The organism is uncultured Desulfovibrio sp., assembly GCF_944324525.1.
In the GTDB taxonomy this organism is placed as follows: Bacteria; Desulfobacterota; Desulfovibrionia; order Desulfovibrionales; family Desulfovibrionaceae; genus Desulfovibrio.
On record NZ_CALUWS010000020.1, the window covers coordinates 1 to 49,903 of the forward strand.

Annotated in this window: 45 protein-coding genes and 2 tRNA genes; 17 read left to right on the top strand and 30 right to left on the bottom strand. The window is 65.2% G+C overall.

Going from position 1 to position 49,903, the window contains the following annotated elements; genetic code table 11:
- Window positions 1-112: 112 nt before the first annotated feature.
- From thiH to thiS, 3 genes are all read right to left on the bottom strand, one after another.
- Complete coding sequence (thiH, locus tag Q0K12_RS06645; RefSeq protein WP_297261262.1) at window positions 113-1,234, bottom strand: 2-iminoacetate synthase ThiH; 1,122 nt, start codon at window positions 1,232-1,234, stop codon at window positions 113-115.
- A gap of 15 nt (window positions 1,235-1,249) precedes the next feature.
- Complete coding sequence (locus Q0K12_RS06650) at window positions 1,250-2,020, bottom strand: thiazole synthase (RefSeq protein WP_297261264.1); 771 nt, start codon at window positions 2,018-2,020, stop codon at window positions 1,250-1,252.
- A gap of 135 nt (window positions 2,021-2,155) precedes the next feature.
- Window positions 2,156-2,356, bottom strand: a complete 201-nt coding sequence (thiS, locus tag Q0K12_RS06655; protein WP_297261267.1) for a sulfur carrier protein ThiS — start codon at window positions 2,354-2,356, stop codon at window positions 2,156-2,158.
- 448 nt (window positions 2,357-2,804) lie between these two features.
- On the opposite strand from thiS, the gene Q0K12_RS06660 reads away from it, so the two are divergent.
- Genes Q0K12_RS06660 through Q0K12_RS06685 form a run of 6 tightly spaced genes read left to right on the top strand, consistent with a single transcriptional unit; the run spans window position 2,805 to window position 9,000 of the window.
- The gene (locus Q0K12_RS06660; protein WP_297261269.1) at window positions 2,805-4,526 is read left to right on the top strand and encodes a DEAD/DEAH box helicase; all 1,722 of its coding nucleotides are present in this window, start codon (window positions 2,805-2,807) and stop codon (window positions 4,524-4,526) included.
- Window positions 4,527-4,538: 12 nt separating this feature from the next.
- Window positions 4,539-5,012, top strand: coding sequence for a hypothetical protein (locus Q0K12_RS06665; RefSeq protein ID WP_297261271.1), 474 nt, complete (start codon window positions 4,539-4,541; stop codon window positions 5,010-5,012).
- 2 nt (window positions 5,013-5,014) lie between these two features.
- Entirely contained in the window at window positions 5,015-6,025 is a 1,011-nt protein-coding gene (gene ribF, locus Q0K12_RS06670; protein ID WP_297261273.1) for a riboflavin biosynthesis protein RibF, read from the top strand.
- On the top strand, window positions 6,022-6,834 hold the full coding sequence (locus tag Q0K12_RS06675; RefSeq protein WP_297261276.1) for a histidinol-phosphatase: 813 nt from the start codon (window positions 6,022-6,024) through the stop codon (window positions 6,832-6,834). Before ribF ends, Q0K12_RS06675 begins: the two co-directional genes overlap by 4 nt.
- Before the next feature lie 37 nt (window positions 6,835-6,871).
- On the top strand, window positions 6,872-8,167 hold the full coding sequence (locus tag Q0K12_RS06680; RefSeq protein WP_297261278.1) for a glycosyltransferase family 2 protein: 1,296 nt from the start codon (window positions 6,872-6,874) through the stop codon (window positions 8,165-8,167).
- Between the two features lie 5 nt (window positions 8,168-8,172).
- Window positions 8,173-9,000, top strand: a complete 828-nt coding sequence (locus Q0K12_RS06685; RefSeq protein ID WP_297261280.1) for a glycosyltransferase — start codon at window positions 8,173-8,175, stop codon at window positions 8,998-9,000.
- A 490-nt stretch (window positions 9,001-9,490) separates the two neighbouring features.
- Here Q0K12_RS06685 and Q0K12_RS06690 read toward each other — a convergent pair whose 3' ends face one another.
- Both Q0K12_RS06690 and Q0K12_RS06695 read right to left on the bottom strand, forming a co-directional pair.
- On the bottom strand, window positions 9,491-10,897 hold the full coding sequence (locus Q0K12_RS06690) for an L-serine ammonia-lyase (protein ID WP_297261282.1): 1,407 nt from the start codon (window positions 10,895-10,897) through the stop codon (window positions 9,491-9,493).
- 83 nt (window positions 10,898-10,980) lie between these two features.
- Complete coding sequence (locus Q0K12_RS06695; protein WP_297261284.1) at window positions 10,981-12,087, bottom strand: radical SAM protein; 1,107 nt, start codon at window positions 12,085-12,087, stop codon at window positions 10,981-10,983.
- A 147-nt stretch (window positions 12,088-12,234) separates the two neighbouring features.
- Here Q0K12_RS06695 and Q0K12_RS06700 point away from each other — a divergent pair, with 147 nt between their 5' ends.
- The 3 genes from Q0K12_RS06700 (at window position 12,235) to Q0K12_RS06710 (ending at window position 15,462) form a co-directional block, all read left to right on the top strand.
- A complete protein-coding gene (locus Q0K12_RS06700; protein ID WP_297261286.1) occupies window positions 12,235-12,522 on the top strand; it encodes an integration host factor subunit alpha in 288 nt (95 codons plus the stop codon).
- A gap of 16 nt (window positions 12,523-12,538) precedes the next feature.
- Window positions 12,539-13,954 carry a tetratricopeptide repeat protein gene (locus Q0K12_RS06705; RefSeq protein WP_297261288.1) on the top strand — a complete coding sequence of 472 codons (1,416 nt, stop codon included), beginning with the start codon at window positions 12,539-12,541 and terminating at the stop codon, window positions 13,952-13,954.
- Window positions 13,955-14,016: 62 nt separating this feature from the next.
- Window positions 14,017-15,462: a response regulator gene (locus Q0K12_RS06710; RefSeq protein WP_297261290.1), complete on the top strand. Its 1,446-nt coding sequence runs from the start codon at window positions 14,017-14,019 to the stop codon at window positions 15,460-15,462.
- Window positions 15,463-15,744: 282 nt separating this feature from the next.
- On the opposite strand, the gene Q0K12_RS06715 is transcribed toward Q0K12_RS06710, so the two are convergent.
- From Q0K12_RS06715 to Q0K12_RS06775, 13 genes are all read right to left on the bottom strand, one after another.
- Entirely contained in the window at window positions 15,745-15,993 is a 249-nt protein-coding gene (locus tag Q0K12_RS06715; protein ID WP_297261293.1) for a hypothetical protein, read from the bottom strand.
- A gap of 8 nt (window positions 15,994-16,001) precedes the next feature.
- Window positions 16,002-17,051, bottom strand: a complete 1,050-nt coding sequence (gene mltG, locus Q0K12_RS06720; protein ID WP_297261295.1) for an endolytic transglycosylase MltG — start codon at window positions 17,049-17,051, stop codon at window positions 16,002-16,004.
- A 144-nt stretch (window positions 17,052-17,195) separates the two neighbouring features.
- Complete coding sequence (gene ruvX, locus Q0K12_RS06725; protein ID WP_297261297.1) at window positions 17,196-17,639, bottom strand: Holliday junction resolvase RuvX; 444 nt, start codon at window positions 17,637-17,639, stop codon at window positions 17,196-17,198.
- 7 nt (window positions 17,640-17,646) lie between these two features.
- The gene (gene trpS, locus Q0K12_RS06730; RefSeq protein WP_297261351.1) at window positions 17,647-18,627 is read right to left on the bottom strand and encodes a tryptophan--tRNA ligase; all 981 of its coding nucleotides are present in this window, start codon (window positions 18,625-18,627) and stop codon (window positions 17,647-17,649) included.
- 197 nt (window positions 18,628-18,824) lie between these two features.
- Window positions 18,825-19,526: a site-2 protease family protein gene (locus Q0K12_RS06735; protein ID WP_297261299.1), complete on the bottom strand. Its 702-nt coding sequence runs from the start codon at window positions 19,524-19,526 to the stop codon at window positions 18,825-18,827.
- A gap of 383 nt (window positions 19,527-19,909) precedes the next feature.
- The gene (locus tag Q0K12_RS06740; protein WP_297261301.1) at window positions 19,910-20,155 is read right to left on the bottom strand and encodes a hypothetical protein; all 246 of its coding nucleotides are present in this window, start codon (window positions 20,153-20,155) and stop codon (window positions 19,910-19,912) included.
- Window positions 20,152-20,655, bottom strand: coding sequence for a C-GCAxxG-C-C family protein (locus tag Q0K12_RS06745; protein ID WP_297261303.1), 504 nt, complete (start codon window positions 20,653-20,655; stop codon window positions 20,152-20,154). Before Q0K12_RS06745 ends, Q0K12_RS06740 begins: the two co-directional genes overlap by 4 nt.
- A 615-nt stretch (window positions 20,656-21,270) precedes the next feature.
- Window positions 21,271-22,233 (bottom strand): hypothetical protein, encoded by a 963-nt coding sequence (locus Q0K12_RS06750; protein ID WP_297261305.1) that lies wholly within the window; start codon window positions 22,231-22,233, stop codon window positions 21,271-21,273.
- Window positions 22,234-22,563: 330 nt separating this feature from the next.
- Window positions 22,564-23,049 (bottom strand): ribonuclease HI, encoded by a 486-nt coding sequence (gene rnhA / locus Q0K12_RS06755; protein ID WP_297261354.1) that lies wholly within the window; start codon window positions 23,047-23,049, stop codon window positions 22,564-22,566.
- A 42-nt stretch (window positions 23,050-23,091) separates the two neighbouring features.
- Complete coding sequence (locus Q0K12_RS06760) at window positions 23,092-23,823, bottom strand: 7-carboxy-7-deazaguanine synthase QueE (RefSeq protein ID WP_297261307.1); 732 nt, start codon at window positions 23,821-23,823, stop codon at window positions 23,092-23,094.
- On the bottom strand, window positions 23,820-24,266 hold the full coding sequence (locus Q0K12_RS06765; protein WP_297261309.1) for a 6-carboxytetrahydropterin synthase: 447 nt from the start codon (window positions 24,264-24,266) through the stop codon (window positions 23,820-23,822). The genes Q0K12_RS06760 and Q0K12_RS06765 overlap by 4 nt, the downstream gene beginning before the upstream one ends.
- 262 nt (window positions 24,267-24,528) lie before the next feature.
- Window positions 24,529-25,950 carry an adenosylhomocysteinase gene (ahcY, locus tag Q0K12_RS06770; RefSeq protein WP_297261311.1) on the bottom strand — a complete coding sequence of 474 codons (1,422 nt, stop codon included), beginning with the start codon at window positions 25,948-25,950 and terminating at the stop codon, window positions 24,529-24,531.
- 34 nt (window positions 25,951-25,984) lie between these two features.
- Window positions 25,985-26,914: a metalloregulator ArsR/SmtB family transcription factor gene (locus tag Q0K12_RS06775; protein WP_297261313.1), complete on the bottom strand. Its 930-nt coding sequence runs from the start codon at window positions 26,912-26,914 to the stop codon at window positions 25,985-25,987.
- A 132-nt stretch (window positions 26,915-27,046) separates the two neighbouring features.
- Here Q0K12_RS06775 and Q0K12_RS06780 point away from each other — a divergent pair, with 132 nt between their 5' ends.
- Window positions 27,047-27,691, top strand: a complete 645-nt coding sequence (locus Q0K12_RS06780; protein ID WP_297261315.1) for a DUF721 domain-containing protein — start codon at window positions 27,047-27,049, stop codon at window positions 27,689-27,691.
- A 25-nt stretch (window positions 27,692-27,716) separates the two neighbouring features.
- Entirely contained in the window at window positions 27,717-28,775 is a 1,059-nt protein-coding gene (locus tag Q0K12_RS06785; RefSeq protein ID WP_297261318.1) for a glycoside hydrolase family 99-like domain-containing protein, read from the top strand.
- A gap of 83 nt (window positions 28,776-28,858) precedes the next feature.
- Here Q0K12_RS06785 and Q0K12_RS06790 read toward each other — a convergent pair whose 3' ends face one another.
- The 10 genes from Q0K12_RS06790 to Q0K12_RS06835 form a co-directional block, all read right to left on the bottom strand.
- Window positions 28,859-29,659 (bottom strand): hypothetical protein, encoded by an 801-nt coding sequence (locus Q0K12_RS06790; RefSeq protein WP_297261320.1) that lies wholly within the window; start codon window positions 29,657-29,659, stop codon window positions 28,859-28,861.
- Window positions 29,660-29,890: 231 nt separating this feature from the next.
- Window positions 29,891-30,619 carry a hypothetical protein gene (locus Q0K12_RS06795; RefSeq protein WP_297261322.1) on the bottom strand — a complete coding sequence of 243 codons (729 nt, stop codon included), beginning with the start codon at window positions 30,617-30,619 and terminating at the stop codon, window positions 29,891-29,893.
- Between the two features lie 42 nt (window positions 30,620-30,661).
- Window positions 30,662-31,219 carry a hypothetical protein gene (locus Q0K12_RS06800; protein ID WP_297261323.1) on the bottom strand — a complete coding sequence of 186 codons (558 nt, stop codon included), beginning with the start codon at window positions 31,217-31,219 and terminating at the stop codon, window positions 30,662-30,664.
- A 302-nt stretch (window positions 31,220-31,521) separates the two neighbouring features.
- Window positions 31,522-32,478, bottom strand: a complete 957-nt coding sequence (locus Q0K12_RS06805; RefSeq protein WP_297261325.1) for a UDP-glucuronic acid decarboxylase family protein — start codon at window positions 32,476-32,478, stop codon at window positions 31,522-31,524.
- 915 nt (window positions 32,479-33,393) lie between these two features.
- Complete coding sequence (infB, locus tag Q0K12_RS06810; protein WP_297261327.1) at window positions 33,394-36,408, bottom strand: translation initiation factor IF-2; 3,015 nt, start codon at window positions 36,406-36,408, stop codon at window positions 33,394-33,396.
- Window positions 36,401-36,619: a YlxR family protein gene (locus Q0K12_RS06815; RefSeq protein ID WP_297261329.1), complete on the bottom strand. Its 219-nt coding sequence runs from the start codon at window positions 36,617-36,619 to the stop codon at window positions 36,401-36,403. The genes infB and Q0K12_RS06815 overlap by 8 nt, the downstream gene beginning before the upstream one ends.
- A gap of 13 nt (window positions 36,620-36,632) precedes the next feature.
- Window positions 36,633-37,967 carry a transcription termination factor NusA gene (gene nusA / locus Q0K12_RS06820; RefSeq protein ID WP_297261331.1) on the bottom strand — a complete coding sequence of 445 codons (1,335 nt, stop codon included), beginning with the start codon at window positions 37,965-37,967 and terminating at the stop codon, window positions 36,633-36,635.
- Between the two features lie 61 nt (window positions 37,968-38,028).
- Window positions 38,029-38,784, bottom strand: coding sequence for a ribosome maturation factor RimP (locus Q0K12_RS06825; protein WP_297261333.1), 756 nt, complete (start codon window positions 38,782-38,784; stop codon window positions 38,029-38,031).
- A gap of 233 nt (window positions 38,785-39,017) precedes the next feature.
- A tRNA-Asp gene (locus Q0K12_RS06830) sits at window positions 39,018-39,094 on the bottom strand.
- 3 nt (window positions 39,095-39,097) lie between these two features.
- A tRNA-Val gene (locus Q0K12_RS06835) sits at window positions 39,098-39,173 on the bottom strand.
- 351 nt (window positions 39,174-39,524) lie between these two features.
- On the opposite strand from Q0K12_RS06835, the gene Q0K12_RS06840 reads away from it, so the two are divergent.
- Complete coding sequence (locus Q0K12_RS06840) at window positions 39,525-40,769, top strand: polysaccharide deacetylase family protein (protein WP_297261335.1); 1,245 nt, start codon at window positions 39,525-39,527, stop codon at window positions 40,767-40,769.
- 265 nt (window positions 40,770-41,034) lie between these two features.
- Here the strand turns inward: Q0K12_RS06840 and typA are convergent, their stop codons facing one another.
- Together typA and Q0K12_RS06850 are read right to left on the bottom strand one after the other, a co-directional pair.
- A complete protein-coding gene (gene typA / locus Q0K12_RS06845) occupies window positions 41,035-42,864 on the bottom strand; it encodes a translational GTPase TypA (RefSeq protein WP_297261338.1) in 1,830 nt (609 codons plus the stop codon).
- 121 nt (window positions 42,865-42,985) lie between these two features.
- Window positions 42,986-43,828: a purine-nucleoside phosphorylase gene (locus Q0K12_RS06850; RefSeq protein ID WP_297261340.1), complete on the bottom strand. Its 843-nt coding sequence runs from the start codon at window positions 43,826-43,828 to the stop codon at window positions 42,986-42,988.
- A 158-nt stretch (window positions 43,829-43,986) separates the two neighbouring features.
- On the opposite strand from Q0K12_RS06850, the gene Q0K12_RS06855 reads away from it, so the two are divergent.
- The 5 genes from Q0K12_RS06855 to Q0K12_RS06875 all read left to right on the top strand — a co-directional run bounded on the left by Q0K12_RS06855 (window position 43,987) and on the right by Q0K12_RS06875 (window position 49,783).
- Window positions 43,987-45,417, top strand: a complete 1,431-nt coding sequence (locus Q0K12_RS06855; protein WP_297261356.1) for a biotin carboxylase N-terminal domain-containing protein — start codon at window positions 43,987-43,989, stop codon at window positions 45,415-45,417.
- Window positions 45,418-45,488: 71 nt separating this feature from the next.
- Window positions 45,489-47,741 (top strand): carboxyl transferase domain-containing protein, encoded by a 2,253-nt coding sequence (locus tag Q0K12_RS06860; protein WP_297261342.1) that lies wholly within the window; start codon window positions 45,489-45,491, stop codon window positions 47,739-47,741.
- Window positions 47,742-47,759: 18 nt separating this feature from the next.
- Window positions 47,760-48,407 (top strand): biotin attachment protein, encoded by a 648-nt coding sequence (locus Q0K12_RS06865; protein WP_297261344.1) that lies wholly within the window; start codon window positions 47,760-47,762, stop codon window positions 48,405-48,407.
- A 12-nt stretch (window positions 48,408-48,419) separates the two neighbouring features.
- Window positions 48,420-49,175, top strand: coding sequence for a hypothetical protein (locus Q0K12_RS06870; RefSeq protein WP_297261346.1), 756 nt, complete (start codon window positions 48,420-48,422; stop codon window positions 49,173-49,175).
- A gap of 62 nt (window positions 49,176-49,237) precedes the next feature.
- Window positions 49,238-49,783, top strand: coding sequence for a single-stranded DNA-binding protein (locus Q0K12_RS06875; RefSeq protein ID WP_297261348.1), 546 nt, complete (start codon window positions 49,238-49,240; stop codon window positions 49,781-49,783).
- The last annotated feature ends 120 nt before the right edge of the window (window positions 49,784-49,903 follow it).

Consider the following 49,903-nt stretch of genomic DNA (forward strand, 5'->3'; position numbering starts at 1 on the left):
CGTACCACCAACCTCCACCCCGTCACCACCCGACCCTTCCCCCCGCAACAAAAAGGGCCCCCGCGCCGCAAGGGGCGACGCGGGGGCCGGTGCATAAGGGCGGGTGTGTTGGTCAGGCGTGGGTGCTGGTGGGGTCTTCCCAGTCCTTGATGACGGCCTGATAGCCGATGCCGGCCAGGGCGGCGGTCATTTCTTCCACGCTGCGATGGTCGGTGATGTCGAACTGACCGGAATTGTCGGCCTCGGTGGCGCGGCCGCCCACGGCGGTGGACACGCCGGCGGAGACGCGGGTCACGCCCAGCGGGATGAGGTGGTCACGCATGAAGGCGCTCTCGCGGCTGGAACAGGTGATGCCGGAGCGCGGCAGGAAGCAGCGCATGGCCGTGATGTACTGCACGAACTGCCGGTCGCCCACGGCGTGGGGGATGTCGAAGCTCCCTTCATGCGAGCAGATGCGCGGGATGGAGACGCCCACGTCCACCCCGGGATAGTGCCGCATGAGCCACCAGGCATGCAGGCCGGTGCAGAAAGCGTCCTGGATGAACTCGTCAAGGCCGAGCAGCGCGCCCACGCCGAGGGAGCGCATGCCCGCGCGGGCCGCCCGTTCGGGCGCGTTGAGCCGGAAGGAGTAATCCTTCTTGGGCCCGGCCGGATGCAGCCAGTCATAGAGTTCGGGATTATAGGTCTCCTGGAACATGGTCATGCTGTCCACGCCGGCGTCGATGAGCAGGCGGTACTCGTCCTCGGTCAGGGAGTAGACCTCCACCCCGACGGAAGCGAACATGGGCTTGATGCGGCGGGCGGCATCGGCGATGTACTGGGGGGAGGACAGCTTGCGCGCGTCGCCGGTGAGCAGCAGGATGTGCTGCAGGCCCATATCGGCGATGACGCGGGCCTCGGCTTCGATCTCGTCCATGTTCAGATGACGCCGGGGCTGGGTATTCTTGGCGTTGAACCCGCAGTAGCGGCACTGGTTGGTGCAGACGTCCGAGATGTAGAGCGGCGTGAAGAGGTTCACGGCCCGGCCGAAGTAGCGCAGGGTCAGCTCATGGGCGCGCTGGGCCAGATCTTCCAGATGCGGCGCGGCCGCCGGGGAGAGCAGCACGAGGAAGTCCTCGGGCTGGAGGGTATCCTTGCGCAGGGCGGCGAGCACCTGTTCTTCCGTGGCGTTCTCGGCGATACGGGCGCGCCGTTCACGCGGCCATTTTGCCAGATATTGTTCAAAATTTTCCATGACGGCACCCCCGGTCTAGCGCAGGAAGCCGGTGAGCGGCGAAGAGGCTTCGGCGGCTTCGCCGGGCGCCTTGACGGCTCCGGCCCCGGCCAGCCAGGCATTGCGGCCCGCTTCCACCGCGGCGCGGAAGGCGGCCGCCATGCGCACCGGATCGGCGGAAGAGGCGATGGCCGTATTGACGAGGCAGGCCGCCGCGCCCATTTCCATAGCCTCGCAGGCCTGGGAGGGACGCCCGATGCCCGCGTCCACCACGATCGGCACATCCAGTTCGTCGATGAGGATGCCGATCATCTCCTTGGTGCGCAGGCCGCGATTGGTGCCGATGGGCGCGCCGAGAGGCATGACGGCGGCGGCGCCGGCATCCACGCAGGCGCGGGCCACATAGAGGTCGGGATTGATGTAGGGCAGGACGGTAAAGCCTTCCTTGACCAGCGCCTCGGTGGCCTTGGCCGTTTCGTAGCCGTCGGGCAGGAGGTGGCGCACATCGGAGATGACCTCGATCTTGATCCAGTCGCCGCAGCCGGCGGCGCGGGCCAGACGGGCCAGACGCACGGCCTCTTCGGCGGTGCGGGCGCCGGAGGTGTTGGGCAGGAGGCGCATGGTCTTGGGGATATGGGGCACGATGCCCTGCTGGCCCTTTTCCACGCGGCGCATGGCCACGGTGATCACTTCCGCGCCGCTGGCCTCGCACACGGCGGGGATGAGGTTGTCCGCGCTGTATTTGCCCGTTCCGATGAAAAGACGGCTCTTCAGTTCCACGCCGCCAAGGATGAATTTGTCTTCCACTGTCTTTACTCCGTTGCCCCGCAGCAATCCTGCGCCCCTGCGGGCACATCAGCCGGCCGTCATCCCGTGCGGGAGGACATGGCGGCCCCGCCGCCTCACGACGGCTGCATTTTCCTCTTGCCAGCCGGACGGAGGCTAACCGCCTCCCACGAACTGCACCAGCTCCAGCACGTCCCCCGCCGCAAGCCGCGTTGCGTCAAAGGCGGCGGCTGGAACTATCTCGCCGTTGCGCTCCACCACGACCACCGCCGGATCATGGCCGCGCCGGCGCAGCAGTTCCGCCACGCTGAGCCCTTCGGCATAATCGCCCTTTTCTCCATTGACCGTAAGCTGCATGACGTCTCCTCCCGGCCGGCTCCCCGCCCGGAAGGGCATACAGGGCAGCCTTTGCCGAAAAAAAGCCTTTTGACGTTACACAGAACAACGCCGCCGCGGCCCGCCTCCTGGGGCGGCGTCCGCGACAGCCCAAAAAAATACCCGCATCCAGTCACTGGAAGCGGGCGACACCAGACCCGGAACGGGTCGCCAGCTTCCCTTCGTCAGCACTATCTGCTTCAGGTGCAGGAACATGCATCCGCATGTCCTAGGGGTCAGGGCGCTTACACCCTTTCTCAGCCGTCAAGTGGGCTCCCCCAGCCGGAATGGGTGTACGATAGGCCCGGCGTGCGGCAATTGCAAGTTTTTTTTCACAGGGGACGTCCGCACGGCGGCTTGCGAAGCAGGCCCATCTGTGCCATACAGAGCGGTGCACTTCTTACCAACTGCGCCCTGCGCCGAGAAATCCATGTCCGAACTGCAACACGATGCCGACCACGGCGCGCCTGCCGGGGACGTCGCCGCCCTGATCGAGGAACACATTTCCGTCATTGAACCGGAGGACGCCCTGCCGCGCGTCAGCCTGGAAGAGCTGCCGGAGCCCATGCGCGCCGCCTGCGGGCGAGCGGGCTGGACCAGCCTCATGCCCGTGCAGTCCCTGGCTCTGCCCTACCTTATGGAAGGGCGGGACATCATGGTGCAGTCGCGCACCGGCAGCGGCAAGACGGGCGCGTACCTGCTGCCCCTCCTGCCGCGGCTCGACGCGGAAAGGAAGGTGGCGCAGGCCCTTGTGCTCGTGCCCACGCGCGAGCTGGCCGTGCAGGTGGAACACGAGGCCCGCACGCTCTTTGCCGAGACCGGCATCCGCCCGGCGGCGGTCTACGGCGGCGTGGGCTACAAGAAGCAGATGGACGCCCTGCGCGACGGCGCGCAGCTTATCGTGGGCACGCCCGGCCGCGTGCTGGACCACCTGCTCCGGCGCACGCTCACGCTGGACGATCTGCGCCTGCTGGTCTTCGACGAGGCGGACAGGATGCTCTCCATCGGGTTTTATCCCGACATGAAGGAAGTGCAGCGCTACCTGCCCCGCCGCCGTGTGCATACCTGCATGTTCTCGGCCACCTATCCGCCGCATGTGCTGCGCCTGGCCGGAGAGTTCATGGACGCCCCGGCCATGCTTTCCCTCTCGCGCAAGGAAGTGCATGTGGCCGAAGTGCAGCATCTGTTCTGCGCCTGCCGCCCCATGGAGAAGGACAGGCTGCTCGTGCGCCTGCTGGAAACGGAAAACCCGGCTTCCGCCATCATTTTTTGCAACACCAAGGCCAATGTGCACTATGTGACCAGCGTCCTGCAGGGCTTCGGCTACTGCGCGGACGAGCTCTCGGCCGACCTTTCCCAGAGCCGCCGTGAAGCCGTGCTGGACAAGATCCGGCGCGGCGCGCTGCAGTATCTCGTAGCTACGGACGTGGCGGCGCGCGGCATCGACATCCCCGCGCTGTCCCACGTCTTCCTTTACGAACCGCCGGAGGATCACGAGAGCTACATCCACCGTGCCGGACGCACGGGCCGCGCCGGCGCGGCGGGGACCGTCATCTCGCTGGTGGACGTCATGCAGCGCATGGAGCTGGAACGCATCGCCCGGCACTTCAAGATCAGCCTTACGGAGCTGCCCGCCCCCACGGATGACGACGTGGCCGCCGTGGCCGGGGCCCGCCTGCTGACCGAGCTGGAGGCCCGCTTCCGCAAGCTCAACGGACTGGAACGCCTGCGCGTCGCCCGTTACGCCCCGCTGGTGCGCAGCCTGACGGCACAGGACGACGGCGGGGACGGCGAGCTCATGCTTGCCATGCTGCTGGATGCCTGTCACCAGCAGAGCCTGCGGGAGAGCCGCTTCCCCGAGGGGCTGCCGGAACAGCGCGCCAGCGGCGAAGGCAAATCCGGCCGCTCGCGGCGCAAGCGTTCCTCCCGCCGGGAACGGGAAGAAAGGGACGGCGCGGAGGCGAACCGCCGGGATGGCGTCGTGGACGAGGCCGCCCCCCGGACGGAAGCCGACGAAACGCCGTCCGACGTCGCCGCCGAAGGCGCGCGGAAGTCGCGCCGCCGTTCCGGACGCCGGCGTCGCGGACGCGGCGGCAATGGCCAGACGGCTGACGCCCCTGCGGAGACGGCTTCCGCCGGACAGGAAGAATAAGGCGGAACGGCGATGGCACAGGCGGCAGACGCGGCAACCCATCAAAACTTCGTGCAGGAGGCGCTGGACAATTTCGCCGTCCTGCTGGACGATACCGATTTCACGGCGCACCTGCACCTCATGGGCGTGGGGCGGCTGCATTTCACCCGCCGCAAGCAGCTCCTGCTGGAATGGCGCGGGCTCTATGTGGCGCTCTGGCGGCTGGCGCTGGGACGGTCCTTCCCGCAGGATGCCGACGCCATGCTGGAAGCCTTCCGTCGTTCCTACCGGGAGCGGCACAGGGACAAGCAGACGCCGCTGATGCTGGAACGCGCGGAACAGTACTGGGACATGATGCGCGTCACCAAAGAGAGCGACTTCACGGAAGTCGCCCGCCACTTCTGTTCCTTCTGCCAGATGACCGAAAAGGACACCCGTTCCCTGCAGCTCAAGCTCGTGCTCATCATCCGCAAAGCCTATACCGACATTTTCCGGCGCCTCATCTGACCATGTCCGCAGCAGCCCCCTCGCCTTCGTCCGCCTCCGGCGCCGCCGGGACGCGTCCGCCCGCCGCCCTGACCATCGGCAATTTCGACGGCGTGCATCTGGGCCATCAGGCCCTCATCCGGCGCACCTGCGCCGTGGCCCGCGCCGCGGGAGAACGCTGCCTCGTGCTGACTTTCTGGCCGCACCCGCGCGCCGTGCTGGGCAATGGTCAGGCCCCGCCGCCCCTGACCAGCCGCGAAGAGCGCCGCCGCCGCATCCTTGCCCTGGGCGTGGACGAGCTGCTGGAGCTCCCCTTCACCCCGGCGCTGGCCATCACCGCACCTGAAGAGTTCATCCGTCAACAGCTCATGCCGCTCAATGTGCATGACCTGCTCATCGGTCATGACTTTTCGCTGGGCAGAGGACGCAGCGGCGGGCCCGATGTCCTGCGCGGCCTGGGCGAAAAATACCGTTTCGGCGTGGAACAGCTGGAGCCCGTGCTCCATCTGGGCAGCATCATCAGCTCCTCCCGCATCCGCCGCTGCATCGCCGAAGGGGATGTGGAGACGGCGGCGGCTCTGCTGGGCGCGTACCACAGCTGCGAAGGTCCCATTGCCCACGGCATGGGACGCGGCACGGGACTGGGCTTTCCCACGGCCAATATGACCCTGCCGGACACCCTGCTGCCGCCGCCCGGCGTCTACGCCACCCTGGCGCGCGTGGACGGCCTGCCCGGCGTACGGCAGGCCGTGACCAACATCGGCCACAATCCCACGTTTGGCGGCGCGGCCCTCAGCGTGGAAAGCTTTCTGCTCGATGCTCACGGCGATCTTTACGGGCGGATGCTGCGTCTGGAATTCGTGGCCCGCCTGCGCGAGGAGCGTCGCTTTGACGGCCCGGATGCGCTCATGCGGCAGATCGGACAGGATGTGGCGCTGGCGCGCCGCCTGCTGGCTGCCGCCCGGACGGCGGCAGACGGGATATCCCTTCAACCCTGCCCGGCGTCCTGCGGCGCCCCTGCGGAGGAAGCATGATTCTTGCGGACCTGCACACCCATACCAAGGTTTCCCACGGCGTGGCCAGCGCGGAGGAGATGTACGCCGCCGCCCGCGACGCCGGTCTGGAATATCTGGGCATCTCCGAGCACAGCCCGCTCCCGCCCGGCTTTTCCTGCCGTCTCTATCAGGAGCATTTCGAACGGGATTTCCCCGCCCTCTGTGACGAGGTGCTGGCCCTCAAGCAGCGGGGCGGCTCCCCGCAGGTGCTGCTGGGCATCGAACTGGACTGGATCCCGTCCAATCTCCCGTACATGCGCGAACTGCTGGCCAGCAAGCCCTTTGACTACGTCATCGGTTCGCTCCACTTCCTGGGGGAGATGTCCATCGGCTTCAATGCCAACTGGGACTGCCCCGTGGAGGAAGCCTTCCGCCGCTTCGAGGCCTATTACATGGCCATGGCGGAAATGGCCCGCAGCGGCCTTGTCCACATCGCCTCACATCCCGACTTCATCAAGCTGCACTGCTTCGACCTTTTTCAGGAGTGGCTCTATCAGCCCATGAGCCGCCTGCCCATCATGGAGGCCATGCAGGCGCTGCGTCAGAACAATGTGCTGCTGGAAGTCTCTTCCGCCGGTCTGCGGCAGCCGTTCTGCGAGCCCTACCCCGGCCCCATGATCATGGACATCGCCGCCCGCGAGGACGTCCGCATCATGCTGGCCTCGGATGCGCACCGGACGGAGGACGTCGCCGGTCAGTTCGACGAGCTCGCCCGCTATGCCCGCAGCTACGGCTATCGGGAAAGCGGCATCGTGGTGGGCGGGGAACGCCGCTTCCTGCCCTTCTGATCCGCCGGCCGGCCCGGGCGGCACTGGGAGCTGAACCATGATCTCTGTCCTTATCCCCGTCTACAACAACTGGGATCTGACCCGCGCCTGTCTGGAGGCCCTCGCGGCCAGTACCGCGGGCGAGGAGACGGAAGTCCTCGTCGTGGACAACGCCTCCACGGACGCGACGCCCCAGGCCTGTCCGGCGCTGGGCCGCAGTCTGTTCGGCGAACGTTTCCGCTATCTGCCGCAGCCGGTCAACCGCAACTTTGCCGGGGCCAACAATATCGCCGCGGCGGAAGCCCGGGGCGACTGGCTCTTCCTGCTCAACAACGACACCCTTCCCCGGCCGGGCTGGGCGGCTCCGCTGCTGCGCGCCTTCGACGAGGACCCGCAGCTCGGCGCGGCCGGCCCCCTGCTGCTCTATCCCCCTGACAGCAGGGGTCTGCACAGGGTGCAGCATCTCGGCGTCGTCCTCTCGCTGCGGCACCGGATCAGCCATCTTTACGAATATCTGCCCGAACATCATCCCGTCGTCACGCGACCCCGCCGTCTGCAGATCATCACCGGAGCCGCCATGCTCATCCCCCGGCGGCGTTATCTTGCGCTGGGCGGGCTGGATGAAGGCTTCGTCAACGGTTTTGAAGACGTGGAGTTCTGCGCGCGCCTTTGCCGGGAGGGGCTGCACCAGCGCGTCATCCCTGAAGCGCGCATCATCCATCTGGCCGGCCAGAGCGAAGGCCGCCGGGACAAGGAGAAGGACAACAGCAGCCGCTGCTTCACCTTGTGCGGCCATCTGCTGCAGCTCGACGAGATGCGCCAGTGGCGGGCCGACGGCTACCAGCCGGAAGTCTCGCCCTGGATGACCCTTGAACCGGGCCTGACGCCGGCAAGCCGGGTCCGCCTGCTGCAACAGGCCCGGAAGGGCCCTGCCGCCCTGGCTGAGGCCGCGCAAAGCGAACCGCTCTGGCTGGAAGGCCAGCTCATGCTGGCCCGGCATCAGGAAGCGCAGCGGCAGAACAGCGACGCCATGTACACCCTGACCATGGCCGCCCATTTCTACAGCACGCCGGATGCCATCCTGCCTCTTCTGGACTTTGTGGGCCGGGTGGCCGCGGACGAAAAACGAGGCATGGAGCTCCTGCGGGAAGAACTGCGGGACTACGTGGTCACGCCGGAACTGCGGGAAGCCGCGCTCAGGGAACTGCATGCCGAGCTGCTCGCCGCCGGGGAGCCCGAGCTCGCCCGGCAGGTGGAAGCCCTGCAGCAGGATGCCCCGAACTTTTTCAGCCGTCAGTACCGCCTTCTTGAAGCGGCGCTGCGTACCGGCAGCGCCATGCCGCATGGGGAGTGAAGAGCATGAAAGTCGTCTTTTGTACGGATGACCGGCCGCGTTATCTGACCCTGCTCAAGGTTGCCGTGCGTTCGCTGCGGCATGTGATGGGGCAGGATGCCCCCTGCCTCTGCGTCTATGCCGGCGACAATGGCGCGACGCTGGATCTGCTGGCGCGGGAGCGCATCCCGGTCGCCCGCTACACGCCGCGCCTCCGCTTTGACGAAGCCGGCGAGCATGTCCGCGCCTCCCGGGGCTGCTTCCTCAAGCTGGAGCTGGCCTTGGTGCCGGAGCTTGCCGAGGATGACTACGCGCTCTACTGCGATACGGACGTCATGTTCCTTCGCCCCCTGGACGAACTGTTCGCCCTGCGTCCTTCCTACATGGCCATGGCCCGGGAATACACGGCCCCCTTCTATCACGAGTACGACAAGCTGACGTACGATCTGGACGGCCGGACCTACACCGTGCCCATGCCCTTCCCCATCTGGACGTTCTCCAGCGGGGTCACGCTCTTCAATCTGGCCCGCCTGCGGCGTCTGCGGCTCATCGACCACTTCCTGGCCTTCAGTCAGCAAAACCTCGACCGCATCGGCAACCTCGACCAATCCCTGCTCAACTACTATTTCGGCAAACGCATCACCCGCCTTGACGATCGCTGGAACCGGCCCCCCTATCATGCGGATTGCCATGCCACGGCCCACATCGTCCATTTCCACGGCCCCAAACCCTGGGAAGGGAAGACCGGACAGCAATGGGCGCGGGAGCTGGCCATCAACGACTTTGACTGCATGAGCCGCATGTGGGCGGAGTGGCTGTCCCCGGAGGAACGTTCCGCCACCAGCTACGTTTAGGGCCTGTTGACGCTATTCGTTGCCTGTTTTGGGGGAAGGGGAATCCCTCGCTCTGCTGTCGATGTCCGTAAGGCTCCTTCGTCGCCTGACGGACACGGCCTTCGGCCGCCTTTCGGTCGCGCTCTGCTGTCGATGTCCGTAAGGCTCCTGCGTCGCCTGACGGACACGGCCTTCGGCCGCCTTTCGGTCGCGCTCTGCTGTCGATGTCCGTAAGGCTCCTGCGTCGCCTGACGGACACAGCCCTACGGGCCGCTGCCTGCGAATGTGGAATTGCTCCAAAGCGTTCCACCTTTGAAAAAGGTGAAACGCGAGGCGGCGGCACAGCGCCCCGCGGGCCAAACCAAGCGGAAAGACCGCGTTTTTTCCGCAAAACGACAGGCCGTATGGTTTGAAACGCAAAGCGTTTCAAACGGGAAATGCTCTCATGACGAGGGCCGTTGCCAAAGGCAACGGCCCGGATGGGGGAAGGAAGGGGGGGAAGGAGAGATGCTCAGCATTCCACGATGCTGACCGCAAGACCGCCTTCGCTGGTCTCCTTGAACTTCGCGCTCATCTCGCGGCCCGTCTCGCCCATGGCCATGATGGCGGCATCCAGCGAGACAAGATGATGTGCGCTCTCCTCGCAGGTGGCCAGCAATGAGGCGTTATACGCCTTGATGGCCCCCACGGCGTTGCGTTCGATGCAGGGGACCTGCACATAGCCGCCCACAGGGTCGCAGGTCAGGCCCAGGTGATGTTCCAGAGCCACTTCCGCCGCGTTTTCCACCACGGTGGCGGCATTGCCGCGGGCATGGGTCAGCATGGCCGCGCCCATGGCCGAGGCGACGCCGATCTCGCCCTGACAGCCCACCTCCGCGCCGGCGATGCCCGCGTTATGTTTGGCCAGGAAGCCCACGGCCGCCGAGGCGAGCAGCCCCTCGCGCAAGGCCCGCTCCCCGATGTTGAGGTCCTGCCGCATGGCGTAGAGCAGCGCCGGCATGACCCCGGCCGCGCCGCAGGTGGGCGCGGTGACGATGACCCCGCCGGAGGCGTTCTCCTCGGCCACGGCAAAGGCATAGGCATTGAGCTTGCCCAGGAAGCGGTCCACCATGTAGGGCAGCGCGGCGGCCCGCTCCAGCAGGGCTCCGGCCTTGCGCCAGACGCCCAGCGTGCCCGGCAGACGGCCGCTGCCCCTGAGGCCGCGCCGTACGCTGTCGTACATGGCGTCCATCATGTCGTCCAGCCGTTCCAAAATGGCCGGTCGGGACATGCCGGTAATGGCGGTCTCGTTCTCCAAAATGAGCTCGTGCAGGGTCAGGCCCGTCTCATTGAGGCAGCGGTGCAGCTCCCGCATGGTGCCGTAGGGATGTACGGGGCGTCCGCGCTCGGGCGGCGTCCAGCCTTTCCACTGGATGAAGCCCCCGCCCACGGAATAGTATTCCCGCCCGAAGATCTCCCGGTCCGCCGCGTCGCGCAGCGAACAGCGCAGGGTATTGCTGAACGGCGCATCATGCTGCACCGGGCCGAAATGGATGTCCGCAAGGCCAAGGGAAAGCTCCCTGCCGCCAAGCCGCAGAGCATGCCGCGCCTGAGGATCCCGCCGCAGGGAGGGCAGCACTTCCGGCGAGCAGCTCTCCGGCCGGCTGCCCAGCAAACCGGCCAGGACCGCCGTATCGGTGCCGTGGCCCCTGCCCGTGGCGCTCAGCGACCCCAGCAGCGTCACCTGCAGGCTGGCGGCACGGGCCAGTTCGTCCGCGGGCAGCGCGGCGCAACACGCCATGAAGTCGCTGCCGGCCTTCATGGGGCCGATGGTATGCGAACTCGACGGCCCGGGCCCGACCTTGAAGAAGTCGAAGAGCGTCGTATCGATGGGGGGACGGCGCGGAACGAGCGGTTCGGCGGGCTGGGGCTGCGTCATGGACACCTCTCCGGCGCAAGGTCGGCTGCGGTAGGGATTTTTACGTTCTTCCACGCTAGCCGGGGGAAAGCCGCCGCGTCAAATCAAAATCCCTCATGCGGGGTTGCAGCATCGTCATGCGCCGCTCCGTCGAGACGCACGATCCGGATCTCCTCCCGCCCGTCATGGAAACGCACTCGCCCGTCCGTGATGCCCAGCGCAGCCCAACGCGGCACAAGTTCGCCCGCATGTCCCCGATACATGCCCTGCAAACGGCGGGGCAGCTCCAGCCCCACAGGCGCGTCCGCCGCCGGATGTCCTCCGGCGCGGGCCTGCGCGAGGACGTCCGCCACCTGCCGCCAGAGGCTGCGGGCCTGCACCCGGGCCCCCAGCGCCGGATGCCGCGGCCCGGCCAGCACGCCGCCGCTCAGGCCCGCTTCCGGGGCAAGCCCCATGCGGATGACCGGCACGCCGGCCCGCTGCGCCAGCGTGAAGCCCTCCGCCAGCACGTCGAGCACCGTCTCCAGCGACCACGGCCGGAAACGCCCGGCCCGCCAGAGCGCCGCCAGTTTCGTGCCTTCCAGCACGAGACAGGGATAGAAGCGCAGACAGACCGCTCCCAGCTCCAGCGCCAGCCGCACATCTTCCAAAAACTGCTCCGGTCGGGAACCGGGCATGCCCGGCATGAGCTGCACGCCGGGGCGCATCCCCGCCGCGCGCACCGCCGCGCAGGCCTCGCGCGCCGTCCTGCCGTCATAGCCCCGGCGGCTCTGGCGCAGGGGGGCATCGGCAAAACTCTGGATGCCCAGCTCCACGCAGGCGCAGCCCGCCTCCCGCAAGGCCGCAAGCCTGTCCGGCGGCAGGCTGTCGGGCCGGGTGGAGCAGCGCAGCCCGGCAATGAGCCCCTGGCGCAGGGCCGTACGGGCAAAATGGAGACAGGCGGCATAAGCTTCGGGAGGCTGCGCCGTGAACGTGCCCCCGTAAAAGGCCAGTTCCGGCGCGGGGAGTCCGCCCCGGGCCCGCTCCCGCAACAGATGCGCCGCCTCGTCCAGGGCCGCATCCACCCGCCGGGGAGCGCAACCGGTCTGCAGCTCCTGCGCGCAGAAGACGCAACGTACGGGACAGCCGGAAAACGGCAGGAACACCGGAAAAACAGGCGAATGGGCCCCAGGCTCCGGCCAGTGGAGGATGGCGATGCGGGAAGATCTCATGGCAGCAGGACAGAAGTGAGGAGAGCAGGGGCGCAAACGGGGACCGAGGGGCCCGGAAAACAAGAAAAGCCTTGCCTCACGCGCCTTTTTGGCATAATTTATCGGAAAAGATTTTCATTGTGAAGCTGCCTGTTTTTCGAGGTTTTCATGAAGAAGACATTGACCAAAGCGGACATCATAGAACGGATCTACGAAAGTACCGACAAGAACCGCGTCGACGTAAAAAATGTGGTGGAAAAACTGCTGCATATCATGAAAGACGCCATCAAGAAGGATCGCGCTCTGCTCATCAGCGGTTTCGGCAAGTTCGAGTCCTATGACAAGGCCTCCCGCCGCGGCCGCAACCCGCAGACGGACGAAGCCATCACCCTGCCGCCCAGACGTGTCGTGGTCTTCCGGCTTTCCCGGAAATTTCGGGCAGAGATCAACTCCTGACAGGCAGGGCGTTCCCATGACGGGTCTTTTGAGGTATGCGCGCCGTAAGGCGCGCATCATTATTTGTGGTCGGCAGGCCCTGCGCATCGGTGGTTACGGTCTGTGCCTCATGGCGGCGCTGTGTCCCGGCCTTGCCGCCGGCGCCGATGTCGCGGCCGCCGCTCAGCCCATTTCCCGCCCGCAGGTGCAGACGCCGCAAGTGCAGACGCCGAAGGTCCAGCCCCCGGCGGCCCCCGTGGCGCCGCAACCGGCCGGCGGGCAGGCGCGCGGCCCGCAGCCGCCGGACTATTCCGTCCCGGCTCCGGCGCAGCCCATGCCGGCCCTGGGCGGAGGCGGGAGCAAGACATCCGGAGCCGCGCCCGCGCCCGTCAGCTCCGCGCCAGCCGCCACCCCCGCCGCTGCCGCGGCGGCCGCCGCCCCTGCGGAAAGCGCCGAGGAGCGCAACCGCAAAGCGCTGGATGCCTATGCCCGCGGGGAATATCATCAGGCGCTGCGCCTTTGGCAGCCTGCCGCCGATGCCGGCGATCCGCAGGCCATGAACAATCTGGGCGTGCTCTATGACAAGGGCCTCGGCGTGGAGCCCGACGTGGGCCGCGCGCTGCACTGGTACGCCAAATCCGCCGAGGCGGGCCATCCGTCCGGCATGTGCAATTTCGGCCGCATGCTGGAGCAGGGGCGCGGCATCCCCCCGGACCCCGTGGAAGCGGCGCGCTGGTTCGATCTTGCCGCACGCAAGGGCCAGCCGGAAGCCCAGTACAATCTGGGCATGCTCTACGAGCAGGGGCATGGCGTGGGCAGGGACGATGCCGCTGCCGCCGCCTGGTACAGCCGGGCCGCCGCCGCCAACCAGCCCAACGCGCTGGCGCGGCTGGGGCACTTCTACCGTGAAGGGCGCGTGGTGAAGAAGAACCTGGAAAGCGCCACCCTGCTGCTCTACGGGGCGGCCATGCAGGGCAATACGGCCGCCATGAAGGAGCTGGAAGACATGGCCGACACCAGCGCCGAGCGCGCCAAGAACGCCGTGCTCTTCGGGCTGCGTCTGGACGGGGCCGACAGGGCCGCCATGCGGACCGCGCTCAAGCAGGCCGCCGCCGTGCCGGAGCGGGAAAAAGACGGCTACATCTGCGATGTCTACAAAGGGGGAAAGCTCATCCCCGGCGCGGATCAGATGGCCATGTGCTACGGGCCCGGAGAACGTCAGCCGCTGGCTTTCGTTTCCATCGACTATCCCGCCCCCGACGCCACCTTCGGGAAACGGGTCAGGGAAATGGCGGAGCAACGCTTCGGCAAGCCCGATGCCGTGGAAGGAGACATGTCCTGCCTCTGGAACCTCGGCAAGGTGCTCGTCGCCGTGCAGTACATGCCCGAAAAGAAAATCGCCAGTCTGATGTATATGATTCCGCGCGTATACTACTTGACGCAGGGGCACTGAATCTGAGAGTCTAAGGATTGGCGGGCAAACAGGTTGTCCGGCAAGCCTCACAGGAGGGAGCAATGGCAAATTCCAACGCGACGTCGGGCCTCGCGCAACGCATGGCGATGCGGCAGGTCGAGGCGAGCATGAGCAAGGAAAAGTCCGCGCCGCAGGACAGCAAGCAGTATGAAGACGCCATCCGCGAGTTTCTCAAGGACAGCGGCCATCTGATCTGCGTTTCCGATGATGTTGCGCTGACGGACATGCTGCGGAACGTGCTGAACGAAAGCCTTGGGCTGCCGGCCGACAAGATCAGCATCGCCCATGATGCCGACATGCTGCTGCGGATACTGCGCAATGTCTGCTCCGAAAACGCGACCCCCCTGCTGCTCATCGAGCAGAGCCTCAAGGGGCGCGATCTCAGCTATATGGTGCGCCTTGTCAAGAACGGTTTCCCCGAGGTGCGCATCGTCTTCATCGCCGCCGAAACGGAGCAGCAGCGCTATGTGCTCCTGCATGAAGCCGGGGCGGACGCCTTTTTTGCCAAGCCCGACAATCAGGATCAGCTGCTGGAACGGCTGGCGGCCACCGTACGTCCGCACGGCAAGATGAGCCGCATGCTGGAATGGGCCCGCACCCTGCACTCGCAGGGAGAGAACCTGCGCGCCCTGCAGGTCTGCCGTCAGGCCCTGGAACTCAAAGCCAATTCCGCCGCCGTGCTGCTTATCATCGGGGACGTCTTCCGCTCCATGGGCCAGCGGGAAAAGGCCTGCGAAGCGTACGAAAACGCCAGCCGCAGCGCGGACATGTACCTCGAGCCGCTGCGCAAGCTGGCCGATCTCTACGAAGAGATGAAGAAGCCGCTCAAGCAGCTCGAGTATCTTGAACGGCTGGATCAGCTCTCGCCGCTCAATGTGGAACGCAAGCTGGCCATCGGTGAGCTCTACCTCAAGCTCAACCGCCGCGATGACGCCCGCAAGATGTTCAATCAGAGCGTGGAACTGGCCAGCCGCGAAGCTATGGAGCATGTGGGCGGCGTGGCCTTCCGCGTGGCGGACGCCTATTCCGAAGTGGATCCCGACATGGCCATCAGCTTCCTGCAGCGCGGCCTCGAGGCCAAGCGCGATTACTGGAGCAAGGACGACCTCGTGGTCTTCAACCGGGTGGGCATGCTGCTGCGCCGGGCAGGACGCTGGCAGGAGGCCACCGAAGAATACAAGAAGGCCCTCAAGGTGGTTCCGGACAACGACGGGCTGCATTACAATCTTGGTCTGGCCTATGCCGACGGCAAGGACTACGAGTCCGCCCGGGCTTCCATGCTCAAGGCCATGGCCCTCAATCCCAATCTGCCGCAGAAGTCGGCCGTCATCGCCTGTAACATCGCCGAGGTCTTCTTTGCCGTCAATGACAGCATGCATGCCCTGCCGCTGGTGCGTACGGCCCTGGAGATGGAGCCCGACAATGCCCAGGCCCAGAAGCTGCTGCAGGACATCAACGCCAAGATCGGCAGCCAGAGCAGCGATTAGAGCACGCATTTCCTTCGGGGAAATGCCCTTCATGAATGCACGAGCGGCGTCCCTCCAAGAGAGGGACGCCGCTTTTTTAACAGCAAATGGACGGCAGGCATAGCCTTTTGCCGCTTCCGGCCGCCTTGCCGTCCGTGTCGGGAACGGCCGGGCAATGTCCGTCCCCGCGCACGCGCCCCCGTGATCAGCGCAGCGTCGGAGCGCGCACACGCATCCTGCAGAACGGCAGGCAGGGACGGCATGCGCCGCCGCATCCGGCACGTGCCGCGGAGCCTGCGGGGCCTACTTGCGGCAGCTTTCCGGCCGCAAGGCCTCCGCGATGATGGCGGCATCCTCCTCTGGACGGGCCTGCACCTGAAGCTCGGCATTGCCGCCGTGGCAGACGAAGCCTCCCGCCTCGTATTCCACGAACCCGGCGGACAGCACCTGCCCATAGGGCAGCTGCTCGCGCATGTCCCCGTGGTCCACACGGCGGGGGAAGATGAAGGGCACAGCCTGACCAGAAAAATCCTGCATGATAAGATACTTCATGAAAGACCTCACTCCGCCTGACGCTGCTTGCGCCGGTTTTGCAGATACTGGCGCACGGCGCGGTTGTGATCGTTGAGATTGGTGGAGAAGATGTGCTCGCCGCCATCCGTGCGGGCCACAAAATACAGGAAGTTATGCTCCTCAGGGGCGATGGCCGCGGCCAGCGCCGTCATGCCGAAGGAACAGATGGGGCCGGGCGGCAGACCGGGCCGCTGATAGGTATTGTAAGGATTGGCGGGGTCATCCAGATGCTTGCGCCGCAGGTTGCCCTCAAAGCCCGCCCCCAGGCCGTAAATGACCGTAGGATCCGCCTGGAGCAGCATATTGCGCTTCAGGCGATTGGCATACACGCCGGCTACTCGCGCGCGTTCCCCGTCGATGGCGGTCTCTTTTTCCACCACCGAAGCGAGGATGACCAGCCGCTTCAGCTCCTCCGCCTGCGGCTTTTGCCCGCCCGGCCAGCGGGTCTCGGCCTTGCGCCAGAAGTTGTCCACCAGACGTCCGGCCACGCTGCGCGCGGAATCCATGTCCGGCGCGTCATCCTTGCGGATCAGGTAGGTGTCCGGCATGAGGAAGCCCTCGGCGGACGCGAAGGGTATGCCGTATTTGCGCAGGAAATCTTTGTCCAGCACCACCGCCCGGAAATCCTCGAAACGGACGAAGCCCGCCGCTTCCAGCAGCTTGCCCGTCTGCCACCAGGTCAGCCCCTCGGGAACCGTCACCCGGAAAAGCACCGGCTGGCCGTTGACCAGCCAGTCCAGCACCTGATCCGGCGTCCAGTCCGTGCGCAGGGCAAAACGTCCGGCCTGCAGGCGGTTGTCCATCTTGCGGTAACGGGCCAGCCAGCCGAACTTTTCCGCATCCGTCACCAGCCCCTTTTCTTCCAGCTCTCTGGCTATCTTGCCGAAGCTCGCCCCGGGGAGGACGTCGAACTGTATCTCCCGCCCTGCGCTCTCGGGCACGCTGTGCAAAAAGTCATAGACGAACCAGGCCAGCCCGCCGCCGGCAAGCAGCAGGCAGAGAAAGAGCAGAGCAAACAGGCGGATCAGTATCTTCATGCGGACTCCTCGTTGCGGAACAATCGGGATGTCCTCTTGTAGCGGGAAAACGCCGCAGTCTCAAGGTCGGCTGTCCGGAGAGGCGGCCCGCCGGCCGTCTGACGGCGGCCGTCCGCCTTTGGGCGGGGCGGAGGCTCAGGCCGTTCACCCGGCAATGGGCTGCCGCCTGTCGGGCGGCAGGGCAAGGAAGGAGGAGAGGATGCGCACGGCGGCCTGCTGGTCCAGCACGGCCTTGCGCCGTCCCCGGGCAAGACCGGCCTCGCGCAGGTCCATTTCCGCCTCCACGGAGCTGAGCAGTTCCGGCATCCAGTAGAAGGGACGTTCGATGCGCCGCATGAGCCGCCCGGCCACGTTGCGCACCTGCCGGGTGGTCAGGCTCTCCGTCCCGTCTTCACGCAGCGGCAGGCCCAGCACCACGGCGGCGGGGTCCTCGGCGAGCACGCGCTCGGCCAGCGCGGCCAGAAAAGCCTTGCGGTCGGGATAGTCCGCAAGGCGCAGGGTGGCCAGCGGATAGGCCAGCACGCCCGCTTCATCGCAGGCGGCCAGCCCTGTCCGCTCAAGACCGTAATCGATGCCGACGCACTTCACGAAACGCTCACAGCCCCATGCGCTCGCGCACCATGTCCAGCGTGCGGGCGGCAAAGGCGCGGGCGCGCTCGTTGCCGTCGGCAAGGATCTCCGCCACACGGCTGTCGGTCAGCTCCGCCCGGCGGGCCTGCAAAGGCTCCAGGAAGGCCCCCAGATGCGCCAGGAAGCGTTTCTTGCAGTCCACGCAGCCCATGCTCGCGCCGGTACAGCCCTGCCGGATCTCTTCCTGCTCCTCGCGGCCGGCCAGCAGCACATGATAGGGGAAGAGGTTGCACACGTCAGGATTGCCGGGGTCGGACTTGCGCAGCCGGTTCTTGTCGGTGAACATGGTCTTCACCTTGGGCTCGATGTCGGCCATCGTGTCCCGCAGGAAAATGCCGTTATTGTAGCTCTTGGACATCTTGCGGCCGTCGAGGCCCGGGCACTTGGCCGCGGGCGTCAGCATGGCCTGCGGTTCCGGGAAGGTGTTCTCCCCGTAAAGATAATTGAAGCGCCGGGCGATCTCCCGCGTCAGCTCCATGTGCGGCAACTGATCCTCGCCCACGGGCACGCCGTGCGGACGGTACATGAGGATATCCGCGGCCATGAGCACCGGATAGCAGAGGAAGCCCGCATTGCCGAGGTCCTTGTTGGTGATCTGCTGCTGCTGTTCCTTGTAGGTGGGATTGCGCTCCAGCCACGAGACCGGCGTGATCATGGACAGCAGCAGGGACAGCTCCGCATGTTCCTTGACCGCGGACTGGCGGAAAATGACGCACTGGGCGGGGTCGAGACCGGCAGCCACCCAGTCCTTGACCATTTCCGCAATGTTCTGGCGGATATTGGACGGGTCGGCGTAATCGCTGGTCAGGGCGTGCCAGTCGGCCACGAAGAAGTAGGCTTCCTCGCTGTGCTGCAGAGCCACATAGTTTTTCAGCACGCCGAAATAATGCCCCAGATGCAGGGGGCCGGTAGGACGCATACCCGATACGGTGCGGGGACGTTCCATGCTCATGGTATCCTCTGGAATGGCTGCCCGGAACAGGCAGCGGCGCTTGCGCGGCCAGCGGCCGCGGTTAACGAAAAAAGACGCACAGCCCGACCCGGGGGGCCTTCCCCCATCCCCGGCCGGATGCGCGCCGCCCACGGGGGACGCCTCCCATCCCGCCTCGGGCTTTCCCTGATGGCGGAAGGCCGTCCGGCGGCTCAGGCCACCAGCGAAAGCGTCAGGTGCAGGATCTGACGGAAAGACATGTCCACCAGCGGCCCCAGCACCCGGCCCAGCACCCCGCTGAACAGCAGGACGAGCAGTATCACAAAGCCGTACCGCTCCAGCCGGGCATACGAGAGCGCCAGGCGCATGGGCAGAAAATAGGCCACAACCCGGCTGCCGTCCAGCGGCGGCAACGGCAACAGGTTGAACCAGGCAAGACAAAGATTGATCACGATGCCCTGCGTGCACATGAGCACCAGGAATTGCTGCGTTGCCGAGGGTTGCACCGGGGACAGCCTGGCAAAGGCCTCCGGCCAGACGACGACCAGCCCCGCCACGATCAGCCCGTAAAGCAACGCCTGCAGGAAGTTGCTGCAAGGCCCGGCCAACCCCACCAGCATCATGTCCCGCGCGGGCTTGCGGAAATAGCGCGGATTGACCGGCACAGGCTTGGCCCAGCCGAAGATGAAGCCCCCCGCGATACTGGTGATCACAAAGCAGAACAGCCCCAGCGGGTCGATATGCGGTACGGGATTGAGCGTGAGCCGTCCCATCATGTGGGCCGTGGGGTCGCCCAGACGGCGCGCGGCCAGCCCGTGCGCCACCTCATGCACGATCATGCCCAGCAGCATGGGAACCAGTGACGCGGTCAGGAGACGGACAGCCTGCGAGAAATCCATATCGAGAGAAAACATCTTTTCAAACTACCACGGGCAATAGCGATTGTCGATAGAGCATTTTTAGTTTGAAACGCCGTCCGTTCCCAAGCCTGCGGCCTGCCGTTTCGCGGAAAAAGCACGGTTTTTCCGCTCCCATTGAGCCGGGCGGCTGCCGCCCCTCGCGTCTTGCCCCGTTCAGAGGCAGAGCCCCCGGAAGGCCGCGCACAGGCTCCGTCCCCCACGGAAAGACAGGGCCTGCGCGCGCCTTGGAGCATTTTTAGTTTGAAACGCGTTGCGTTTCAAACCCTGCGGCCTGCCGTTTCGCGGAAAAAACACGGTTTTTCCGCTCACTTTGGGCCGGGTGGCGCTGTGCCGCCGCCTCACGTTTCACCTTTTTCAAAGGAGAAGCGCTCGAGCCCCTATCCCGACGAAGCCACCTTGCGCACCAGCAGCTCGTCATCGGGCCAGATGTGCCGATCCGGCGTGAGCAGTTCGCCGCCGCGTGCGACCAGCGCGCATTCCTCGCCGATGTTCAGCGACTCCAGCAGCTGCCGGGCCAGTTTGGGACGCGGCAGAGAAAGCCATGTTTCCTCCGGCTGCAGGCGGACGAGGACACGCGCGCCGCTGTGCTGCGGCTGGACGATCGTGGGATGTTCGCGGCTCATGCGCTGACCTCCTGCGGCTGCTCCGTTCCGGACGTGGCGGCCTCTTCCTGCAGCAGGTCCTCCAGCAGGTGGCTGGCGCTGACCATGAGGCCGATGCAGGAATTGGTAAAAAAGCTGCCGCCCGCTTCCGCGGGAGCGCTCTGCCGGGCATGGGAGGTGAGCTCACGGCAGATGATCGAGCCATGCCGCGCCTCAAACGCCTGCAAAAACGCGTTCTGCTTGCGGGTCAGCACCTTGCGGGCCGCCTTGTCCGCCACGGACGGCGGCGCGAAGCGCAGACCGAGCACAAGCATGGCGCCCACGACGCAACCGCAGACCTGGCCACGCCCCATGCCGCTGCCGAAGGGCATGCCCAGCCGGATGAGGCGTTCCATGTCCTCGCCGACCTCCTCGGCAAAGGAACAACTGATCTGCTGCGAGCAGCGGTAACCGGCCGCCTTGTTGGCCCGGGCCTTGGCTTCTCTGTCTTCCCCGCGCAGGGGGGTAAAAGCGGGTTCCATCATCATCCTCCGTACACAGAAGGGAATTCTTTTTTCATCACGATATGCCGTACTGCTGCCGGCATATGCCTGCCCGGCAGCATACCGCAAAAAAAAGCCGGGGAGAAGCCCCCGTGCGGCAGAAGGGAAAAAATCGTCCGCCGCTTGCGATACCGCCCGGCGACAGGACGCGTACGCGCGCCGCTCCGCGAAAAGTTGAATCTTTTCGCCGGGCAATACAGGAGAAGACCCGGCCTGTCCCGTGCCGCGAGTTGCGGGAGCGGCCTTTTTCCGCAACACCGCCATGCGGAAAAAAGCGGCTTCGCGACGGGCAGGAGCCTCCCGCAGACTGGCCCCCGAAGACTGCCCCGGGATGCCGGGCGCGAAAAAGCGGATCGCGTTACAGGGCAGAGCGCCGGGGAAGACCGGACGCGGCGGCATCGGCATACCGCACGGCGGGTCTTCCCCGGCAACGCGGACAAGAGCTCTGCCCTCGAACATTTTCGTTTGAAACGCTTCACGTCCCAAACCCTACGGTCCGGCGTTTCGCGGAAAAAACGCGGTTTCTCACTTGATTAGGGCCGGGCGGCGCTGTAGCGCCGCCTCGCAGTTCACCTTTTGCAAAGCGTACACGCTTCAAAAGGCCAGCAGACAATAGATCCAGGTGACCAGCGCCATGCTCAGGGCACGCAGCCCCTGATTGACGAGGATGAGCCGCAGGGCCAGCGACGGCCGGTAAAAGCCGGCATAGGACGGCAGCTGATGCCGGATGGCCCGCATGGGCGTGGACAGGATGTTGCCGACCATGAGCGCCAGCACCACATCCTTTGCCGCCAGACCGCCCGTGTGCAGCAGGCCGCCCGCCGCGCCCAGCGCCGCGCCCAGCTCCGCCGCCAGATGGAGCACGATGACGCCCACGGCCTGCGGCTTGAGGAAGGACAGCCAGTCCATATGCCGGGACAGCCAGTCCTCCGCCGCCGTGAAGTAGCCGTAGCGCTGCAGGAAGTACATGAGCACATAGACGGGGACGGTGAAATACACCAGCTTGGGCAGGCGGCGCAAAAAGCGCTTCCAGGCCTTGCCCAGCGCCGCGCGCCAGCCCGGCGCCGGACTTTCCGCGCCGCCCTCGCCCGCCGTCTCCGTCTGCGGCGGCAGGAGCAGCCGCCCGGCGAGCACGGTTCCGCCCGTGCGCAGGATGGCCGCCACCAGTGTCAGCAGCACATAGATGACGGCGGGGCTGCCCAGCACCGGCCAGGTGAGGAAAAAGATGGTGGGCGTATGCGTCAGAAACGAAGGGAGGCTGTTGAAGATGTTGGCCAGCATGAGTTCGTGCCGGGAAAGGCGTCCGGCCTCGTGCGCCTCGGACAAGAGACCGTTGGCCGAGGCCGGGGAAACGAAGGCCAGCGCGAAGGCCGCGCCCGCCACAGGGCGCAGATGGGCCGCCCGGGCCAGCGGCTGGGCCAGCCGGGCCAGATGACGCGTCCAGCGCAGGGCCTCCAGCGTATTGGCCACCAGCAGCCCGAGGGCAAGCCCCAGCAGCAGGCGGCACAGCGGCTGCCCGAGGGCATTCCAGAGAGAAAGCAGGGATTCCAACGACATATCTTATCTATCTGCTCAGGTTATGAGAGCATGTTGCCTTTTTCAAAGGCAACATGTGAGGCGGCAGCAGAGCGCCGCCCGGTCGAAACCAAGCGGGAAAATCGCGTTTTTTCCGCGAAACGCCGGACCGTATGCGTTTCAGACTGAAAATGCTCTCTGCACGCCGCTCAGGCCGCCCGCAAACGGGATCGCCTTGTGGAGCAAGGCCACGGGACAGGGGCGGCACAACCGCACGGAAGACCTCCCGGCCCGAAGTCTCCCGGCCCGTGCTCTCCCGGTGGTCACGCCGCAAAAGAAAAAGACGCATCTCAAGAAACAGGACGTCCCGCCCTACACGTCATCCGGCCGAAAGCCTTCGTCAGGCGGCAGATCCCGCCGGCCGGCACATTGCCGGGCCAGCTCGTCGCAACGCTCGTTCTCGGGATGGCCCGCATGCCCGCGCAGCCAGTGCAGGCGCACCTCGTGCCGCATGAGCAGAGGGGCCAGCTGCTGCCAGAGGTCCACATTCTTGACCGGCTTCTTGTCGGCCTTGACCCAGCCGCGCTTTTTCCAGCCCCAGAGCCAGCCCTTTTCCACGGCATGGCAGACATACTGGGAATCCGTATAGAGCTCCACGACGCAGGGTTCCTTGAGAGCGCCCAGGGCAAAGAGCACGGCCCGCAGTTCCATGCGGTTATTGGTGGTGCGGACATAGCCGCCGGACATCTCCCGGCGGTGTTCGGTGCCGTCCAGTTCCAGGATGGCGGCCCAGCCGCCGGGGCCGGGATTGCCCAGACAGGAGCCGTCCGTATAGATGGTGACGTTTTTCATGCGCAGCGTGTGACTACCTGAAGAAGGGGAAGAAGAAAAGACCGGCGCTCAGATGTCCGTCTCGGCATCCGGCCAGATGAACTTGTGTATCTGCAGATTGTACTGCACCTCGAAAAGGCGGTCCGCCAGCAGGCGGGCCACCAGCGCCTGCGGCGTCAGGCCGCCCGGCAGCGCGGGCAGGAAGGACGAAAAGGCCAGACGCGGCCCGGCATGGGCCAGCTCGCGCGCCCGCAGCACCTTGTCGCGGGCGCAGGCATAGTCCGCCTCATCGGCGATGATGAACTTGATGTAATCGCACGGGCCGAGCGCCGCATACATCGCCTCAAAGGGCAGCATGGCCGCCTCGCAGCCGCTGGACGGGCATTTGTAGTCATAGACGAGGCTCGCCACATGCTCGCGCCCGGCAAAGTCCGGCGGCAGCGTGCCGTTGGTCTCCACGGAAACGGCCACCTTGCGGGCGGCAAGCCCTTCCAGCAGGGCGGCCAGCGCCGGGCCGCGCTGCAAAAGCGGCTCCCCGCCGGTCAGCGTCACCTTGGGGCAGCCGGACGCCTCCACCCGCCGCAGCAGCTCGCCGACGGGCATCTCCTCGCCGGAACCGAAGGAATACGGCGTGTCGCAGCCCCCGCGCTCCTGCCAGCAGCGCAGATTGCAGCCCGCGAGCCGGATGAAGAAGGCGGGCGTCCCCTGCCCGCAGCCGTTGACTTCGCCGTCGATGCTCAGGAAGAGGGAGATGACCCGCAGGCGCAGGCTGTCCTCGGCCCGGAAACCCCGGCGGCTCATGCCTGCCTCCACTCGGCATAGGAAGAGCCGGATTCCCACCAGCGCAGACGGCGCACGTCCAGTCCGGGATGGAGCGTCAGCAGGCGGTGGCGCACCCAGAGCACCATATTCTCCGCCGTGGCCGCAAAGACCTCTTCGCCGTCCTCGTTGCGCACGCGCGGCAGATGCGTGGCGGCCCAGTCCGCCCAGGCGGGGGCGTTGATGACGTCGTCGAGGCAGCGATGGTCCACTTCTTCCAGTATGGGAGCCAGCAGGGCCTTGAGATCATGGAAGTCCACCACGATGCCCGGATAAGGGCTGCTACCCGCCAGCCCGGCCACCTCCACTTCCAGCCTGCCGGTATGCCCGTGGGGATGCACGCACTTGCCCGCATAGGACGGCAGGCGGTGGGCGTAGGCAAATTCAAATATCTTGGTCACGGTCAGGATGCCGTCATGCTGCATGTGAACTCTCCCCGGCAAAAAAGAGCCGCCCCGTCGGCGGACGGCCGGATGTAGGCTGCCCGCATCGGGCGCTTCCGTCAAGTCCCGCCGGAGCCGGCGGCGGCAGGCCCCGCAAAAAGGGGAGGCGTCCCCTCATCGGAAACGCCTCCCTGGAGCATTTTTAGTTTGAAACGCGTTGCGTTTCAAACCATACGGCCTGGCGTTTCGCGGAAAAAACACGTTTTTTCCGCTCACGTTGGGCCGGGCGGCGCTGTGCCGCCGCCTAGTAGCGGTAGTTGTCGGACTTGTAGGGGCCTTCCACCTTCACGCCGATGTAGTCGGCCTGTTCCTGGGTCAGGCGGGTCAGCTTGACGCCGAGGCGGCCGAGGTGCAGGCGGGCCACTTCTTCATCCAGTTCCTTGGGCAGGGTGTAGACCTTCTTTTCCAGCGTTTCCGTGGCCAGCTTGATCTGGGCCAGGGTCTGGTTGGTGAAGCTGTTGGACATGACGAAGCTGGCATGGCCCGTGGCGCAGCCAAGGTTCACCAGGCGGCCTTCGGCCAGCACGATGATGCTGCGGCCGGACTTGAGCGTCCACTTGTCCACCTGCGGCTTGATGTTCAGCTTGCTGATGCCGGGGGTGTCTTCCAGGTAGGTCATTTCGATCTCATTGTCGAAGTGACCAATATTGCAGACGATGGCCTCGTCCTTCATGCCTTCCATGTGCTTGCCGGTGATGACGTGGTAGTTGCCGGTGCAGGTGATGTAGATGTCGCCGATGGGCAGGGCGTCTTCCACGGTGGTCACTTCATAGCCTTCCATGGCGGCCTGCAGGGCGCAAATGGGGTCGATCTCCGTCACCAGCACGCGCGCGCCGAGGCCGCGCATGGACTGGGCGCAGCCCTTGCCCACATCGCCGTAGCCGCAGACCACGACCACCTTGCCGGCCACCATGACGTCCGTGGCGCGCTTGATGCCGTCGGCCAGCGATTCGCGGCAGCCGTAGAGGTTGTCGAACTTGGACTTGGTCACCGAGTCGTTGACGTTGATGGCCGGGAAGAGCAGCTTGCCTTCGGCTTCCAGCTGGTAGAGGCGGTGCACGCCGGTGGTGGTCTCTTCGGAGACGCCCTTGATGCGCGCGGCCACCTTGTGCCAGTGCTGCGGGTCTTCCTTGAGGCGCAGGGCAAGACGATCCAGCACGCACTGGAATTCCTTGCTGTCGGCCTTCTGCTCGAGGATGGCGGGATTGTTTTCGGCTTCCACGCCCTTGTGGATGAGCAGGGTGGCGTCGCCGCCGTCGTCCACGATGAGGTCGGGGCCGCTGCCGTCAGGCCAGGTCAGGGCCATTTCGGTGCACCACCAGTATTCTTCGAGGCTTTCGCCCTTCCAGGCGAAGACCTTGGCCATGCCCTGCTCCACGATGGCGGCGGCGGCATGATCCTGGGTGGAGAAGATGTTGCAGGAGGCCCAGCGGATATCCGCGCCCAGAGCATGCAGGGTCTTGATGAGCATGGCCGTCTGGATGGTCATGTGCAGGGAGCCGGTGACGCGCAGGCCCTTGAGGGGCTTGCTGTCGCCGTATTTGCGGATGCACTCCATGAGGCCGGGAGTCTCGCGCTCGGAAAGCTGCATTTCCTTCTTGCCGAAGTCGGCAAGGCTCATGTCGGCGACCTTGTACTCAAGGGAAAGATCGAGGGGTTGGGTCATGATTCCTCCAAAAGGATGCTGTGGTTATGTAAAATTATACGTTATGGGCCTCGGCCGTGAGCAGCAGGAGCTGCAGATGCCGTCCCACGGGGCAGCGCTCGCTGTCCGTCAGGGTGAAGCCCGCGTTGTGCAGATGTTCGGCCAGGGTATCCTGCGCAAAGCCCAGCCAGCGATCCCCGTAGCGGCTGCGCATGGTCTCGTCGTTATGGCGCAGGAAGTCCGCCACGAAAAGCCGTCCGCCCGGGGCCAGGATACGCTGGGCTTCGGCCAGCGCGCCCGCCGGTTCGGACAGGTGATGCAGCACCAGATTGATGCAGGCAAAATCCGCCTCATGGTCGCGCAGCGGCAGATGATCCAGTTCGCCGATGCGCAGCGAATAACGGGCGTCGGGCACGCCTTCCCCTTCCAGACGGCGGCGGCAGATCTCCAGCATGCGGGCCGAACCGTCCACGCCGATGACGCTTTGCGCGCGGGGCAGCAGGCGGGCCAGTACGGCCCCGGTCCCGCAACCAAGGTCCACGGCGGTGCGGCATTGTTGCGGCACTGCGGCCGCCACACGCCCGGGAAGGTCGAAATCGCCCAGCACTTCGTGGTTGAGCTCGTCCCAGTCTTCCGCAATGGCGTTGAAAAACTGCCGGGTCTTGCGGGCCCGCTCTTCCAGGATATGGGCCGCCATGCCCATATCGGCCCGCATGGCGGCATCCGCCGGCATGAAGGGCGTGATGGCCTGCAAAAAGTCGTGGGCCTGCCCTTCGGGCGTGGCCGCGTAGAACACCCAGAGCCCGTCACGCCGGGAGCAGAGCAGGCCTGCCTCGGTCAGGATCTTGAGATGGCGGGACACGCGGGACTGCCCCATATCCAGGATGCGTACAAGCTCGTTGACCGAGAGCTCGTAATGCAGCAGAATATGTATGAGACGCAGGCGCGTTTCGTCGGAAAGGGCTTTGAAAAAGGCAAGGGACATACGTTTTTGCCGGGGTTGTCGTCCTGTTTCCGCATCCGTATCAGGATTGCCTGATGCAAATATCAATCTATCCGCATATAGTCAAGTAGGCAGTGCAGCATGAAACGCAGCCCACGCCGCCCGGAGGGGGCCATGCCGTCCGAACCGCCGCAACGGAAAGACGGCCGCAAGATGCCGTTCCGCCCGGATGCCGCCCGACGCCGGCATGATGCGCGCGGGGCGGCCCGCTCCCCCGCCTCTCAGCAGGCCAGGGGCGACACGCCCTCCCCTTTTTTTCGCCGCAGGCGCGACCACGCGGCGGAAACGCCCTTTGACCGCCCGCCGCCCACGGCGCGCGGCGTAGGCGAGCTTTTGCCCGATGTGCTGGCCGGCATGGGGGGGGACCCGCTGCGCATGCGGCTGGTGCAGCTCTGGCGGCACTGGGAAATGGTGCTCGGCCCGGAGCTGGCCCCGCTGGCCCGGCCGCTGGGACATCATAAGGACACGCTGCTCATCGGCGCGGAGGACGGCATGCTCATGCAGGAGCTGCACCTGCAGTCCGGCGAGATCCTGGAGCGCGTCAACGCTTTCATGGAAGGGCCGTTCTTCGCGGCCGTGAAGGTGAGCCTTTGTTTCCAGCGCACGGAGCTGGACAACATCGTGGCCCCGACGCCGCGTCCCCTTCCCGCCGCGGAGCGCCCGCAGCTTACCGGCAGCGCCCTGGAAGGCATGCGGGCCGATTCGGCCGTGGCGCGCTGCTATGCCCGCTTTGTCGCCCTTTCCCGCTCCGCGACCTGAACGCTCAGTTTCCCCGAGGCCCCGCATGAAAGCCATTGCCTTCTACCTGCCCCAGTATCACGTCATCCCCGAAAATGAAGCCATCTACGGCAAGGGCTTCACGGAATGGGACAACGTGCGCGCGGCCCGGCCGCTCTTTGCCGGGCATGAGCAGCCCCAGCTCCCGCATCCTTCCGTCGGCTTCTACGATCTGCTGGACGAAAGCTTCCTGGTGCGCCAGCATGCTCTGGCCTACCAGTTCGGCGTCACGGGCTTTTGCTATTACTATTACAATATCGCGGGCAGGCGGCTCCTGGAAAAGCCGCTGGAGATCATCCTGCGCAGCGGGGACATCCGCAACGATTTCTGCCTCTGCTGGGCGCATGTCAGCTGGTATGACAACCGGCGGGGCAGGCAGGCCGTCTTTCTGCCGCAGGTCTACGATGCCGCGCAGGCCGTCCGGCTGGCCGAGGATCTGCTGCCCTACTTCGAGCATCCCCGTCACCTGACGGTGGAGGGCAAGCCGCTCTTCCTCTTCTGGGCCCCGGAGCGTCTGCCGCATGTCCGCCTCTATGCCGATACCCTGCGCGAGGCCGCCCACAAACGGGGCTTTCCCGGCGTGTTCCTGCTGGGGGTGGAAGCCTACGCCGCCTCCCATCCCGATCAATGGGGACTGGACGGCATGCTGGAATTCGCGCCGGACTGGCGGCCCGAAAATCAGGTCTCCGGCCTGGACGAACAGCCCCGCCGCATGGACTACGCCCGCACCCTGCAGTTCATGTGCGGCAAGCCGGCGCCGCCGTACCTCCGGCTGCGCTCCACCTTCCCCGGCTGGGACAACACGCCGCGCCGGGGCCGCAACGGGCTGGCCTGCGTGGGCGCTTCTCCGGAGCTCTTCCGGGAATCGCTGACCTTCCTTGCCGCCTATACCCGCCGCATCCTGCCGCCCGCCTTGCAGTATGTCTTCATCAACGCCTGGAACGAATGGGGCGAAGGCTGCCATATCGAACCCGACGCCCGCCACGGCTTCGCTTATCTGCGGGCGGTCATGTCCGCGCTGGCCCAAGCCGAGGCCATGCCGGCCCCTGCCGTCTCCTGCCGCTAAGGCCTGCCAGCACCATTCGTTGATTATTTGGAGCGAGGGGTTTCCCTTCCCCCCAAACAGGCCGTAAGAGGAGGCAAGCCGGCTCACAAGTGCCCGCCCCGGAGCAGCTCCTCCAGCGTGTCGGCGGAAGCTTCGGGCGCGTAGCCGTCCTGCGCCCTGATCAGGGCGTCGAAGGCCTCTGTTTCCAGCGCATCAAGGCAGCAAAGCAGCGCGTTGCCGCCCTCGCAACGCAGGTTGCCCACAGCCGCCTCCACCGCTGCGTACGCTTCATCCGCGGCATGCAGGCCCAGATCGCCCCGAAAGGCCGCTCGCGCCCGCTCCGCCGCCCCACGGCCTGCATCCGCCCGGTCGCGCGTCGCGTGTGTTCTGAGGCAGGAAGCCAGCGCGAATTTTTTCAGCTGGGCCCGTGCGGCACGGCGGGCCAGGTTCGCCCGTTTCTCTCGAGGACAGACGCCCTCCCCGGCCGCACGTTCCGCCGGACGGACGGTCTCCCCAAAGGCGGCAGGCGTCTCCGGTTCATCCAGCAAGACCGCAAGATCCAGATGTTCGATAGCGTTCAGGCAGCCGATGAGGGAACAGTTTTCGCCATCCTTGCACGGCATGCGGTCGCGGACCCGCGACGCAAGAAAAGCCCGGAGACTTGCGGCCCGTACGTCGAACAGGGCCGCGTCCCTGCCGTACAGACTCTCGGCCGCCTCCGCGGCCAGCGAGGAAAGCCGCCCCGCATGGGTATATGTGGAAAGGCAGTAGGCAAGCCCCCACTGCTTGAGGAGGCGCTGCTCCTCCCACGCCGCAGGGGAAAGCTGCCCCTCTCCGCCCGTCGCCTGTGCCGGGCCGCACCAGCAGCACAGCGCCAGGAGGGCGCAGAGCAAATGCCGTCTCATGATCTGCCCCCTTTTCCACAAATCCGGCGCACACCGGCTTTTCTGCACGACATGGCGCTTTTCGCGATGCGCGCAGGCGTCCCGGCGCAGGGGGGTTATCCACTTTGACATTGCATACCGCCAAAACGGGAAAGCCGCTTGCCGGCAGGTGGCGGCGCAAAGGCATTGCGCTTCCCGCTTTTCGGCGGTCGCTTCTCCTCCGCCGGCAGCGCACTTTCAACGCAAAACACGTTACAACTTCAGGAAGACGCGGCGGACAGGCTCCCCCAGTTCGGCGGCGAACTCGGCCACAAAGTCTTCCGACAGATCCCCGACAGTATTCCAGAAGGCAAAGCCGATCTGACTGAAGCCCCAGGGCATGCTCATCTTGTAATCCCGAATCTCGGAAGCGGCCCCGCACTCGGGACAGGGAACGAGCGGATAGCCCTCCGCCGTGCACCACGTCGCCACCATTTCCACAAACTGCTCGACGATGCTCGCGCCGCATTTGGGGCAAGTCACTTCATCAAGTCCGGCCCCCAGGCTGGTGAAAACGCCCTTGCCTTCCGCAACCACCTCGACCGCAACGCCGCCGAGCGCCCCCTTCTCTTCCAGCCAGCTTTCCACGGAAAACGGGCGGGATACGGCATCCGGCCCGCCCGATCCGTACACCTTGAGCATGCCCTTCGGCGTCAGCTGCGGACGATCCTCAGGCCCTGTGAGATTGCCTTGCTCGCGCATCCACCGAACTTTCCCCTCTATCCTCATTTGGTGGAATTCCAGCGGGTGCATGTGGCGAGACCCCCTGGCGGTCACCCCCCAGCCCTCTTCATTGATTATCTGGGGATGCTTGCCTTTTTTCCCCGGCTTGAGCCAGCCGTTTTTCTGCATCCAGCCGATCATGCGCCGTTCCATGTCCGTCCGCTCGGGCGCGTCGATGCGGTAACGCTCCGGCACCAGATAGTTGGCGTAATCTCCCATACGTTTCTCCCCTCACTTCCGGCTGATCCCCCACAAATGCCGTTAGAGCGCGACCTCGACGACACGCACCGGCTCGCCCAGCACGGCGGCGAACTCGGCCACAAATTCCTCTGTCAGATCCTCGTTCAGATTCCAGAATCCGAAACCAATCTGGCTGAAGCCCCAGACAGGCTCAAGCTGATATGCCCGAATGTCGGACGCCTTGCCACAGACCGGACAGACCACCGGCGGCCAGTCTTCGGCCATGTACCACGCTTCCACCAGGTCATAAAAATCATCGACGATCCCGGCCCCGCAAACCGGACAACGCGCGGATTCCAATCCGCCTTCATGATTAGTGAAGACGCCTTTTTTTTCGTGTGTCTCCACACAGAAACCGTACGTTACCAAGTCCTCATGATCCGCATCGGCCATATGGCGCATGCCCTCCGGCGTGAATCGCCAGCCGTTGCCGTCCCCGCCCAGCACGCAGTCGCTCTTTTCCCGCGCGATCCAGCCCTTGTCCTGCAGCCAGCCGACCATACGCCGCGCCAGCTCTTCCCGTTCGGGCGCATCGACACGGCAACGCTCCGGCACCAGATAGGTTGCGTAATCTCCCACAGTCGTTTCTCCTTTTTTTCTGATTGTTTCGCGTGGAACGTGCGTTGCGACTTTCCCCCGGCAAGGGGGACACGTTCCCCCCGACGGCTTGCCTTGCGGCAAAGCCGCCACACAAAAACAACTAACCAATTGATATAAATATAAAAATCACACCATCTTCTCGGATTGACGCGGCCGTCCGCAGGGGGCGCAAAGCCTGACCGCCCATACGGCTGCCCTGACGCAGCTGGATGACGGAACGAGACGCTTTTTCTTAGCAAAAAAGGCGGAAAAAATTCCGCCTTTTCATTCGTTACCGTGCCTCAGGCCAGTCCGGCCCTGAGCTGCCCTTCAAAATAGGCAATGGTCTTTTTCAACCCCTCTTCCAGCGCTATCCGCGGTTCCCAGCCCAGCAGCTCACGGGCCAGGCTGATATCGGGACGGCGCTGCTTGGGATCGTCCCCCGGCAGAGGCTCGTAGGCAATCTTCGAAGCGCTGCCGGTAAGCTCCACGACCTTCTCGGCCAGTTCACGGATGGTGAACTCTCCGGGATTGCCCATATTGACCGGGCCGGTCACCTCGTCCGGCGAGGCCATGAGGCGGCACATGCACTCAATAAGGTCATCCACATAGCAGAACGAACGCGTCTGGCTGCCGTCGCCGTAAATGGTGATGGGCTCATTCTTCAGGGCCTGCACGATGAAGTTGGAGACCACCCGGCCGTCGTTGGGGTGCATCTTGGGGCCATAGGTATTGAAGATGCGGCCCACCTTGATCTTGAGACCGCTCTGCCGCCAATACGAGAAGAAGAGCGACTCAGCGCAGCGCTTGCCCTCGTCGTAGCAGGCGCGGATGCCGTTGGGGTTCACATGTCCCCAGTAGGACTCCGGCTGAGGATGGACATCGGGGTCCCCGTACACCTCGCTGGTGGAGGCCTGGAAAATGCGGGCCCTGAGGCGCTTGGCCAGGCCCAGCATGTTGATGGCCCCGTGGACGCAGGTCTTGATGGTCTGCACAGGGTCATGCTGGTAGTGGATGGGCGAAGCGGGACAGGCCAGATTGTAGATCTCGTCCACTTCCACGAACAGCGGGAAGGTCACGTCATGGCGCATCAGCTCAAAACGCCGGTTATCCATGAGCTCTTCCACATTGGCGCGGGCACTGGAAAAAAAGTTGTCCACGCAGAGGACTTCATGTCCCTCATCCAGCAGACGCGCGCACAGATGCGACCCCAGAAAGCCCGAACCGCCCGTCACAAGAATCCTTTTCCGCAAATGCATGGCTTGCGCTGACCTCCAAAAACGTATCTCTGTTCCATACCCTGAATGAGCACAGGATGCAAACGCGGCGGCGGGCTTGCGGCGGCGAGGCAGGGCGTTTTCGCTTTTCTTTTTGTATCGCGCCAGCTGGCGGCTTCGGCCCGGCATCCGGTCTTGGTCGCCTGCGCGGCGGGCGGCAGGGGACAGGGGCTTGCCAGCCCCTTGCCCCCTACGCCCCCTACCCCGCCTTGGGACAGCCTGCCGTCACGGGCTGCATGCGGCCGAGAGGCCTCCCCCTGCTCTCCTCTCTGCCGCGCGTCATACGGCATCGCCCTCCCGCCGTCCCGCACCCCGCGGGACGAGCGTCCGGGCGGCGTCGGAGCTTCCGCGCCTTGGGCGCGGCGATCTCCTCCGCGCCATGACGCGCTTGCTCCATCAAACAGGATAATGAGAAGCTCTCAGGGCCACGGGCAGCACGTTGCTTAGAGCGTTTCACCTTTGAAAAAGGTGAAACGCGAGGCGGCGGCACAGCGCCGCCCGGCCCAAAGTGAGCGGAAAAACCGCGTTTTTTCCGCGAAACGCCAGGCCGTATGGTTTGGAACGCGCAGCGTTTCAAACGGAAAATGCTCTAAAGACTGATGCAAGAGGATTCCACCTGATGCGCCGTCGCAAAGGCTGACGGACAAGCGGATAGAGAGGCAGAGGACGACAAGGTGACGGGACGACATTTTTTATGATGCCGTCGGGGGACCGGCGGACGGGCGTCGCCTTGCGAGACAAGCAGGCCGCGCATCGACCTGGCAAAAGTTTGGGGAAGGGAGAGGGGGAGCGCGAGGGGGAGAGGGGAACCGTTTTGAAAAACGGTTCCCCTCTCCCCCTCGTAACAAGCGCCTTCCCCCGCGACAGCGGGGGCGCGCCGTTCAACATCTCGACGAATTAGAGCGTGGCGGCTTCTTCGACGGTCTCAAAGGCTTCGATGATGTCGCCGATCTTGATGTCGTTGAAGTTCTCGAGGCCGACGCCGCATTCGTTGCCCTTGACCACTTCGCGGGCGTCATCCTTGAAACGCTTGAGGGAGCTGATCTTGCCGGTGTAGACCACCACGCCGTCGCGCAGCAGGCGCACCCCGGCGTTGCGGGCGATCTTGCCGTCCGCCACATAGGAACCGGCGATGATGCCGACCTTGGGCACGCTGAAGGTATTGCGCACTTCGGCCTGACCAAGGTAGACCTCGCGCTGCACCGGGGCCAGCAGACCGGCCATGGCGCTCTTGATGTCGTCCACCAGCTTGTAGATGATGTCGTAGAAGCGGATATCCACATTCTCGCGCTCGGCCACATCCTTGATCTTGGCGGTGGGCCGCACATTGAAGCCGATGATGATGGCTTGCGAGGCCGAAGCCAGCAGGATGTCGGACTCGGTGATGGCGCCGGTGCCGCCATGCACCACGCTGATGCGCACCTTGTCCGTGCTCTGCTTGTTGAGGGCTTCGGTGATGGCTTCCAGCGTGCCCTGCACGTCGGCCTTGAGCACCAGATTGAGGGTGAGCGCCTCCTGATCCGAAGCCCGGCGCGAGAGGAAGGTCTCCAGCGTGACGCGGGATTCCTTGGCCAGTTCCTTTTCACGCTGCTTGACGGCGCGGGCATCGGCGATGCGGCGGGCCAGCTTTTCGTCAGCCACGGAGAAGAATTCCTCGCCGGCTTCCGGCACGCCGTCAAAGCCCTGCACTTCCACGGGGATGGACGGGCCGGCTTCCTTTACCTTCTTGCCCTGGTCATTGAGCAGGGCGCGCACACGACCGGAGAACTGACCGCAGACGAAGGTGTCGCCCTGACGCAGCGTACCTTCCTGGATGAGCACCGTGGCCACCGGGCCGCGGCCCTTGTCCAGCTTGGCTTCCACGATGCGCCCGTGAGCGGGCTTGTCGGGATTGGCCTTGAGCTCGAGGATCTCCGCCTGCAGAGCCACCATTTCCAGCAGCTCGTCCAGGCCTTCGCGGGTCTTGGCGGACACGCGGGCCACGATGGTGTCCCCGCCCCAGTCTTCGGGCTGGAGGCCCAGCTCGGAGAGTTCGCGCAGCACACGGTCGGGGTCGGCCCCGGGCTTGTCCATCTTGTTGACGGCCACCATGATTGGCACGTTGGCCGCCTTGGCGTGGTTGATGGCTTCGCGGGTCTGCTCCATGACGCCGTCGTCCGCCGCCACCACAAGGATGACGAGGTCCGTGACCTGCGCGCCACGGGCGCGCATGGCCGTGAAGGCCTCGTGGCCGGGCGTGTCGAGGAAGACGATCTCCCCGCGCTTGGTCTTCACATGATAGGCCCCGATATGCTGGGTGATGCCGCCCGCTTCGCCGCTGGTCACATTGGATTTGCGGATGGCGTCCAGCAGGGAGGTCTTGCCGTGGTCGACGTGGCCCATGATGGTCACCACCGGCGGACGCGGCTTGAGATCTTCCGGCTTGTCCGGTTCGCCGGACAGCAGGTAATCACTTTCGGAGAAGCCGGTCTTTTCCACTTCGTAGCCGAACTCCGCCGCCACGAGGGTAGCCGTGTCGATATCCAGCGACTGGTTGATGGTGGCCATGACCCCCAGACCGAACAGCACCTTGATGATCTCGGTGCTCTTCAGACCCATCTGGTGCGCCATGTCCGCTACCACGATGGCTTCATCCACGCGGATCTTGCGCTTGGCGGCCTTGAGGGGCTGGGTGGCCTGCTGGGCGGCGGGCAGAGCCTTGCCGGGCTTGCGGCGGCTCTTGCCGCGGTTCATGCGCGGCACATCATCCTCGTCCTGATGCCCGAAATCTCCCTGCTGGAAATCCACGGTACGGCGGCCCTTGAGGCGCTTTTTCTTGCTCTGGCCGTCGCGGCTGTCCAGCGGCGCAGGCTGGGCGGGCGCGGCATAGCCGCCGCCGGGAGCGCCCGTGCGCGGGCCGCGTCCCTCGCCGAAGCCGGGACGGTTGCCGGGCCGCGGGCCACGGTCGCGTCCGTCACGGTTGTCGCGCCCGTCGCCGGTACGGCCGTCGCGGCGGCCTCCCCGGTCGTCACGACCGGCCGCATCCCGCTGGGACGTGCTGCCGGGCGCGGGACGGCTGATGACGCGTACCTGCGGCGCGGGCGCAATGACGCGGGCGCGCTGCACCGTGGCCACTTCAGGGGCGGCGGTTTCCTCTTCCGGCGCTTTTTCCCGGGGTTCCGGCGCACGCGGGGGCAAGGTGGGCGCGGAAGAACCTTCGGGCACGGCAGAGGCATCGGGGCGGGCGTGGCGGGCAGACCGCGCCTTTTCGGCTCCCTCGTTCTCCTGGGGCTGTTCCGGCGTACGGGACGCCGCCTCGGCAACCGGTTCCTCAACGGCCGCTTCCGCCGCCGGAGGCGTCACCTCGGGCTCCTCGCTGCTCACGGCAGGCTCCTTTTCCGCAGAGGCCGGCTCAGCGGCGGCATCCTGCGGACGGCTGATGACGCGGGCAGGCGCAATGATACGGACGTTACGGGGCTTTGCCGCCTTTTCGGCAGGCGCTTCGGCTTCCGTCTCGCCGGCGGGCGCTTCCGCCGCCGGGGCCGCGGGGGCCTCTTCCGTTACGGCAGGCGCGGGTTCGGCAGCGGCCGCCACCGGTTCCGCCGGACATTCGGCAGCCGGGGCTTCAGCTTCCGCCGCCTGTTCCGCCACCTTCTCTTCCTGCTCCGCCGCGGCAGGCGCGGCGGGCACGGGCTCGGCGGCAACGCGACGGCGGCGGCGCACGATGACGCCGGACTCGCTCTCCCGGCGCGTCACTTCATTCTGCCGCGAAGCGGCAAAGTATTCCCGCACACGGCTCACGTCTTCCGGCGTAAGCAAGGCCGTACTCTGCCTGGCCGAAATGCCCAGTTCACGGGCGACGGTCAGCACTTCCTTGGGCTGCACGTCGAGTTCGGCGGCCAAATCTTTGATTTTCAGTTTCGTTTCAGGCATTCTTACCCCCCTTGCGCCGTGCGTTGGGCCGGTATTTCTCGAAACGCTTGAGGCATTCCGGCTTGTCGCACACATACCAGCCCCTGCCCGGGCGGGTCCTGGTCGCATCAATAATCAAATTTCCCTGCTCGTCCTTCACATGCCGCAAGAGCGCGGTCTTGGCGCTGCGCTCCCGGCAGATCACGCACATGCGCTCAGGCACATGAGACACGACGCCCGTCCCGCTAGTCGTCCTGCTTCTCGCCGTCGGCCTCGCGGGCGTCCCCAGTCTCTTCCGGCGCTTTCAGCAGCTCCACGGCGGAGGACTCGGGGGTCTTCTCCACCACGGGCGCGAGGAAGTTGATGGCGGAACGCAGATCCGCGATGCGGGCGTCGGAGATGGCCAGCTTGGCGGCAAGCTCCTCGTCGGTCGCTTCACGCAGCTTTTCCAGAGAGGAATAGCCCGCCTCGAGCAGCGCCTCCATGGACACCTCGGCCACACTGGCCACCTGCTGCAGGCCGTGCCCGATGGCATTGGCCTCGTTGTAACGGCTTTCGGTGAAGATATCGACCTTCCAGCCCAGCAGGCGCGCCGCCAGCTTCACGTTCTGTCCCTTGCGGCCGATGGCGTTGGTCAGCTGATCGTCGGGCACGATGACTTCCAGCAGGTTTTCCTCCTCGTCCACGACGATGCGCGAGACCAGCGCCGGCGCAAGGGCGTTGCGGGCATAGGTGGCGATATCCGCGCTCCAGACCACGATGTCGATGCGCTCGCCGCGCAGCTCCTGCACGATGTTCTGGATGCGCGAACCGCGCACGCCCACGCAGGCCCCCACGGGGTCCACGTCGCGCTCGCGGGAGAGCACGGCCACCTTGGCGCGGGAGCCGGGATCGCGGGCCACGCCCATGATCTGCACCACGCCGTCGTCCACTTCCGGCACTTCACGCCGGAAGAGCGCGGCCATGTAATCGCGATGCGCGCGGGAAATGACGATCTGCGGGCCGCGTCCTTCCTTGCGCACCTCGATGATCAGGGCCTGCACCCGGTCGTTGCGCTTGTAATGCTCGCGGGGGATCTGCTCGTCACGCGGCAGAATGGCTTCCGTGCGGCCGAGGTTGACCACCCAGCCGCCCTTGTCGCGACGCTGCACGATGCCGGAGACGATCTCGCCCACGCGATCCTTGTATTCATCGTAGATGATCTCCTGCTCGGCGTCGCGCATGCGCTGGATGATGACCTGCTTGGCGGACTGGGCCGCGATGCGGCCGAGGTCTTCCACCTTGACCCGAAAGCCCATCTCGTCGTCGATCTGCACGGACGGATCATGGGTGCGGGCTTCGGAAAGCTCGATCTGCGTATCAGGATTGAGCAGGTCGTCATCCTCCACCACGATCTTGAACTGATAGACTTCGATATCGCCGGTATTGTCGTTGTAGGACACTTCCACATCCATGTCCTCGCTGAAGCGGCGCAGCACGGAAGTGCGCACCGCGTCTTCCAGCGTGTCGATGAGCATATCCCGGTCAAGACCCTTATCTTTGCTGATCTGGTCAATGGCCTTCTTGAGTTCAAGATTCATAATTGCCTCCGTGCCGCCCTGGCGGCCTCAAAATCCTCCCGGCAGATCCTTGGCCGGGTCGCTATCCTTTCAGTGCGGACGCCACATCGTCGTCCAGCGCGTCATTCTTGCGCGGCTGCCGGGCCGCATCCCGTCCCGCCGGGGCGGGCGATGCGGCGCGCGTCTCCCGCCGCTCCTTGCGCCGCCCTCCTCCGCCGGGCCTGCCGGGCTTTTCCGGCGCGCGGAACACATGCACACGGGCGACCCGCCGGGTCATGTCCCAGGGCAGGCGCACAGGCTCCACCGCTTCAGGCAGCACCTCCCCTTCGGGCGTGATGCCCGCCGGAGCCAGCAGGAAGGCATCCGCCTCCACCGCCTCCAGCCTGCCGCGCCAGGCGCGGCGCGGCGCCATATCCGCCCGCGGGGCGTAGGCGGCCTGCATGCGGGCCTCCACCATATCCCCCACATAAGGGCGCATCTGCTCCGTCGAGAAAAAGAGCCTGTTGAAGCCGGGCGTGGAGACTTCCAGCACATAGGCCTGCGGGATGATGTCCTCCACCTCAAGGGCGAGCCCCAGGTGGCGCGATATCTCCTCGCACTGGTCGATGCTTGCCGAAGGGAGCGCCGGCTCCGCCGCATCCGCGGCATCCTGCGCCGCGGCGGCCAGCTCTTCGGCCACGACATGCGGATTGCGCCCGTCCGAGGGGACATCCACGAAAAGGCGCACCACCATGCGGCCGCTCTGGGCGATCTCCACCCCCCAGATGACCAGCCCCAGCGATTCCACCACCGGGGCGGCAAGGCGGACGACCGCCTCAGCAATCGGATTCTGATTCATGTATTCTCGCCGGCCGCTTTGCAGATAATAAAAAAAGGGGGCCTTTTCAGGCCACCCCGGAACGCTTGCCGCAGGATGTCGCCGTCCGGCATGAGCCGTTGACGCTGAATTGAGATTGCTTACCACCCTTCCCTTCAGCTGTCAAGCCTTTTCCGCGCCAGCCCTGCATATGCGGGCAAGACGCGCCAAAGACGGAAAAAAGCGCACTGTTTGCACAGTGCGCTTTTACCTTCTGGCGGAGCGGAAGGGACTCGAACCCTCGGCCTCCGGCGTGACAGGCCGGCGTTATAACCGTCTTAACTACCGCTCCAGATGGTGGGCAGTACAGGACTTGAACCTGTGGCCCCCGCCGTGTGAAGGCGGTGCTCTACCAGCTGAGCTAACTGCCCTCGTCGCAAGATTGGTTCTACGCAAATCACCCCCTCTCGTCAAGCAAATTTTTTCAAAAAAAGGACTATTTTTCGAGAAAATTTATAACATGGTATGATAATTGATAAATTTTACATACCGCAACGTCTGTTTGCTTGCGGCAGGCAAAAGGCAGTGATAGATACTGCCTCGTTATGGCGGCAAGAGCGTTTCGAAACGTGAGGCGGCGGCACAGCGCCGCCCGGCCCAACGTGAGCGGAAAACCGCGTTTTTTTTCCGGGAAACGACGGACCATATGGTGTGAAGCGCAACGCGTTTCACACGGAAAACGCTCAAGGACCGCCAAAGGCAGAAGAGAGGGGTTGCGGAGTATGCGGTGGAAAAGTTTGATCATCCTGCTGTGTCTGGCGGCATGGCCGCCTCTGGGCGGCATCGCCTACGGGGCTGCGGTCGTTTATGACGGCTCGAGCATCAGCCGGCAGCAGATGCGCGAGAATCTCTGCGCCCTAACCTTTGATGACGGCCCCTCCCGCAATACGAGCCGCCTGCTGGACATGCTGGCCGATTACGGCATCCATGCCACGTTTTTCCTGCTCGGCAAGAATGCGGCCCTGCGCCCCGCTCTTGTCCAGCGCATCGTGAGCGAGGGCCACGAGGTCGGCAACCATTCCTGGTCGCATCCCAAGCTGCGCGCCCTCAACCGGGAGCAGCAGCATGAGGAGCTGCTCAAGACCGACGCCCTCCTGCGGGAACTGGGCGCGAGCCCCCGTCACATCCGCCCCCCTTATGGGGCGTATAATGAAGATACGCTGGCGCTGGCCGAGGAAATGGGGCTTTCCATCATGCTCTGGTCGCAGGACAGCCACGACTGGAAGCGCCTGCCCGTGAGCTACGCCCTGCTGCCCAATACGCTCGGCCACGTCTACGGCCCCGGCGAGCTGCGCGGCATCTTCCTCTTCCATGATTCCCTCAAGCGGACCGTGGACGACCTGCCGCGCATCATTGCCGAACTGCGGGCCGGGGGTTGCCAGCGCTTCGTCACCGTCAGCGAATATCTGGAAGGGCTGGACGAAACGCCGCCCCTGCTCATGACCCGCAGGACGCCGCAACCCCATTCGGAACAGGCGGAAGAGATGCCGCCGGAAAGCTTCCCCGACGCCATGCAGGCGAGCGCCGGCGGCATACCCGCCGGCAGCACCCCGATCCCCATGGCCCGCTGCAGCCAGCCCTGGGTCCCGGCTGCCGAGGCCGTCCCGCCCCGCGCCGCCCTGACCGCGGATCATGGCGCCGCCGCGGCGGAAGGGACCGTCAGCGCGCAGAGCGAAGCGTCCACGGCGGCGGCCGCCGCCGGCACGACGGCACGCCGTACGCGGCAGGCCGCAGCCAAAAAGGCCTCCGCCACAGGCCGGGAAAAGGCTCCGGTCTACCGTGTCGTCCATCCGCAACCGGCCGCCTCCCCCACACGGCAGGAAAATGCCGCGCCGCGTTACCGGGTGGTGCAGCCCTATCCGCTGCCGCAAGCCACGCAGGCCGGCGCCGGGCGCAGCACCAAGGGCCGCGCGGGAGCTATGGAGCCGCGCCCCTCGCGGGCGGCGGCCGCTTCGGACACGTTTTAGCCTGCAAAGCTGGCGCGCTCCAACCCAGCAAGACGTAAAAAAAGGCCGCCATCCCGCTGTCTCTTTAGCGGGATGGCGGCCTTTGGACATCCGGCCGACGAACGCGGGAGGATTCCCGCATGAGCGCATTTGCCGTTTGAAACGCACGGCGTTTCAAAGCATACGGCCTGACGTCTGGCGGAAAAAGCGCGGATTTTCCGCTCGCTCTGGGCCGGACGGCGCTGTGCCGCCGCCTCGCGTTTTACTTTTTCAAAGATAAAACGCGCTAGCCTTTCTTTTTCGCGCCGGCCATCTGGTAACGCTTCTGGGCGGAAAGTTCCGTCTTGCGCAGGCGGATGGACTGCGGCGTCACCTCCACGAGCTCGTCTTCCCGCACGAAGTGCAGGGCATGCTCCAGGGTCATCTTCTTGACCGGGGTCAGGATGACGTTCTCGTCCTTGCCCGCGGCGCGCAGGTTGGTGAGCTTCTTTTCCTTGGTGGCGTTGACGTCGATGTCGTTATCCCGGTTGTGCTCGCCCACGATCATGCCCTCGTAGACCGGATCGCCCGGCTCCACGAACAGGGTGCCGCGCGGCTCCAGATTGAAGAGGGCGTAGGCCACGGCGCTGCCGGGACGGTCGGCCACGATGGAACCGGTGAAGCGGGTGGGGAAGTCGCCGCGCCATTCCTCGTACCCGTCCAGATAGGAATTCATGATGCCGGTACCCTTGGTATCGGTAAGAAATTCATCCCGATAGCCGATGAGCCCGCGCGAGGGCACGGTGAACTCCAGACGGACGCGGCCGGTGCCGTTGTTGATGCAGTTGAGCATGCGGCCCTTGCGCTGATTGAGCTTGTCCGTCACCACGCCCATGAAATACTCGTCGCAGTCCACATAGAGATGCTCGATGGGCTCCAGGACCTTGCCGTTCTCGTCCTTCTTGAGGATGACTTCCGGCCGGCCCACGGAGAGCTCGAAGCCTTCGCGGCGCATGGTCTCGATGAGGATGGCCATCTGGAACTCGCCGCGGCCCTTGACGAGGAAAGCGTCCTTGTCCGCCGTGTCTTCCAGACGCACGGCCACGTTGCGCAGGCACTCCTTCTCCAGGCGCTCGCGGATGGCGCGGCTCTGCACGATCTTGCCCTCACGCCCGGCCAGCGGAGAGGTGTTGATGCCGAAGCGCATGGCCACGGTGGGCTCGTCCACCCGGATGCGGGGCAGGGCGCGCGGCTTTTCGCGCGTGCAGATGGTGTCGCCGATGGTCACGTTCTCGATGCCGGCCAGCACCACGATGTCCCCGGGGCCCGCCGATTCCACCTCGGCCAGCTGGAGACCGTCGTAGACCTGCAGCTTGGTGGCCCGCAGGGGGCTGGGCTGCCCGTCCTCGCCCATGCAGACCAGCGCCTCCTTGGCGTACACCGTGCCGTGCATGATGCGGCCCACGGCCAGCCGGCCCAGATAATCCGAATAGTCAAGGTCGGCCACCAGCATCTGGAAAGGCTCGGCCGGGTCGTGCGCCGGGCCGGGGATGTGCTTGAGGATGGTCTCGAACAGCGGCGAGAGGTCCACGCGCTCGTCCTCCAGGCCGTACATGGCCACGCCGTCGCGGCCGATGGCGTAGAGCACCGGGAATTCGAGCTGTTCGTCATTGGCCCCGAGATCGATGAAGAGGTCATAGACCTCGTTGAGCACTTCATCGGGACGGGCGTCCTTGCGGTCGATCTTGTTGACCACGACCACCACGGGCAGCCCGGCCTCCAGCGTCTTCTTGAGCACGAAACGCGTCTGCGGCAGCGGCCCTTCCGAGGCGTCCACCAGCAGGATGGCCCCGGTGGCCATGGACAGCGAACGCTCCACCTCGCCGCCGAAGTCGGCATGCCCGGGCGTGTCGATGATGTTGATCTTTACGCCCTTCCAATGCACGGCGCAGTTTTTGGCGGCAATGGTGATGCCGCGCTCGCGTTCCAGATCCATCTTGTCCATGACGCGGTCGTCCACCTGCTGATCGGCGCGAAACACGCCGCTCTGGCGAAAGAGGGCGTCCACCAGCGTGGTCTTGCCGTGGTCGACGTGGGCGATGATGGCCACATTGCGAAGGGAGGAGTTCTGTTCCATGAAAGAGACCTTTGCCTGCCGTTACATGTGCTGCGCGCGTCCCGGGGACGCAGAGCGCCCCGCAGACGGACGGGGCAGGCCGGCCGTCCCGCAGGGCGCGGGCTGAAGATGTATGCGTTTTTCAGAATTTTGTCACCATGTCCAGCAGGAGGCGCTCCAGCCGGCGTCCGGCCTTGCCGGCCACCTCGATGACCTCCTCGATGGGGACGGGCGACATGCAGTCCGGCAGGTTCTTGTTGCTGAGGCAGGAGATGCCCAGCACCCGCAGGCCCAGATGCCGCGCGGCCAGCACTTCCAGCACGGTGCTCATGCCGATGGCGTCCGCGCCCCACTGGCGGTACATGCGCGTCTCGGCCGGGCTTTCCATCTGCGGGCCGTGCACGCCGATGTAGACGCCGCGTTCCAGCCGGATGCCCAGCATGGCGGCGCTCTCCAGCGCCAGCGCGCGCAGCTCTGGATCGAAGATGCAGCTCATGTCCGGGAAGCGCGGCCCCCACTGCTCGACGTTGGGACCGGCCAGCGGCGTCGTGCCGGTAAAGTTGATCTGGTCGGTCATGAGCATGAGCGAGCCGGCATCGAACTGCGGATTGAGCGCCCCGGCGGCATTGGTGACGACGAGGGAACCGATGCCCAGACCGGCCATGACCCGCACGCCCATGCAGACCTGCGCGGGGCTGTAGCCTTCGTAGAGGTGGCAACGGCCCTGCTGGGCCAGCACGGGGATGCCCGCCACATCCCCCAGCACGAAGGCTCCGCTGTGCGAGTCCACCGTGGAGAGGGGGAAGCCCGGCAGTTCGGCATAGGGCACACGCACCGCATCGCGCATGGCCGCCACCAGCCCGGAAAGCCCCGTGCCGAGCACCATGCCCACGCGCGGCTTGGCGGCCCGTCCCGTGCGGCCAGCCTCGGAAAGCTTTTGTTTCAGCGCGGTTACGGCAAGCTGGACTTCTGACAGATTTTGCATAAAATACCCTCGTATTCGTCAGTTTTCCGTGTCTGCGCCCTCCTGCTCCCGGCAGGCGGTCGCATTCACGCGCATCATATCCCGGCCTGTCTCGCAGTTCAAGCGAAGCTTCCGGCCGGCAGGAGTGTATCTTGCTGAACCTACAGGATCTCTATGCCATGCCGCTGGAAAGCCACAAGGTCCTTGTGGCCAATCGCGGCGAAATCGCCATGCGCATCATGCGGGCCTGCCGCAAGCTGGGAGTGGCCTTCACGGCCATCTATACCGCGGAGGACGCCGCGTCCGGCCATGTGCGGCTTGCCCGCGAGACCGGCGGGGAAAAAAGCCTTTACCGCGTCTCCTCCTATCATGACGCCAATGAGCTCATGTCCGTGGCGGACGAGGCGGGCTGCACCGCCGTGCATCCGGGCTACGGCTTCTTTGCCGAAGACTTCCGCTTTGCCCGCCGGGTCATGAAGCGCGACCGCAAGATGATCTTCATCGGCCCCTCGTGGAAGATCATCCGGGAACTGGGCGACAAGATCAACACCAAGCGCCTGGCGCGCAGTCTGGGCGTGCCCACCGTGCCCGGTTCCGACCGGCCCATCTATGACGAGATGGAAGCCGAACGCATCGCCCGCAGCGTCTTTGAATTCCAGGAGCAGCAGGGCATCCGGCGGCCGCTCGTGCTGGTCAAGGCCTCGGCCGGCGGCGGCGGCATGGGCATCGAGGAAGTGTACGATATCGACGTCTTCCGTTCCGTCTACCGCCGTATCCGCAATTACGCCCTGCGGCAGTTCAAGGACGAGGGCGTGCTCATCGAGCAGCGCATCACCGATTTCAACCATCTGGAAGTGCAGGTGGTGTCCGACCGGACGGGCCGCAATCCCGTGCACTTCGGCACGCGTAACTGCTCCATCCAGTCCACGGGCCTGCAAAAACGCGTGGAAGTGGCTCCCGGCTTCGCTCCCGGCCCCATCACCTATTCCTTCGATGCGGCCAAGGTGCTCACGGACATCGTGGATTATTCGCTCACCATGGCCCGCAAGGTGGGCTACGACAACGTGGGCACCTGGGAATGGATCGTCACCCGCAAGGGCGAGCCCTTCCTCATGGAAGTGAACACCCGCATCCAGGTGGAGAACGGCGTGTCGGCCCGCATATCCCGCATCCGGAAAGACGGGCAGCTGATCGACGATGTGGATCTGCTGGCCGAGCAGGTGCGCATCGGCCTCGGCCAACCGCTCGGCTACACGCAGGACGACATCAGCTTTGACGGCGTGGGCGTGGAATACCGCCTCATCGCCGAGGACCCGGACAACCGCTTCACCCCCTGGGTGGGCCGTATCGAACGCTTCCAGTGGAAGCCGCAGCCGTGGCTGACCATGCTGACCCACGTCCCCACGGACGAACCGTACGAGATCCCCACGGAATTCGACCCCAACCTGGCTCTGGCCATCGTCTGGGGCAAGGATCTGGAAGAGGCCAGGAATCGCGGTCTCTCCTTCCTGGAGGATCTGCGCCTTGAAGGCCGGAACAATGCCGGTGAGGAGCTGAAATCCAACGTCAACTTCCTCAGGGCCAATACGGAACGGATCCTGCGCTTCTAGCGCCGGATGCCGCGCCTGGGCGCGGCGCCCCCATACGACAAACAGAGCGCTTTGCGGCGTGTGCGAACAAGATGGACAACAATATTGAAAAACGCATTCAGGGGCTGACGGACAGGCTCACCTACGCCCGCGACATCTTTGCCGGCAAGCATGAGGAAGACATCCGCCTGCTGGAAGAAAAGCTGGCGGTCTTTGAAGGACGCGCCCGGCGCGGCGAACTGGCCGATCCCTACAACGATGTGGTGGCGCTGGAAGAACTCTTTGCCTTTGTGGAAAAGCGGCTGGAAAATGCCGTGACCCCCATGGACAAGGTGCGCATCGTGCGGCATCCGCAACGCATCTGCCTGCGGGACATCCTCGAGAACGTCTATGACAACTTCACCGAGGTCGGCGGGCAGGACGAGCACAGCCTTGATCCCAGCATGCTCATCGCGCGGGCCGTCATCACCCGGCGGCGCGGCAAGAAGACCTATACCCAGTCGGTCATGGTCATCGGGCAGGAAAAAGGCCACGGGGCGGAGTTCCGCAACGGCGGTTCGGTGAAGCCCTGGGGCAACGCCAAGGCCCTGCATTACATGAGCGTCGCCGAGACCGAAGGCATCCCCATCCATACCTACATCTTCACGCCCGGCTCCTATCCCATTGAGGACTATCCCGGCGCGGCCCAGCAGATCGCCCGCAACATTTACGGCATGGCGGGCCTGCGGGTGCCCATCGTGGCCGTCATCTCCGAGGGCGGTTCCGGCGGGGCCGAGGCCATCGGCCTGGCGGACAAGCGCCTCATGCTCTCCCACGGCTACTATTCGGTCATCTCGCCCGAAGGGGCCGCGGCCATCGAGGGACGCCTCAAGGCCGGCCAGCGCGCCACGCCCGAACTCATCGAGCATTGCGCCGGCAGCCTCAAGATCACCGCGCAGGACAACCTCGCCTTCGGCTACATCGACCGCGTGGTGCAGGAACCGCCGCTGGGGGCCCGTCCCTATCATTTCGACTTTTTCCGCTCCCTGCGGCAGGAAGTGCTGCGCGCCACGGACGAAGTGGTGCTGAGCCACCGCAAATGGCCGGGCTTCCGCGGGCTTGCCGTGGCCCGGGTGCGCAATCCCGAGGCCAACCTCGACGAGATGCATACCCGCTGGGGCCTGAGCGCCGCCGCCAAGGACCGCATGGTGGAGCTCCGCCAGCAGAAATTCCTGCGGCTCTCGCGGGAAGCGGCCGTGGACAACCGTCCCTTCATGGCCAAGAATATGGCCGCTCTGCAAGACTGGCTGATCACCCCCTGGATGCACGTCAAGTACGACTTCTTCCGCAAGCATCAGCGCAAGATCAGCACCTTCATGGAAGAAATGGGCAATGAAGTGGAGATGTTCAAGAACCGTCTCCTCAGCCCGTGGTACAAGATGACCCGCCGTCTGCCCGGACGGCAGGCGGAGGACAAGGTGCAGGAGCTCACCGCCCTGTCCACCTGGACGGACGATTCCCGCCGCAGCCGCTGGAATTATCTTTCCCCGCGTTACAAGATCGACCGTACCCTGACCTGCCCCAACAGCGAGTCTTACGGCTGCCTCGACCTCTGGGGGCCTGACCTCTTTGCGGAATTCGCGGGCGTGTGCAGCCATTGCGGGCATCATTTCCCCATGGAGCCCGAATGGTACGTCAAGAACGTCTTTGACCTCGACTCGGTCTATGAGTTCAACAGCGAGATCGAGGCGGGCAATCCGCTGGCCTTCCCCGGCTTTGAAGAACGCATCGCCGAAGCCCAGAAAAAGAACAACACCAAGAGCGGCTGCATGACCTTTGAAGCCCGCATCGACGGCATCAAGATGGTGGTGGCCATGCTCATGGGGACGTTCCGCGGCGGTTCCGTGGGCGCGGCCGAGGGCTACAAGTTCGTGGAAGCCGCCCAGCGGGCCCAGAAAAAGCGCTATCCCTTCCTGGCCTATGTGCACGGCACGGCGGGCATCCGCATCCAGGAGGGCACCAACGGCGTCATCCAGATGCCGCGCTGCACGGTGGCCGTACGCCGCTATGTGGAGTCCGGCGGCCTCTACATGGTGCTTTACGACACCAATTCCTTTGCCGGGCCGGTGGCCAGCTTCCTCGGCTGCTCGCCGTATCAGTTCGCGGTGCGCTCTTCCAACATCGGCTTTGCCGGGCCGGGCGTCATCAAGGAGACCACGGGCATGGACATCCCGCCCAAGTACCACCGCTCCTACCACGCCCTTTCGCGCGGCCACATCCAGGGCATCTGGGATCGCCGCCAGATCCGTGCCAACCTCAAGCAGGCCCTGCTTACCATCGGCGGGCGCAATCTGTACTACCGCTAATGCACGGCAGGAACGCATATGATCAACATCTCCGAATTGCTGGAAGAAATCAAAGCCTCTCCCTACCGGGAGATCACGGTCAAAACGCCGCATACCGGGCGGGTGACCTTTGCCGGCCTGCAGCCGGGCCAGGAAGTGCTGGGCCCACAAGGCCAGTGGAAGGAACGCCCCGGCACCCTGCTGGCCACCCTGGAGCGCGAGCGGAACCCCAAGCCCATCTGCGCCACGGAAAAGGGCATTATCGACAGCATCCACAGCGATCTGGAAGGCCAGTACGTGGAGGCCGGCACGCCGCTCATGGTCATTCGCCACATGCTGACCAAGGATGAGGTGGAATACCTCATCCTCAAGAAGACGCTCCATCTTTTTCTCGCGCCGGAGCGGGCAAAATACTACTTCACGCCGGAAGTGGACAAGAAGATCCGCGCCGCGGACGCCCATTCGGTGGTCGTGCGCGACGGCATGGAGCTCATGATCATGTCCCGCATGAAGCGTGAGGTGCCCCTGCACTACAGCGGCCCGGAAGGGGTCATCTACGCCGTCTACTTCAAATATAACGAAAATATCGATGCGGGCGCGCCGCTCATCGGCGTTTGTCCGCAAGACCAGCTCCCGGCCATCCAGGACGTGATCATGCGCGTCAGGACGGAATGGACGGAAAAATAAGGACAACAGCATATGGGCAAGGCGCTGCAAATCCGCCTGATGGCCGTCACGCCGGATGTCGACAAGGTCTCGGCGCGCTGGCCGCAGCTTTCCCAACATATCTGTGATGCCATTACGGACGACGATCTGCCCAAGCTTCCGGCCTGCCGCAGCGTGCTGGATCTGGCCCGGGCCCTGCCGCAGACCTTGCGCCTCTCGCTGAGCGAGGCCGAGCCCGTGGTACGCGCCGTGGCCCGTCTTGAAGACGCGCTGGGGATGTGGCAGGTGGACGCCGCCACGCGTGCCGCCCGGGAGCTGGAAAGCCGTCTGGATATCCATGAGGAAAAGTTGGCGGCCCTGCAGGGCATCGTCCAGCAGCCGCCCGTGGACCTCCCGGTACTGCAGCTCCGCACCATGGCCGACAGCTGGAATCCCTCCCTGTTGCCCAAGCTCTGGCCGACCCTGTTCACCCGCCTTTTTGACCGCAGCGGCGAAACAGGGCAGGGCGTGGCCGAGATGGTGCAGGCCCTGCGCAACCTGGGGCAGCGCCACGGCTGGTCAGGGGAGAGCCACCCCGCCATGGGTCGCCTGCTGGATGAACTGGGGGCCCGCTGGCATGCGCTGGAGACCGCCTGCAACATGAACGACCCGCGCACCGCCAACCGCCTCAGCGACCAGATCGAGGAGCTGCTGACCCGGCTGGAGCAGGCCATGCCCTACGGCAGCGGCGCGACCCCGCAACCCAAGCGCAGCCTCTGGGCCATCTTCGGCCGCAAACTCAGAGACTGATCTCCCAACTGTTCCCCTCTTGATGCCGCCAGCTGCGCGGCAAGACGTTCGAGGTTATCTCCATGCTCAATAAAGTCATGATCATCGGCCGTCTGGGGCGCGACCCCGAATTGCGCTACACCCAGACCGGTTCTCCCATCGCCAGCCTGAATATCGCCACGGACGAGTCCTATGTGGACCGTGACGGCAACAAGGTGGAGCGCACCGAATGGCACCGCGTTTCCGTTTTCCAGCGTCAGGCGGAGAACTGCGCCAATTATCTCACCAAGGGCAGCCTCGTGTATGTGGAAGGCAGCCTGCAGACCCGCAAATGGCAGGACCAGAACGGGCAGGACCGCTACACCACCGAGATCAAGGCCCAGCGCGTGCAGTTCCTCGACCGGCGCGGCGACGGCCCGCGTGGGGGCGAAGGCATGCCCTCCGGCGGTTATGAGGACGAATACGCTCCGGCGCCGCAGCGGCAGTCCTACCGCAATGCGCCGCAAGGGCAGGGCGGCGGGCAGCGTCCGGCTCCCCGGCGGCAGCCCCAGCCGGCCCCGCACGATGACGACCTCGGCCCGGCCTTTCCTTCGGAAGCCACGGCCGGCATGGACGAAGTGCCGTTCTAGGGCCTGTTGGCATTATCCACTGTTTGTTTCGGGGGAAGGGAAGCCCCTCGCTCTGCTGTCGATGCCCGTAAGGCTCCTGCGTCGCCTAACGGGCACGGCCTGCGGCCGCCTTTCGGTCGC

Bases quoted from the DNA above. Each gene is read 5' to 3' on its own strand.
- thiH (WP_297261262.1), bottom strand. From the start codon at position 1,234: ATGGAAAATTTTGAACAATATCTGGCAAAATGGCCGCGTGAACGGCGC.
- thiS (WP_297261267.1), bottom strand. From the start codon at position 2,356: ATGCAGCTTACGGTCAATGGAGAAAAGGGCGATTATGCCGAAGGGCTC.
- Q0K12_RS06660 (WP_297261269.1), top strand. From the start codon at position 2,805: ATGTCCGAACTGCAACACGATGCCGACCACGGCGCGCCTGCCGGGGAC.
- Q0K12_RS06665 (WP_297261271.1), top strand. From the start codon at position 4,539: ATGGCACAGGCGGCAGACGCGGCAACCCATCAAAACTTCGTGCAGGAG.
- ribF (WP_297261273.1), top strand. From the start codon at position 5,015: ATGTCCGCAGCAGCCCCCTCGCCTTCGTCCGCCTCCGGCGCCGCCGGG.
- Q0K12_RS06675 (WP_297261276.1), top strand. From the start codon at position 6,022: ATGATTCTTGCGGACCTGCACACCCATACCAAGGTTTCCCACGGCGTG.
- Q0K12_RS06680 (WP_297261278.1), top strand. From the start codon at position 6,872: ATGATCTCTGTCCTTATCCCCGTCTACAACAACTGGGATCTGACCCGC.
- Q0K12_RS06685 (WP_297261280.1), top strand. From the start codon at position 8,173: ATGAAAGTCGTCTTTTGTACGGATGACCGGCCGCGTTATCTGACCCTG.
- Q0K12_RS06690 (WP_297261282.1), bottom strand. From the start codon at position 10,897: ATGACGCAGCCCCAGCCCGCCGAACCGCTCGTTCCGCGCCGTCCCCCC.
- Q0K12_RS06695 (WP_297261284.1), bottom strand. From the start codon at position 12,087: ATGAGATCTTCCCGCATCGCCATCCTCCACTGGCCGGAGCCTGGGGCC.
- Q0K12_RS06700 (WP_297261286.1), top strand. From the start codon at position 12,235: ATGAAGAAGACATTGACCAAAGCGGACATCATAGAACGGATCTACGAA.
- Q0K12_RS06705 (WP_297261288.1), top strand. From the start codon at position 12,539: ATGACGGGTCTTTTGAGGTATGCGCGCCGTAAGGCGCGCATCATTATT.
- Q0K12_RS06710 (WP_297261290.1), top strand. From the start codon at position 14,017: ATGGCAAATTCCAACGCGACGTCGGGCCTCGCGCAACGCATGGCGATG.
- Q0K12_RS06715 (WP_297261293.1), bottom strand. From the start codon at position 15,993: ATGAAGTATCTTATCATGCAGGATTTTTCTGGTCAGGCTGTGCCCTTC.
- mltG (WP_297261295.1), bottom strand. From the start codon at position 17,051: ATGAAGATACTGATCCGCCTGTTTGCTCTGCTCTTTCTCTGCCTGCTG.
- trpS (WP_297261351.1), bottom strand. From the start codon at position 18,627: ATGGAACGTCCCCGCACCGTATCGGGTATGCGTCCTACCGGCCCCCTG.
- Q0K12_RS06735 (WP_297261299.1), bottom strand. From the start codon at position 19,526: ATGTTTTCTCTCGATATGGATTTCTCGCAGGCTGTCCGTCTCCTGACC.
- Q0K12_RS06740 (WP_297261301.1), bottom strand. From the start codon at position 20,155: ATGAGCCGCGAACATCCCACGATCGTCCAGCCGCAGCACAGCGGCGCG.
- Q0K12_RS06745 (WP_297261303.1), bottom strand. From the start codon at position 20,655: ATGGAACCCGCTTTTACCCCCCTGCGCGGGGAAGACAGAGAAGCCAAG.
- Q0K12_RS06750 (WP_297261305.1), bottom strand. From the start codon at position 22,233: ATGTCGTTGGAATCCCTGCTTTCTCTCTGGAATGCCCTCGGGCAGCCG.
- Q0K12_RS06760 (WP_297261307.1), bottom strand. From the start codon at position 23,823: ATGAGCCGCCGGGGTTTCCGGGCCGAGGACAGCCTGCGCCTGCGGGTC.
- Q0K12_RS06765 (WP_297261309.1), bottom strand. From the start codon at position 24,266: ATGCAGCATGACGGCATCCTGACCGTGACCAAGATATTTGAATTTGCC.
- ahcY (WP_297261311.1), bottom strand. From the start codon at position 25,950: ATGACCCAACCCCTCGATCTTTCCCTTGAGTACAAGGTCGCCGACATG.
- Q0K12_RS06775 (WP_297261313.1), bottom strand. From the start codon at position 26,914: ATGTCCCTTGCCTTTTTCAAAGCCCTTTCCGACGAAACGCGCCTGCGT.
- Q0K12_RS06780 (WP_297261315.1), top strand. From the start codon at position 27,047: ATGCCGTCCGAACCGCCGCAACGGAAAGACGGCCGCAAGATGCCGTTC.
- Q0K12_RS06785 (WP_297261318.1), top strand. From the start codon at position 27,717: ATGAAAGCCATTGCCTTCTACCTGCCCCAGTATCACGTCATCCCCGAA.
- Q0K12_RS06790 (WP_297261320.1), bottom strand. From the start codon at position 29,659: ATGAGACGGCATTTGCTCTGCGCCCTCCTGGCGCTGTGCTGCTGGTGC.
- Q0K12_RS06795 (WP_297261322.1), bottom strand. From the start codon at position 30,619: ATGGGAGATTACGCCAACTATCTGGTGCCGGAGCGTTACCGCATCGAC.
- Q0K12_RS06805 (WP_297261325.1), bottom strand. From the start codon at position 32,478: ATGCATTTGCGGAAAAGGATTCTTGTGACGGGCGGTTCGGGCTTTCTG.
- infB (WP_297261327.1), bottom strand. From the start codon at position 36,408: ATGCCTGAAACGAAACTGAAAATCAAAGATTTGGCCGCCGAACTCGAC.
- nusA (WP_297261331.1), bottom strand. From the start codon at position 37,967: ATGAATCTTGAACTCAAGAAGGCCATTGACCAGATCAGCAAAGATAAG.
- Q0K12_RS06825 (WP_297261333.1), bottom strand. From the start codon at position 38,784: ATGAATCAGAATCCGATTGCTGAGGCGGTCGTCCGCCTTGCCGCCCCG.
- Q0K12_RS06840 (WP_297261335.1), top strand. From the start codon at position 39,525: ATGCGGTGGAAAAGTTTGATCATCCTGCTGTGTCTGGCGGCATGGCCG.
- typA (WP_297261338.1), bottom strand. From the start codon at position 42,864: ATGGAACAGAACTCCTCCCTTCGCAATGTGGCCATCATCGCCCACGTC.
- Q0K12_RS06850 (WP_297261340.1), bottom strand. From the start codon at position 43,828: ATGCAAAATCTGTCAGAAGTCCAGCTTGCCGTAACCGCGCTGAAACAA.
- Q0K12_RS06855 (WP_297261356.1), top strand. From the start codon at position 43,987: ATGCCGCTGGAAAGCCACAAGGTCCTTGTGGCCAATCGCGGCGAAATC.
- Q0K12_RS06860 (WP_297261342.1), top strand. From the start codon at position 45,489: ATGGACAACAATATTGAAAAACGCATTCAGGGGCTGACGGACAGGCTC.
- Q0K12_RS06865 (WP_297261344.1), top strand. From the start codon at position 47,760: ATGATCAACATCTCCGAATTGCTGGAAGAAATCAAAGCCTCTCCCTAC.
- Q0K12_RS06870 (WP_297261346.1), top strand. From the start codon at position 48,420: ATGGGCAAGGCGCTGCAAATCCGCCTGATGGCCGTCACGCCGGATGTC.
- Q0K12_RS06875 (WP_297261348.1), top strand. From the start codon at position 49,238: ATGCTCAATAAAGTCATGATCATCGGCCGTCTGGGGCGCGACCCCGAA.